This is a genomic window from Pontibacter sp. HSC-14F20 (genome assembly GCF_019599265.1).
In the GTDB taxonomy this organism is placed as follows: domain Bacteria; phylum Bacteroidota; class Bacteroidia; order Cytophagales; family Hymenobacteraceae; genus Pontibacter.
Genome location: NZ_JAHZTC010000022.1, coordinates 1 through 57,671 on the forward strand (window position 1 = coordinate 1; position 57,671 = coordinate 57,671).

Below are 57,671 nucleotides of genomic sequence, written 5' to 3' on the forward strand. Positions count from 1 at the left end.
GATAGAAGAACGAAATGAGAAACAAGTAAAAATCCACTGGAGCTTCACAGTCAAGGAGGCCAGGGAAAAGATGGCTTCTCAGTATGCTAAAGTGATACCTAATGACTAAATTGACTGTGTACTAGTTCTGCATGGTTTCTGCCATAGGGAAGCGAACATTGGTTGCGGCAACCGGGTTGAAATGCAGGCTCCGTACATCGTCCGCCGCCGGCATTTCGAATACCTCCAGGTCGAAGTACTTAACCGCTGCCAGCAAGTGGTCAAAAATATCGGCCATAATGCCTTCGTACTCCACCCACACAATGCTGTTGGCAAACAGGTATAGCTCAATCGGCATACCGGTAGTGGTTGGCTCGAGCTGGCGCACCATCATGGTCATGCCCTTGTGGGTTTTCGGGTGGGTTTTCAGGTAAGCATCTATATACTGCCGGAAAACACCCACATTAGTCAGACTGCGTCCGTTGATCAAAAGGCTCTTGTCGATTTCGTTGTCTTGGTTAAACTGGTCTATTTCACTTTGCCGCTCCTCCAGGTAGGTTTTCAAGAGCTGAATCTTGCTCAGGCGGCTCACCTCTTCGGCAGACAGGTAACGGATGCTGGATATTTTGATGTACACAGAGCGCTTGATACGTCTGCCACCCGAGCGCTGCATGCCCCGCCAGTTTTTAAACGAGTCAGAGATAAGAAAGTAAGTAGGTATAGTTGTGATGGTTTTGTCGAAGTTCTGCACTTTCACGGTGTTCAGGTTTATCTCAATCACATCGCCGTCGGCGCCATACTTTTCCATCGTTACCCAGTCGCCAATGCGCACCATGTCATTGGACGAAACCTGTATACTGGCTACAAAGCCCATGATGGTATCCTTGAAAACCAACATCAGAATAGCCGAAGCCGCACCCATTGCCGTGATGAAGGTCAGGGCGTCTTTGCCGGTGAGGGTAGAGAAAATAAGCAGGCCAGCTATGAAGTACAGAAAGATAGTAAGCACCTGCATAAAACTCTCAACAGGCTTGTCCTTAAAGGTTTCGGTGGTTTTGAGGAAGTCCTTGCCGGTGCGCAGCAGTGCGCGCGCCACCCAGATCCAAAGCATAATCAGGTAGATGTCGGTGAGCTTCATGAGCGGCGATACCCAGGTTGGGAAATCAGCAAATATGATAGGTATAGCCTGCACTACAATGATAAGTGGTGCGATGCGGGCCAGGTATACGACTACTCTGTTGCGTGCCATATACTCGACCAGCCTCGTGTTGGATCTGGCGGCAATCTTCTGGGCTGTGCCTACAAATATTTTTCTAGCTAGGAAATCAACCAGGTATACGATAATAGCTGTCGCGGTAATTAGCACCAGCAAGTTGATGTAGGTTGCTGCCTGTTCAGGTACGCCGAGGTTCAACAATTGGTCAAATGTCCAGCTACTGATTTGATCATTCGAATAAGTAGTGTTCATGATAAAAGGTAAAGGGTTTAAAATGAATGCGCTATGGCTCTACAAAAGTAAGGCTTTTGCATTTAAGATGCCGTTTAAACATTAACTACAGCGTCATTTGCCCTATTCTACCTCGTAGCCAAGCAGTTCATTTACCTTTACCAGCTCATCGTCATTGTCGGTCATCACAAAGAGTATGTCGTTGGGTTCCAGGATGGTAGCCCCATTTGGTGTCACAAACTTTTTGCTCCTGTTGATCAGCACAATTAATGCTCCCTTAGGAAAGTGAAGGTCTACCAGTGTTTTGCCAATCGCAGGACTATTTTTAGGAACTTCTATTTCGGTGAGCTCATTTTTCAGATCGTACTCCATCTCCAGGTCAAACTGGTGCTTCTTCAGTCTTTTATCCCTTTCGCCCAGGTTTAGCCACTTGGCCACAAGCGCAAGGGTGGTGCCCTGCACCATAACGGAGGTGAGTACGATGAAAAACACAATGTTGAAAATCATACCGGATCGCTCCACCCCCGCCAGCATGGGGTAGGTAGCAAATACGATCGGTACAGCACCACGCAAGCCCACCCACGACACGTAGAGCTTATCCTGTATCGTGTTTTTAAAGAAGGCCAAACTCAGGAACACACTCAGAGGACGTGCCACAATGATGAGGAATAGCGAAATCAGAAGTCCTACTCCCAATACGGGCACCATTTGCGATGGAAAAACCAGCAGGCCCAGCGTAAGGAACATCAGGATCTGCATCAGCCAGGCCACGCCATCGTAAAATTTGGTAAGGCTGCGCTTGTGGATAAAGTTACGGTTGCCAAGCATAACCGCTGCCACGTATACCGCTAGAAAACCGTTGCCATTAATCAGATTTGTGAAAGCGTAGGTAAAGATTACCATCGCCATGGTCAGCGCCGGGTATAGGCCTTCCTGCTCTAACTTGATCCGGTTGATTACCCATCCCATAATCCGGCCCATGGCTATACCTGACACGGCCCCAATGCTCATCTGCGTAAAAAACATGGGGACAAGCTGCCAGATGCTCGCCTCCGGGTTCAGTATCAGAAAGGTGAAGCTTATCGTCAGGAAATAGGCCATTGGGTCATTACTGCCCGACTCCAGCTCCAGCGTAGGCCTGAGGTTGTTTTTAAGCCCGATGTTTTTGGAACGGAGAATGGAAAACACTGCCGCCGCGTCGGTAGACGACACAATGGAGCCAAGAAGCAGACTCTCTAAGATAGTAAGGTCAGTGACAAGGTATACGAAGCCGCCGAGCGCAATGGCTGTGATAAAAACTCCGATGGTGGCCAGAACTACACCCCGCCACAAAATGGGTTTGGTGCTTTCCCAGCGTGTGTCCAGGCCACCGGAAAAGAGAATGAACGTAAGTGCGATCGTGCCCAGCGATTGGGCTGTCTGTGGGTCGTTATAGTAGATCTTGCCAAGTCCCTCAGACCCGGCCAGCATACCTACCGCAAGAAATAGTAATAGAGCCGGTACCCCAAACCGGCCCAGGCTCTTACTAATCAGAATACTGATGAAGAGCAAAATAGAGGAGGCTAAAAGTATATCTTCAAACGCAACACCCATTTATTAGCCTAAAGTGATCTAAAATATTATCAAATCGGATTTGTCTTGCTCATAAGCAGCATATCGTATTTCTTTGAAATCTTCCGGAAAGGTCTTTTCGCGTGCATATCCGCACAAGTGGGCGGCAGAAGCAGCACATGCCCTTGCGTAACTTATTACTCTGAGCAGTAGATGGTGGTTACAAACTCTCTGCCCGGCTATTGGAATTGCTTATATTTAGCTATGCCCTTCAAGGCAGGCGTGCAGGATTTCGGAGAAGCGGTATACCTCTTCAAAGCTGTTGTAAAGCGGCGTGGGTGCAACCCGAATCACGCTCGGCTCACGGAAATCCACGATAATACCGGCTTCCATTAGTTTATCAAACAACTCGCGGGCGTTTTGCTTCACAAGGAGCGATATCTGGCAGCCGCGGGCCTGCGGGTCGCGTGGGGTAATCATCTCGAGCACGTCTTTGCTCACCTGCACGTCATTAATCAGGAACTCCAGGTAGCCTGTCAGCTTCTCGCTCTTGGCGCGCAGATTTGCTATACCTGCTTCGTCAAAAATTTCTAGTGAAGCACGATGCACAGCCATTGGCAGAATCTGGGCGTTGCTTAGCTGCCAGCCTTCAGCACCAGGTATGGGTATAAAGCCTTTCTTCATCTGGAAGCGCACGCTTGCATCGTGGCCCCACCAGCCGGCAAAACGCGGCAGATCCGGGTTGTTGGCGTGGCGCTCGTGCACGAACACACCCGAGGTACCGCCCGGTCCTGAATTGAGGTACTTGTAGGTACACCACACGGCAAAGTCCACACCCCAGTCGTGCAGCTGCATAGGTATGTTGCCGGCGGCATGCGCCAGATCAAAACCTACCACAGCACCCACTTCGTGCCCTGCTTGTGTGATGGCCTGCATGTCATATACCTGCCCGGTGTAGTAATTGATACCACCCATCATCACCAGCGCCAGTTCGTCACCGTGCTCGCGTATGCTTTGCAGGATGTCTTCGGTGCGCAGCGTGTGTTCGCCTTCTCTCGGGAACAACTCTACAATCGCCTCTTCCGGGGTATAGCCATGGAATTTCACCTGCGTCTCGAGCGCATACTGGTCCGACGGAAAAGCCCCGCCCTCCATAATGATTTTGATGCGCTTGCCCTCCGGTCTGTAAAACGACACGAGCATGAGGTGCAGGTTCACAGTGAGCTGGTTCATGATCACCACTTCCTGCGCCTTGGCTCCCACCACACGGGCAGCGCCATCTGTTAGCAACTTATGGTAGTTGAACCAAGGGTCTTCACCTTTAAAGTGTCCCTCTACAGCGTAGTTCGCCCATTTATACATCTCGTTGTCGATGTACATCTGCGCCGACTTTGGCTGTAAACCAAGTGAGTTACCACAAAAGTAAATAGCGTCGCGGCCGTTTACCTGCGGAAAATAAAAGCGATCTTTGAAATGCTTAAGCGGGTCGAGGTTATCTTGTTCCTGCGCAAAGGCAAGGCTATTCTGATAGTTCATTTTTGTTGTGCGGGTATGGGTGTTATCAAAAGGCGGCGTCAGCCCCTTAATTCATCTCCTGCGAAGATAGAAAATAACTGGGCAAAGTTTATTAAGCCCTCGCCCGGTAACGGCCATGTTATTTCCAGTTTGTCTTCCCAAAATCATACTTCAGGCCAATGCTGAATGATCTTGGCAATTCTTCCAGAACCAAAAGGTGGTTGATTTCGGCATAAACAGCCATTCTTGGAAATAGTTTCGATTCAAATCCGAGACCGGGGCTAAGGCGGAGTGCAGCCCGGAGTCCGTTTTCATTATAGCCTTCTTCAGGGTGGCTATAAGACACGTAGCCAGCATCCAGGAGGTGAACGAGCACATAAGCGCTATATTTTTCTGCTTTCTTAAAGGCCATTTCGTACCGCAAACCCAAGGCATACGAATGCGCTTTCTCTTCCCCAAATCTATAAGAAGAGTAGTCTATAGACGCCTTAATAGAATGCCTGCTGTGTTTGGAGAAGTAATACTGAAGACCAGCCATATTTCCGTAGCCACGTGCTTCAATCGGAATGTTCTTGCTGAAGCCATACTTGCTGTATTGCGTAAAAAAGACCCAGTTCGGTTCTTTCCCGGCTTTCTTATTACCCTGCCACTCGTAGCTAGCCTCCCCCTGGTTGTATTCCCGAATTATCTTAGTCAGACTACCTTCTTTCAAAGTTGTCTTCTCCAACTGCTGCACAATGTCCATGCGGTCATACAGCAGCGAACTGAGCGTGCCAATGTACTTATGGTCTTTCCGCAAATACTTTTTGCCGCCCTGGTTCTCATACACGTTGTTATTCTCGAGTCTATGCAATGCATTGTCTTTGGATACATAGTAGTACTCTGATGAATTCTCTTCTCTTTTATAGAGTGAAACCTTAGGCGACTCGATCAGCACTTTCAGCACCAGAGAGACACTATCAGCATTCGTTGTATAGCGTTTAGCAACAAACTTTTCACCGTTATCGAGCTTTATCTCAGAGATCTGCTCTGCAGTAAATACTTGCTTGGCACCCTGCTCACCGGAGAAGCGTATTTCATTGGGCTCGTCGTAAAAATAAGTGATGGATCCTGTCAGGTTATCTCCATTTTTCAGGGCTATTACCCCCTTTTGGCTTTGGATCTGGGCATAGAGAGCAACCGGAAAGAATAGAAGAAAGAGTATAAGTTTGAGTTTCATAAAAAAGGTAGGATTATAATTTTCGGGTGCAAATATAATCCAACTCCCAGATACTTGCACTATCTACACCGCACATCTTTTGTTATAAAGAAGGCACGAGGTATACGCAAGTAAAATAGACCTTTACAGAGGAGAGAATACCGAAACAATTGCTGGAAAGGAACTCCGGTTTTAGACCTTAGCCTTCGAAATATCCACTGAGTCCTTCACAAAAAGGCTCTTCTCCAGATTAAGCCATTCCAGGGCAGTGCCATGCAGCATGCGGTCTTTGGTGGCGCGATCGTAAGGCATAGATTCAATTAATTTGCCGGGCTCCAGTTCGCCGAGAGGAAAAGGATAGTCAGTGCCGAGGGCAATGCTGTTGACGCCCACCAGATTCACGAGGTACTCCAGCGCCTGCGGGTCGTGCACAAGTGAGTCGAAGTAGAATTTGCCCAGGTACTCGCGTGGGTTCACGTTGTTGTCAATCGCGCACAGATCGGGGCGCACCTCAAAACCGTGCACAATACGGCCAATGGTAGCCGGAAAGGAGCCGCCGCCGTGCGCAAAAGCTACCCGCAGCTTTGGCAAACGCTCGAGCACACCGCCGAAAATCATGGAGCAAATCGCCAGACTGGTTTCGGCGGGCATACCTACGAGCCAGGGCAGCCAGTATTTGCTCATTTTCTCCTTGCCGTACATATCCCAAGGGTGTACAAACACGGCTGCGCCCAGTTCTTCAGCCGCCTGAAAAATTGGGAACAGCTCGGGTGCGTCCAGGTTCCAGTCGTTGATATGCGAACCGATCTGTATACCTGCCATACCCAATTCCTTCATGCAACGCTCCAGCTCTTTAATTGCCAAATCGGGGTCCTGCATCGGAATGGTGCCAAGGCCAATGAAGCGGTCGGGGTAGTCGGCGACTATACCTGCGATGTGGTCATTGAGCATGCGCGACAGATCGTAGGTATGCTCCGGCTTTGCCCAATAGTTGAACATGACAGGCACCGTGCTCAGCACCTGCACCCCCACCTGGTGATGACTACACTCGTGCATGCGCACTTTGGGGTCCCAGCAATTGTCCTGAATCTCGCGGAAGAACTTGTCGTCCATCATCATGCGGGCGCAGCACGGCTTGTGGTGCTCGAGCCTCACGAAACCGCCATAGCCATAGCGCTCCCGCAAATCGGGCCAGGTGGCGGGCAGGATATGCGTGTGGATATCAATCTTGAACAGATTGTTTTCGGCAGGTATAGAGAGGTCAGGCTTTGGGTTTTGCATGCTGGTAAAGGAACGAAAAAGCGGCTATACAGCGTACGGCCAAGTAAAGCAATCCAACAAGATACACATTTTATAGATTTTACGTCGGCTATCCTGATATTCGTTAGCCAAAAGCGGCATCTAGATTCTCAGATCGGGAGGCCCTACCCCAGCTACGCTTGCCTCCTTCGACTCGTGTCTCGGACACAGTCTAAAAGACAGTTACGCAGGCTTAACTGGCGGCTGCAATACCTCACCACACTTCTTGCAAGTCCGCAAGTCTTCATTATCCCAGAAATTCCCCATAATTACAGGAAGTTGCTTCACAATATCCGTCACTTCCGTGAAATCCTCGTGCAGCTTGTTACCGCAGTTCTCACAAAACCACATAAAACCGTCCTTCTCCCCTTCTCTTCTATAACGCTCAATCACCAGACCAACCGTGTTGGCTGGGCGTTGCGGAGAGTGTGGCACCTTTGCTGGCAACAGGAAAATCTCACCCTCTTTGATAGGAATATCCACGGGCTTGCCATCTTCTATAATCTTCAGCACAATATCGCCTTCCACCTGATAGAAAAACTCCTCGCTTTCATCGTAGTGATAGTCTTTTCGGGCGTTGGGTCCGCCCACTACCATCACAATAAAATCGTCGTTTCCTTTGTATACCTGCTGGTTGCCTACGGGTGGCTTCAGCAAATGGCGGTGTTCTTCTATCCACTGTTTAAAATTGAAAGCGCGCTGTATGGCCATAGCTTTATCGGGTTAGGTTGATAGTTTGAATGTACGAGAATTACACGCAATTGGCAAATACCGCACAGCCCAGCACATATCTGACAAAGCATTTCAGGTATAGGGCAACATTTTATACCTCCTGTGTATACCTGCAGGGTACTTCAAAGTATAAAGGGTAAGCCTATACTTACCCATATGACCAGACTTTTACGTTACCTACTCCTTTATATCTTGGTTTGCACCGCCGCTTGTAGCCCCAGTATTTACTACGGGCCCAGTGCGGGCAACTGGCAGCACTTTTCTTTGCCCGACTCAACGGGCATTGCCTATACCATATACCTGTTGGGCGACGCGGGGGCTCCGCAACTGAATAAAACCGAACCTACCCTCAAATTACTAAAATCGCAGCTCGACCGTGACCCTAAGAGCACATTAGTAGCGCTGGGCGACAACCTGTATCACAGCGGACTTTCGGAAGAGGGCAGCCAGACTCGCGAGCAGGACGAGAAGCGCCTCAACGAGCTGATAAAAGTAGTGGATAACCATCAGGGCAGCGTGTTTTTCGTGCCTGGCAACCACGACTGGGACTACATGGGCCCCAAAGGACTAGAGAAGATACGCCGCCAAGAGCAGTACATCGAGGCGGGCATCAACAAGGGCAATACCTTTGTGCCCGACAACGGCTGTCCTGGCCCTTATGTGGAACAAGTGAGCGACGATGTGATATTCATCGGTATAGACACCCATTGGTGGTTGCACAAACATGAAAAACCCTACGGCCCCGACAGCGGCTGCGGCGCGGGCACCGAAACCGAAATGCTGCAACAGATGGAGCAGACGCTCGAAGCCAATAAAGGCAAACACATCGTCATTGGAGGGCACCATCCGTTTGTGAGCAACAGCAATCACGGTGGATTCTATACCGTGATGGACCACCTTTTCCCGCTGCGCCTCATGCGCGACGGGCTCCTGATTCCGCTGCCCGTTATCGGCTCACTATACCCGTTTTACCGCCAGCTGGGCGGCGTGGATCAGGACATTCCGCACTACCGCTACCAGTTGCTCATCAGCCGCATGGAGCAACTTTTCAACCGCTACGACAACATCATTTATACCTCAGGCCACGACCACAACCTGCAGCTGCACAAAATCGACAAGTACATCCACATTCTCAGCGGCTCAGGCTGTAAAACGGCGCCTGTGGATGTCGAGAACAACGCCACCTTTGCTCATAGCGAGAAGGGCTTTGTGAAAGTGATTTACTACAACAATGGTGAGGTATGGACCGAGTTCTGGTCGCCTGAGGGCGACGGCGACACAGGCCAGGTAAACTACCGCGGCAAGCTCTACGACCAGATTCGTCAGGACGCAACTGCCACCGCCGCCTGTACCGATACGCTCCAAACTGAGCCTGTGGAGTTCAGGCCCGCTGACCCGAAAAAAAAACCCTACGCGCTGGCTGGTGTGTTGCTCAAAAACGATTACGCGAAAGAATGGGCCACTCCTGTGCGTGTCACCTACCTCGACATAGGTGCTGTGGGTGGTGGACTGAGTCCATTTGGCCTCACCAAAGACCGCGACCGCAACAGCCTGCGCCTCCGCAGCGCCAAAGGCTACGAATACCGTTTCCGCCCTTTGTTACGCGACGCCCTGCGCACTGTGCCGCAACAGTACCGTGGCTCGGAGGTTATACAGTCGGTACCCGAAACGTGGCTACCCTCGCAGCACCCCTATGCACCGCTTATTGCCACGCAGCTCGAGAAAGCCGCTGGGTTGCTGGCCTCCTCTCCCGCCCTGCACCTGTTGCCCGACATCGATTGCCTGGAGCCTTACAAAGCGCCTTTCGGCAACCGCCTGGGTTTTCTGGAATTTGATGCCGAAGACTACCGCCTGGGCCATAGGGGTCAGGATGCCGATGATGTGCAGGAACTGAGCTACACTGCCATGCTGCACCGCCTCGAAGACGACCACCTGCACCAGGTAAATGCCCGTGCCTTCGCCAAAGCCCGCCTTCTCGACATGCTGATCGGCGATTGGGATCGATACGAAGACAACTACGAGTGGAGTCTGACCGAGGCGAACGGCCGCACGCTATACCTGCCTATACCAAAGGTGCGCGACAATGCCTTTTTCGCTTTCGATGGTTTCGTTCCGTGGCTGGCCACTCGCAGTTGGGGTGTGCAGGAGTTGCAGCACTTCGGCTATAAAATCCAGAACCTGAAAGGCCTGAACATGGCTGCCAAAGACCTCGACCGCCGTCTGTTGGGTAGCCTCACCCCTGCCGACTGGGTGCAGATAGCCGACAGCCTCGAGGCGGTGCTTACCGACGAGGTACTGACCAATGCCGTGCACCAGATGCCCCCCGAAGTATACCCGCTGCACGGCGACGAGCTGGTCCAGAAACTGAAAGCCCGACGGGTGCAGCTGCCCCGCGTAGCCGAAGAATACGCCCATTTACTGGCTCGCTACGTGGATGTGTTTGGCAGCAAAAAGAAAGAGCTGTTTGAGATTGAGCGACTGGCCAACGGCGACACACGCATTACCATGACCGCCGCCGACAACCCGAGCCACACGCTCTATACCCGTACCTTTTCTCCTGAGCACACCAAAGAAGTCCGCCTCTACGGTTTCGGGGGCGACGATGAATTCAGCGTCACGGGCGAAACGGGCAGCGACATAAAAGTGCGTGTGATTGGCTATAAAGAGCACGGCCGCTACCAGTATGCCCTTTCCGATAGCCTGGGCAACAGCAGCATCTCCTATACCTTACGCAACCCCGTCGGCGACAAGAAAGTAATCGACAACACCCGCGCCACTTATGAAGACTTTGCCACAGGCGACCTCATCAACAGTCCTGCCTCCGACGAGTTTCGCTATACCCGTTTCGGGCCTAATTTCACGGTTATTTACAACACAGCCGACGGGCTGGTGCTGGGCGCTGGCATGCAGTACAGGCCTTACAAGTTCAGAACAAGCGCCAGAGGCGGCGTGCAACGTTTGCTTTACCAGCGCTCCCTCAAAACAGGTATGGCCCGCATTTTCCATGAAGGCGAAATCAAAGACCTATTCTTCGACCTTGATTTGGTGAGCCGCGCCTGGGTATACGCCCCCTATTATAGTATACAGTACCGCGGCTATGGCAACAGGCCAGCACCGACTGATGCACCGCTTAACCAACGGGTAGAGCTGAGCAATGCCCATATTTCGGTCGCTTTGCAAAAGCCTTTCGGCACGTTCTTCTCGCTCGGGGCAGGACCTGTGTTGGAGTACTTCAGGTTGAGCGAGCGCCGCAACATCTGGGTGCAGGATTTCTTGCCTGATAATCGGCAGGATGCATTCGGACAGCGCAGCTACCTCGGCGCCACTGCCTTTTTCAGGACCGATGCGAGAGACTACGAGAACAACCCGAGCCGCGGACTAGTGATAGACCTGCGGGGCAACTGGTTTCAGGGGGTGGCCAACACCAGCGGCAGGTATAGCCGCTATACCTACGAAGTGCGCTACTACATGAGTCCGAATCTGCCTTTCCAGCTCACGTTTGCGGGCCGCATAGGCGGTGGCATCAATACGGGCCGTTACGCTTTCTACCAGGGCAACATGCTGGGTGGCGGCCTTCTGCCCGATTTCAGCCAAACTATTCGCGGCTACAGCCAGACCCGCCTTATTGGCGACCGCAGCTTCTTCACCAACCTCGAGATGCGTGCAGCCCTGCTTAACTACCGTGTATACCTGTTCCCTGGCAAAGTAGGTGTGCTCGGCCTTTACGACACAGGCCGCGTCTGGACCCGCACCAACAACGTAGGCGGCTGGAACCAGGCCTATGGCGGCGGCATCTGGTTCTCGCTCTTCAACCGCATTGTGCTCACGGGCACCGCCGCCTACTCCCGTGAAGGCACCCTGATTAATGTACAGAATGGGTTTTTCTTTTAATTGCTTATCTTTAAGCTATGAACTTAGACCTGACGGATAAAAGAGCCATCGTGTGCGGCAGCACACAAGGTATAGGCAAAGCCATCGCTGCAGAACTGGCGCAACTGGGTGCCAGCATAACACTGGTGGCCCGCAACGAAGCCAAGCTACAGGAAACAGCCCAGGAACTCGACAGCAGCAAAGGTCAGCAACACGACTATCTGGTGGCCGATTTCAGCAAACCGGAGGAGCTGGTGGAGCAACTGCAGGTATACCTGCAGCAACACGAGCAGGTGCACATCCTCATCAACAATACAGGCGGCCCAGCAGGTGGACCGATTATAAACGCCAAGCAAGAAGAGTTTTTGAGTGCTTTCAACATGCACCTGATTAACAATCACAATTTGGCGCAGGCAGTGATTCCGCTGATGAAAAAGGCAGGTTACGGCCGTATTATCAACATCATCAGCACCTCCGTGAAACAGCCGCTACAAGGCTTGGGCGTGTCGAACACCATACGCGGCGCCGTGGCCAGCTGGGCGAAGACGATGGCGAACGAGCTCGGGCAATTTGGCATTACCGTGAACAACGTGCTCCCCGGCGCTACCCGCACGGGTCGTCTTGAAACCATCATCGTTAACAAAGCGAAAAAAACCGACAGCGACGTAGATAAGGTAGAAGAAGAAATGATGTCCGAAATTCCAGCCCGCCGCTTCGCCGAACCCGAAGAAGTAGCTGCAGCGGCAGCGTTCCTGGCTACGCCAGCAGCAGCTTATATCAATGGCATTAATGTGCCGGTTGATGGGGGCAGGACGGGGAGTTTGTAGCGTTCAATTGTTGATTGATAATTGTCGATTGTTTTCTTAATCCCGCGCATTTTTAATTTTGAATTTCTAATTACTCCTCGTGCAGCACATACATAACTACATAGACGGCCAGTTGGTAATGCCTGTGGCGGGGCAGTACATCGACAACTACAACCCAGCGCTGGGCGAAGTATACTCGCTTATACCTGATTCCGATGAACAGGACGTAGAACAGGCGGTGCAGGCGGCTCTCAAGGCTTTCCCAGCATGGGCAAACACGCCTGCCGAGAAGCGGGGGCAGATTTTAATGCGGATCGCCGACCTCATCGACCAGAACCTGGACAAGCTAGCCGAAGCCGAATCGATAGACAATGGTAAATCGCTGAAACTGGCCAAGTCGGTGGACATACCTAGGGCCAGTAGTAACATGCGCTTCTATGGTACGGCCATCCAACATTTCGCTTCTGAGGCGCACTACATGGAAGGAACCGACGCCATCAACTATACCGTGCGCCATCCGCATGGCGTGGTGAGCTGCATTTCGCCCTGGAACCTGCCGCTATACCTGTTCACCTGGAAAATTGCTCCTGCCTTGGCTGCTGGTAACTGTGTGGTAGCGAAGCCCTCTGAAGTGACACCCATGACAGCTTACATGCTATCAGAAATCTGCATCGAAGCGGGCTTGCCGGCGGGTGTGCTCAACATCGTGCATGGCTACGGCCACAAAGTAGGCGCAGCTATGACGGCGCATCCTAAAGTACCCGTTATCTCTTTCACAGGCGGCACTGCCACAGGTCGCACCATTGCGGCCACGGCTGCTCCGATGTTCAAGAAGCTGTCGCTGGAGCTAGGTGGCAAGAACCCGAACATTATCTTCACCGACTGCGATTTCAATAATGCGCTGCATACCTCTATTCATTCTTCTTTCGCTAACCAGGGGCAAATCTGCCTGTGCGGTTCCCGCATTTTCATTGAGCGTCCGCTGTACGAGAAATTCCGCGACGCTTTTGTGGAGAAAGTGAGGGCCATGCAAGTAGGCGACCCGATGGAAGAAGCCTCGAAAATGGGTGCGGTGGTTTCCGAACAGCACATGCAAAAGGTCCTTTCCTACATCGAACTAGCCAAACAAGAAGGCGGCACCATCCTCACAGGCGGACACCAGGTGCAGGTCGAAGGACGTTGCCAGAACGGCTGGTTCATCGCCCCGACCATCATCGAAGGCCTGCCCTACAACTGCCGCACCAACACCGAAGAAATCTTCGGCCCGGTCGTTACACTCACCCCTTTCGACACCGAGGAAGAAGTCATCCAATACGCCAACTGCACCGACTACGGCCTCTCTGCCACCATCTGGACGCAGAATCTGCAGCGTGCCCACCGCGTCGCGCACCAGGTACATGCGGGCATCATCTGGGTAAACACCTGGCTCCTACGCGACCTGCGCACACCTTTCGGCGGTATGAAAAACTCTGGTGTAGGACGTGAGGGTGGCTTTGAGGCGTTAAGATTCTTTACTGAACCGCAGAATGTTTGTGTGAAGCTGTAGCTATACCTTTGTTGTCATTGAGAACACACTCAAGGCGCGAGTCGAAGGGGGCGACATAAAGCAGATGCTCTTTCGGATTTATGAATCCGAAAGTAGACTATAGAGGATTTCCTAATCCCCGTGTACCGGCACACGCGGGTCTGGAGACCCGCAGCAGTTAGGGACAGGGCTCCTCTACTAGATTCGGATAGAAATATCCGAATCAGCACCTACTGAATCCTTATTGCCTTTACCTCCACCTGATTTTCTCCGTACTTTTGCAGGATGGACTTTAAAAGAAGAAGACTGGCTGTTACGCTACGGAACCAGATTAACTATCCTTTACAGTTTAACCCATTTGTATTCAGCAAGATCTTCCTCCTGTGGGTAGCTATTGGCATCATGGGAGGCGTGATAGCGGGGCTTTACTGGATGGTGCTGGAGGGCTTTATGCATTTTCTTGCGCCGGTGCAAGGGCTCTGGGTTATCCCTTTGATGGCCTCAGCTGGTCTGCTGGCGGGTCTTATTATCCACTACCTTGGCGACCCCGGCGAGATGGACCTCATCGTGAACAACATCCGTTTCAAAGGCGGGCACCTGGAACCCAAGAACAACCCTTCCATGATTCTGTCCTCGTGGTTGTGTATAGCGAGTGGTGGTAGCGCCGGCCCCGAGGCACCGCTGGTACAGGTGGTGGGCTCTACAGGCACCTGGATTGCCAAAAAACTCAAAATAAGAGGAGAAGACCTGCGCTCGCTCACCATTGCAGGTATGGCTTCCGCTTTTACAGCACTTTTCGGCGCCCCGCTTGGCGGCACCCTTTTTGCCCTCGAAATTCTGCACCACAAACACGTAGTAGAGTATTACCAGGCACTTATACCTGCGTTTGTAGCCAGCTGCTCCAGCTACGTCATATTTATATTGATTACCCATATTGGCATCGGCCCTACCTGGAATTTCCCGGTATACTCCACTCCTGAACTGAACGATTTTTTCTACGCCATGCTGTATGCACTGGCAGGTACGGCAGCGGGCTGGCTGTTTATCTTCACGGTGCGCCAATGCAGGAATATGTTCAGAAAATTCAGCGTACCGATTTATGTGAAGATGGCCGTAGGTGGTCTGCTGATTGGCACCATCGCCTACTATGTGCCCCTTTCCCGTTACTTCAGTCACGATGAGTTGAACATACTGTTGGAAGAGCAATTCTCGCTTCAATTCCTGCTCATTTTGCTGGGTGCTAAGATTCTGGCTATCGCTTTCACAGTTACTTCCGGCTGGCGCGGGGGCTTCATTATTCCGCTGTTTTTTGTGGGCGCTACGGTGGGTATGATTGTGAACACGGCCTTCCCTGGTCAGAACCTGCCCCTGATTATGGTAAGCTGTATGGCAGCTATCAACGCCTGTGTTACCCGCACGCCCATCAGCACCATCATCCTACTGTCTACCCTGACTGGTTTCCATCATTTCATTCCCATTATGTTCGCCAGCCTGACCGGTTTTTTCCTGGCGCCTAAAACACCGCTCATCAATGCGCAACTGGGCCTGAAAGAATAGAACTTATACCTGTTAAGCTGTGCCATTATCACATTCAAGCGTAAAACTAGCTATACAATGGCCTGAAACTGCTCGAGCATGTCTATCCATAGTGTCACACTTTCCTATATACTCACTGCGCTGAAAACGAGCCAGGAGGATTTATGTGCGCAAGGTATAAACCCGCACACGCTGGTGGCCATCTACAATGATTTTCTGACTCGGAAATATGATCTTAATGCCATCTCCCAGATAACAGCCAATACCCTGCTGCAAGCTCCGGGTGCTCAGGCCATCAGGTATAGGATAAAAGACCCGCTCCACCTGCTCCGCAAAGTCATCCGCAAAAAAGCAGAATATCCCGAACGGGTTATTGACCACCACAGCTACCTCGACTGGATAAATGACCTGGTAGGCATACGGGTGTTATACCTGTACAAAGAATCGTGGCGCAGCCTGGGGCAGTACATAGAGGAGGTATGGCCATTGAAACGCCCGCCGGTCGCCTACATCCACGAATGCGATACAGGCATGCTTGTGGAAGAGCTGGAGAAGGGAGGATGTACTCTCCGGCGGCATCCGCTGGGCTACAGGGCAGTCCACTATGTCATCAGTACACAGCCACACCGCCAGCGTTATTTTGTAGAGATACAATTGCGCACGCTTTTCGAGGAGGGCTGGAGCGAGATAGACCATACGGTGCGCTACCCTGACCGCACCTGCAACGGCTTCGCCAGGGATCTGTTGGCCGTGCTGAACCGCCTCACTGGCAACGCCGACGACATAGCCACCTTCATTAAGATATTCTTCGATAAGATGCAGGCAAAGAAATCCGGTCATTCGACCGCCACCTGGACGCAGGAAGAGCGACAGGAACTTGAGGACGAGATAAAAAAACTTCCGGTAACGCCCGAAGAGAGGCAGCGGCTGCACGAGCACATCCGGCAGCTGCCGGGCAGGATCCATTCGGCAGACTAGGCCCTTGCTACTGTTTTTTGTTCGGCACCAGGTTGTGTGCTGCCAGTTTCCAGTTACCGTCCAACATTTTCCATACCTTTAGGTAATAGCCGGTTTCTTCCTGTTTGCCACTGTTGTGGGTATAGCTGCCGTAGGTATAGGCCAGATCAGCTGCTGATGACATATCGTGCCCGAGGGTGGTATAATTAATGTTCCCGGCAGGCTCTATACGCAGCTCCTTATACCTGACAGGGTACTGACCCGCCCGGTAAATCAGGGTTTCGTCGTCATAAGGCTGCACCCGCAGCACATCTTTCTGTAGCAGGCTTTGCTCTGTTCCTTTGCTTGCTTTAACGCCAGCAGTTGGCTTGTATACCTCCGGCTTTACCTGATCTACCGGATAAGAACTCCCATGGTCGATGGCTACTTTCCACTGCCCGTCAGACTGTTTTTTCCACACCGACAGGTAAAAGCCCGCTCCTGCCGGCTGCTCCTCCGTCGGTTTGGCTCTAACTTCGTAAGGTCCGGTGGTATAGCCCCAGTCCAGGGAGCTGGAGATATCAGCATACACGGGATACCAGGAGAGTTTGGTACTGCTTTCCGGCCTGCTGCCATAGCCCTCTTTGCCGTTCACCGGTTCGGGCAGAAACACAATCGCGTCATCTGCCAAATACTCCAGAAAAGCCGCCCGTATACCTTTTTCCACAGAAGTTGTTGCAAAGCTTATTTCAGCTTCTACCAGCTCAGCAAGCGCTTTATCACGTTTCTGACACATACCTTGAAAAGCGTAGAGTAAAAACGGCAAGATCAGGAAAAGTAGTTTTTTCATAGTGAACAGGTATAGCTATCATAAATTTAACAGATATACGCTGTATACCTTCAGCTGTCAACTCATTTTAATAGCCACTTCACTTATAATATTACCTATACCTAAACGAAAAGGCCCGCCATTAATGACGGGCCTCTTTGTTCAGGTATAATTATTCCTTATTGATTCTGCGACTCTGTTGTTGGGTTGATCAGGTTGCGCTCCAGGAAATCGGTCATCATTTTGAAGCGGTGCAGGCTGGTGATGCCGCCACCCACACCGTGGTTACGGTTCGGGTAGTAGAAGCTTTCGAACTGCTTGTTGGCGCTGATCAGGGCGTCCTGCATTTCTACTGCGTTCTGGAAGTGCACGTTGTCATCGCCGGTTCCGTGGATCAGCAACAGCTTGCCCTGCAGTTTGTCAGCGAAGAACAGCGGTGAGTTATCGTCGTAACCCGATGCGTTCTCCTGTGGTGTTTTGAGGTAGCGTTCGGTATAGATCGTGTCGTAATAGCGCCAGTTCGTAACCGGAGCCACAGATATACCTGCTGCAAACACACCATTTCCTTTCGTCAGACCAAGCAAAGTCATGTAGCCGCCATAGCTGTGACCCCAGATGCCGATGCGGTTTTTGTCTACGTACGACTGGTTGCCCAACCACTTGGCCGCTTCTATCTGGTCTTCAATTTCGTACTTGCCAAGGTTTGCATAAGTCACTTTCTTGAACTCAGCACCACGGGCACCTGTACCACGATTATCCACGCTCACTACTACAACGCCCTTGTTGGCCAGCACCTGGTACCACAGGTAGTTTGCACCGCCCCAGCTGTTGTTTACTGTCTGCGAGCCCGGGCCACCGTACACAAACATCAGTACCGGGTACTTCTTGTTTGGATCAAAATCAGTTGGTTTGATCATCCAGCCGTTCAGTTGCGTGCCGTCCTGAGTCTTCATGGTGAAGAACTCCTGCTTGGCGATATCATACTGGGCCAGCGTGTTTTTCAGTTTCTGGTTGTCTTCCAGCACTTTCACCAGTTTGCCGTCTTTGGCCGTATGCAGACCTACTGTAGGCACCTCGTTGGCAGCTGACTGGTAGTCGAGGAAGTATTTGAAGTCGTTGCTCATGTTCACGCGGTGCGTACCGGCTTTCTCAGTCAGGCGGGTTTTCTTCTTGCCTTTGCTGTTGATGCTGTACAGGTGGCGCTCCAGCGGAGACACCTCGGTTGACATGTAGAACAAGCGGTCGTTCTTCTCGTCGTAACCGATGTAGCTGCTCATTTCCCAGTTGCCCTTCGTGATCTGGCGCACCAGCTTGCCGTTTATGTTGTGCAGGTATAGGTGGTTGAAGCCGTCTTTCTCAGAAGAATGAATGAAGTGCTTGCCATCTTTCAGGTATGTCAGGTCGTCGGTGATGTCGATGTAAGCTTTGTCTGTCTCTTTCAGCACCACGTTGGTTTTGCCGGTTGTGGCGTTGGCGTGCAGGATTTCCAGCGTGTTCTGCAGGCGGTTCATCTTCTGGATTGAAAGCAAGTTGCTGTCGTTGGTCCACTTGATGCGCGGCAGGTATATGTCCGTTTCGTTGCCGGTATCCATCTTCACCGTCTGGCCATTGCCCACGTTGTACACCGATACGGTTATGATAGAGTTGGCCTCACCGGCTTTCGGGTACTTGAATTTGTTGTCCTGCGGGTATAGCTCACCCCACATCTGCATGTTAAACTCCGGAACGTTAGTCTCATCGAAGGTATAGAAAGCGATCTTAGAGCCGTCTGGTGACCAGTGAAAGCCCTGTGCAAACGAGAATTCCTCCTCATATACCCAGTCCGCGTAGCCATTGATAATGGAGTTAAACTTACCTGTGTTGGTGATTTGCGTCTCCTTCATGCTGGCAAGGTCCACGAAGAACATGTTGCCTTCGCGCGCAAAAGCTACACGCTTGGCATCAGGAGAAAAAGTAGCGTACAGCTGCTTGCCGCCGTTGCTCAATTTGGTCAGTTTCTTGGAGGCGATATCATACACATAAAACTCCGCCTTGGAAGAGCGGCGGTAGATCTGCTCGCGCTCGGTAGAGAACAGCACCTTTTTCTCGTCTGAACTAAAGGTATAGCCATCGAATTTGATCGGCTTGTTGCTGCCTTCCGGGTTCAGATCCTCGCCTTCAATGATCGTGTTCACCGGCTGGCCTGTCGTCACGTCGTAGCGTACAATGTCGTTCACGCTGTTTTTCTCGTCGGCTACCTGTGAGCTGTAGTAGCGGCCGTCGTTCATCCAGTTGACGCCGTACACCGATTTAGCCGAGAAGGTGCCCTTTCGGTAGATGTCCTCCAGCGTGACTTCTTTCTTCTGCTGTGCCTGCGCCACAAAGGTGAAGCAAAGGAGCACCACAGCCAGAAAATTGGTTTTAAGGTTGATATGCATGTGTATAAGGGTTATTAACGTTTAGTTTGCTAATTTATCAGAATAATGTGGTTTTGCCATACCTTGCTGCCAAAACCATATCGCACACAGGTATAGCCCAACAAAAAAGCGGCTTCCCTCTCGGAATTGCCGCCTTTCTGAAAACAGGAAAAAAATCTTGCTTAGAAGTTATAGCCGAAGGTCAGCAGCACCGTATTGAGCTTATCTTCAACATCTACCACCGGCACAAATACAGACGGATCGCTGAAGTTATACGGACTGTACAGGCTATTGGCTGTTGAGCTAGTAAAGGCAATATCAGCATAGTACTTGTTCAGGCGTATACCTGTGCCCAGCGTAAATGTGTTTATTTTGCCGTCAAAATCAGCGTTACGGTATGGGTCGCCGGTAATGGCATAGCCTGCCCTGAAACGGAACACTTCGTAGCGGCCCTCCGCTCCTATCTTAAAGTTAAGAGCTGACTTATAATTGCCAGATATGCGGTCGTTCACGTTGCTGAAATAGCTGCTATTACCCCCAAAATCATCACTTTCGGAGTAACGGGCATTGGCATAATCTACATACTCAATGTCAGCTGCTATAAAACCATACTTCTGCAGGAAGAAAGCTACCCCACCCGATGCCCGGAAAGGTGTTTTCAACTTATAAGAGAACTCGCCCGGAAGCTCTGCTTCATCATAATTTTCTCCTGGCAAAAACTGGCTGTACATGGACCGCTGATAGGTATCATTGAAGTTGTACAGCGTCGGAGTCTGGATCGAAGCTCCTAATCGGATAACGTCGGAAGGGCGAGCGATTATACCTAATTTCAGATTAACGCCTGTGCCGCGTGTTCTGTATTCGTCGCGCAGCTCCAGACTGGTAAAATCAGAATTGGCACTTCCTTCCGCTTCTCTGAATATACGCTCCTGTCTGAAGTCAGAAGTGACCACACCAAGCGAAGCTCCCAGGTATATTTTGTCGCGGTAACTGGTACCACCCGCTATATCGATCTGGTTCTGAGATCCTCTTCTGATGATCTCTTCTGATTGACTGATATCACCCTCACGATAGGTAGGTATAGCAAAACCGTCTTCGTCAAAATCAAACAGGAAGGTACCAAATGCCAGGCCCTCCAAGCTCGTAATTCCATTGTCGAACTCATTATTTAAATCGGTTTCCGTGCGGCCACGCAGGTTTGCCTGTTCAGTGAAGTACTCCACTATAGTCGGATCTTGTCCGCCGGCGGTGTTGCGGTATGAAGTTCTGTTATTAAAATTATTGAGTCTGCTGAAGCTTATACCGAAAGTGCCACCGCGCCAGTCGCTGTTTTCGTTGGACTGTCGGTCAGCAAACACAAGGCCGATATGGGGCACACTTACGTTGTTACGCTCATCATTAGTAGAAATGCCCCCGACACGTCCTGTTGAAGTGGAGAAGCCAAGGCCTGGCGTAATGCTGAATTCCGAGCGCCTAAACATTCCTAGTCCGGCGGGGTTTGAAGACATGGTAGACACATCCGCTCCGAGTGCTGTTTGTGCTCCTCCTATACCTTGGATGCGTGCGGATCCGGTGAGACCGTAACGGGTGTAGCGCAGTGCGTCTACCTCGTCCTGGGCAAAAGCGGTCCCGCCCCAGCCCAGCATCAGTGCCAGGCTGGCCGAAACAATCTTGGTAATTTTCATGGATTAGTGGGTTTGTGTTTAGTTTCCTCCTCTGTTTCCACGGCCACCGCCGCTTGAGTTAGAGCCGCTCGAGTTAGAACGTACTGGCGGACTAGATGTACCGGAACTTCTGGTTGGTGGTGAGTAACTCGGCTGTGAGCGCTGTACCGGCGCACTACGCTCATAGCTTGGCTGCGAACGTTGCACCGGCTGGCTACGCTGGTAGCTTGGTTGTGAACGCTGAACCGGCTCGCGCTGAATCTGCTGACGCTGCACCGGCTGTTGTATTCTTTCCTGGCGCTGCGTAGGCTGCTGTATACGCTGCTGGCGCTCCACTGGTCGTGGCTGCGTAGCTGGCGATACGTTACGCTCTCTGGACTGATTGATGCGCTGCACTGGCTGCTGCCCTTCCGGCTGCTGACGCGATGGTCTCACCTGGCCGCTTTGCGGATCGTAACCACGGTTTGTAGTGGCTGGTCTGGCTGGCAAAGTACGACCCGTGTTTTCTTCTGTCTTAATTTCCTGACCTCTCACATTTGTATTGCCAGTGGCACGCTCTGTTCTACCTGGGCGGGCATAATCAGCACCTTGTGTGGCACGCTGCTCGTTTCTGGTAGACTCTGATCGGTTTGGTCGGCCCACTACACGCTCCGGGTTGCCTGTTGCCGGCACAACACTGCGCTCGCCACGCGGCCCGTACTGCACCTGACGCTGCTGCACAATTACCGGACGGTCATATATAAAGCGGTTTCCGCCGTAATAGCCTCGGTTATACCCATGGTAGTAGCCGCTATAGTAGTTATTATATGGCCCGTACCTGTTGCCCCAGAATGGATCATACATACCGTAATGATGTCCCCAGCGGTTCCAGCCAGAGCCCCAGCCCATACCTAATCCGATACTTACACGCAATCCGCTTCCTCTATGCATGAACGGATCGTAGATGAAGGGATCATAGAAAGGATCGTAGTAGTAGGGATCATAAAAAGGACTTACCCGGCGATGCACATAAGCACTTGACCAATAAGGATCTACATAAGCATAATTCGTGTTATTCCAGGTTGCCTGCGGGCGATAGGTACGACCGTCGTAGTACTCATCGGCGGCGTAGTTTTGCGTCACATCACCAGTAGCGGCCTGCTGATTTTCCTCTGCAGGAGCGTACTGCTGCTGTTGGGAAGCTTGTGCCTGAGGTTGCACATATTCGGTACGGTCTGATGAGCTGTAATACATATCATCATACTCCGTCGATTGCATAGCTACCGGGCTGCTGCAACCAACTGCGAAAAGTGCAATCACAGGGGCTATTGCGGTGTATATGTTTAATTTTTTCATGGCCTTCTGTGTTTCTAAAATGCTTCTATATCAAAGATATAAACACAATAGCGCAAAACCTTATCAATAGTATAATATATTAACGTAATTTTGAGCCAGAATGATATTAAATCTTCACTATGTGGATAGCAATATTCATTCCAAAAAGATTAACAATTACTGATATAAGATAAATATTTTTTTTAACATGAGCAAAGGGCTGCCAAAAAGAAGCGAAGACTACTCGCAATGGTACAACGAGCTGGTAAAAAAAGCCGGTTTAGCAGAAAATTCTGCTGTGCGCGGCTGCATGGTAATTAAACCTTACGGTTACGCCATCTGGGAAAAGATGCAACGTCAGCTAGACGATATGTTTAAGGCCACTGGCCACGAAAACGCCTATTTCCCGCTTTTTGTACCTAAGAGCTTGTTTGAGGCAGAAGAACAGAATGCCGAAGGTTTTGCCAAGGAGTGCGCCGTAGTAACACACTACCGCCTGCAGGCAGACCCTGATAAACCAGGCAAACTGCGCGTGGACCCAAATGCTAAACTCGAAGAAGAGCTAATTGTTCGACCAACATCTGAGGCTGTAATCTGGAACACTTACAAAGGCTGGATCCAGAGCTACCGTGACCTGCCTATCCTAGTGAACCAGTGGGCAAACGTAGTACGCTGGGAGATGCGCACGCGCTTGTTCCTGCGCACGGCTGAGTTCCTATGGCAGGAAGGCCATACGGCCCACGCCACTGCTGAGGAAGCCATTGCAGAGACAAAGCAGATGCTGGAGGTATACGCCACTTTTGCGGAGCAATTCATTGCCCTGCCGGTTATACGTGGTGTGAAGACGCCAAGTGAACGCTTCGCCGGCGCCCTCGACACCTACTGCATCGAAGGTTTGATGCAGGACGGCAAGGCGCTGCAGGCTGGCACTTCCCACTTCCTGGGGCAAAATTTTGCAGAGGCATTTGATGTGAAGTTTGCCACGAAAGAAGGAGGTTTGGAGTACGTATGGGGCACTTCGTGGGGTGTGAGTACACGCCTGATGGGGGCGCTCGTAATGGCCCACTCCGACGACGAAGGTTTGGTATTACCTCCAAAACTTGCTCCTATCCAAGTGGTGATCGTACCGATCTACAAAGGAGAAGAGCAACTAGCCCGGATCAGTAAGAAGGTACTTCAGTTGAAGAAGGAGTTGGAGGCCAAAGGTATCAGTGTGAAGTTCGATGACCGTGACACTGAGCGCCCTGGCTTTAAGTTTGCCGAATGGGAACTGAAGGGTGTACCAGTACGTCTGGCCATCGGAGCCCGCGACCTGGAGAACGGCACGGCCGAAGTGGCCCGCCGCGACACCAAAGAAAAGAGCACCCAGCCATTCGACAGCCTGGCAACCTACATACCTGCCCTGCTCGACGAGATCCAGGAAAACATCTATAACAGAGCATTAAACTTCCGTGAGGAGAACACAACCAAGGTAGATAGCTACGAGGAGTTTAAGCAGGTGCTCGAAACCAAAGGCGGCTTCGTGCTAGCCCCTTGGGATGGCACCGCCGAGACAGAAGAGCGCATCAAGGAAGAAACCAAAGCTACGATCCGCTGCATCGCCCTCGATACACCTGAAGAAGACGGTGTTGACATGATCACAGGCAAGCCATCGAAGCAACGCGTATACTTTGCGAAGGCTTATTAATTGCTGATTGCTTTTTAATTGCTGATTGCTTTCGGCAATCAGATTTTAAAAGCGCCACACCCCTTCTTAGGATGTGGCGCTTTCTTTTTGAATGGTTCCTATACCTTTTGCACACTCGACAGCTAACAATCAACAATAAATTCACTATATTTACCTAAACCTACCCTTAAACTATGCTCTTAGACTGGCTTACAGTAGTGCTGCTTATCGGCATCGGTCTTGTCCTGATCGTAGTGGAGCTCATCTTTGTGCCGGGCATCACCATTGTAGGTATACTGGGCTTTATACTGGTAGTTGTAGGCGTCTGGATCAGCTATGCGGCGCTCGGCACAGAAACTGGGCATCTCGTACTGACTGGCTCGGTCCTGGCTGGTGGGGTAGCGCTTTTCTATAGTTTCAGGTCGGAGGCCTGGTCGCGGTTCGCGCTCAAAGACAGCAACAAAAGCCGTGTGAACGAGGAGGATCCACACCTGCTGGAGGTAGGTGAAGAAGGTATAACCGTATCGGCGCTTCGTCCGCAGGGCACGGCCATTTTTAAGGAGCGGCGCCATGAGGTACAGACAACTGGCAATTTCCTGCCACCCACTACGCCTGTGCGCATCATCAAAATAGTAGCGAATAAAATCACAGTAGAAGCAATTACCTAAAACAACTCAATGGAAAATTTTTCACTCTTATTCCTCATTGCGGGCGGCATCATCCTGCTGTTCATCTTCTTATACTTTGTGCCGATCAGCCTCTGGATCACGGCCCTGTTCTCGGGCGTAAAAGTTGGCTTGCTGGAGCTGGTGTTCATGCGCATCCGTAAGGTACCGCCAAGTCTCATCGTCAATTCCATGATCAATGCAACCAAGGCAGGTATAGACGTGACCACCACCGAACTTGAAACTCACTACCTGGCAGGCGGCAACGTACCTAACGTTATCCGGGCGCTCATCTCAGCTGACAAAGCCAATATTCCGCTTTCCTTTAAGCAGGCCACAGCCATTGACCTGGCAGGCCGCGACGTGTTTGAGGCCGTAACAACTTCTGTAAATCCGAAAGTGATCAATACGCCAAACGTAGCCGCGGTAGCGCAGGACGGTATACAGCTCATCGCTAAAGCCCGTGTAACGGTGCGCGCTAACATTATGCAACTGGTAGGTGGTGCTGGTGAGGAGACGATTCTGGCTCGTGTGGGTGAGGGTATCGTGACATCCATCGGTTCATCTGCATCGCATAAGAGCGTGCTGGAAAACCCAGACATGATCTCAAAACTGGTACTACAGAAAGGTTTGGATGCAGGCACCGCTTACGAAATCCTGTCTATTGATATTGCTGACATTGACGTGGGTGAGAACATCGGTGCAAAACTGCAGATAGACCAGGCTGGAGCCGACCTGAAAGTAGCCGAAGCGAAAGCTGAAGAGCGCCGTGCTATGGCCGTTGCCGTGGAGCAGGAAATGAAAGCCAAAGCACAGGAAGCACGCGCCTCCGTTATCGCAGCCGAAGTTGAGATTCCGCAGGCCATCGCAGCAGCTTTCCGCAGCGGCAACCTCGGCATCATGGACTATTACAAGATGCAGAACATCCAGTCTGACACTGACATGCGCAACTCTATTGCCAACCCTAGTCAGGGCGGACCAAACAAACCGAAGGAATAGATTTTTTGCTCGCAAAAAAACAGCGGCTATACCTGCATCAGGTATAGCCGCTGTTTTTTTGGCCAATTGATACAGACAGGTTTTGTATACTTTCTGTATGGCTTATGCCACGAGTAATGCACGACTACCTTAATCCAGTTGGCGGTAACAGCCATAACAGGCTGCAACGTACACAGGGCATGCAGCACAGGTATTCCTATACCTGCTACTAAAAACGAAAGCCCGCAGCGTTTATGGCTGCGGGCTTTCGTCCGTTTATGCGTTACGTCAATTTAAATCCTAGCTTTCTTTCAGCGTGATCGTGCGGGTTACAGTGTTGTAAGGACCAGGTATAACGGCGCCAGCATTGTTGATCAGTTCCAGTTTAATAGTGGTTTCGCCCATTGGCAAGCCTTCAATGATGTGCGGCATCCACTTGTCCAGTATAAACTCGTTGCCATTGATAGTAGCACGCACCTTGTTACCGGTAGTTGATAGGTCGGTGTTTACCAAGTAGAAGTCCAGCATGATGCGGCGGGTGTCGCTGCCTACATACTCGCCCTTCGGACGGCTGTAGAACATGTGCTGGCCTTTCATGTCGAAATCCAAGCTTTGTTGCGGTCTGCCCACTGTAACCATACGCAGGTCATAAGCGCCTCTGTGCTTCAGACTTTCGTGATAAGAGCGCGAAATGAACGAAAGCACCACGTGCTCGCCTTCTTCCATCTCTTTTGTGAATGAAGTCTCGTAGTGAGCAGTATAAGGCTCATTGTCTACAATGTTATGGATGTGTTGCCCTTCCTGTGAGTTAGCCATAAACTCCGAGTTGGAGTGTGGCGTCATACGAGTCAACTGGAAGTTAGATAGTTCATATGAAAACTCTACCGGACCTGGCTGCACTACACCGTTTTCTGGAGGAGTATTCAGGCGCAGCTGAGACTCCGGGTATTTCTGCGAATCGTCGAAGGCGAAAACACGCAGGCCGCCCTTGCTCATCACGGCTCCCGTTGGCGTTGGTCCTGTGGTTGTTGCCATTACCGGAGTACGTGTTTCATCATCCTGCATCTGGCGTGTCGTATCGCAGGAAGCAAAAGCCAGCATAAGGGCCGAAGCAAAGAGTAAGTAGGTTTTTTTCATCTAAAGAGTGTTTGAATTAGCAAGTAGCCAATATACTATTTTTATTTGTATATTGCGCACTACGTAATATTAACGTAAAAGTATACAAAAAAGACTATATGAGCGAGATTTTGTTTGATGAAGTTCCTTCATTGGACTTAGCTGATTTTACATCAGGTGATGAGGGACGCAGAGCACGCTTTGTGCAGGAGTTAGGAAACGCTTATCAGAACATTGGCTTTATTGCCTTGAAAAACCACGGCCTGAGCGATGACCTGACGGAAAGACTCTACGCTGCCGTGAAGAAATTTTTTGCCTTGCCGGATAAGGTGAAGCAGAAGTATGAAAATCCGGAACTTGCCGGCCAGCGAGGCTATGTGGGAAAAGGGAAAGAAAAGGCCAAAGGCTTCAACACCGGCGACCTGAAAGAGTTTTATCACGTGGGCCAGGAGCTGAGCGCTATACCTGACAGCGACCCGATCAAAGCAGAATATCCGGAGAACATTTGGCCAGCCGAAGTAGCAGAACTGAAAGAAACTACGCTGGAGGCTTACACCAAGCTAGAGGCTGCAGGCAAGCAGGTACTGCGCGCCATAGCCATCCACTTAGGCTTAGAAGAAACTTATTTCGATGATAAAGTGAAGTATGGTAACAGCATTCTGCGCCCAATCCACTACTTCCCGATCGAAAACCCGGACAGTGTGCCGGCTGATGCCGTTCGTGCCGCAGAACATGGCGACATTAACCTGATCACACTACTCATGGGTGCCAGTGCCGACGGTCTGCAGGTACTGCGCCGCGACGGAAAGTGGATTCCGATCACAGCGCTGCCAGAGCAAGTGGTGGTAAACGTAGGCGATATGCTGGCCCGCCTGACCAACAACAAACTGAAGTCGACGATCCACCGTGTGGTAAACCCGCCGCGCGAACTGATGCATACTTCCCGCTACTCTATCCCTTTCTTCATGCACCCACGTTCCGAAATGGACCTGACCTGCCTGGAGAGCTGCATAGACGAGCAGAACCCAAAGGCCTATCCGGATGCTACTGCAGGCGAGTACTTGAATGAGCGCCTGGTAGAACTTGGCCTTAAAAAAGCTTAATCGAATCTAAACCAGTAAAAAGAGAGATGGTGTCCGCGCTATCTCTCTTTTTTTGAATCTACGGCATGAGTCTGCGCTATTACATCTTCCTGAAAGACGTACTATTGCTCGCCCTGACCTCATTCGGCGGCCCGCAGGCGCATATTGCTTTGATGCTCCGGTTACTGGTTAACAAGCGCCGCTACTTAACAGAGCAGGAGCTTATCGAACTCAATGCCCTCTGCCAGATATTACCTGGCCCTACCTCTACCCAAACCCTCACGGCCATTGGCTACCGCATCGGCGGGCCAAACCTGGCCTACCTGACACTGTTGGTCTGGTTACTCCCTGCTTCCACTATTATGGCGGCAGCGGCACTTGGCATATCTTACTTGCAGGAAAACAACATTTCGCTCCAGTTTTTGCGCTTTATACAGCCTATGGCGGTTGGTTTCGTCTCGTATGCAGCCTATGCCATCAGTTCTAAAGTAGTCAACACCAAGCTGGCCATCGGCATTATGGTGGTCTCAGGTATACTGGCTTACTTTTTCCATTCCCCCTGGGTATACCCGCTATTATTATTATCTGGCGGGGCAATTACGGCGCTTCGCTTCAGGCAGCACCCGCAGGAAAAGGACAAAAAACTTCGCATACAGTGGGCTAACTTTGTACTTTATGTGGCGGTGCTGATCGTGGCGGCTGTGTTGGGTGGGGCGACCTCATCACTTCCCATAAGACTGTTCGAGAACTTTTACCGTAACGGCAGCCTGGTGTTTGGCGGTGGGCAGGTACTCATTCCGCTAATGTTCACCGAGTTTGTCGACTTTAAGAAGTATTTAACAGGCGAAGAGTTTCTCTCCGGATTTGCTGTGGTGCAGGCCCTTCCCGGTCCGGTTTTTTCTTTCTGCGCTTTTATCGGCAACCTGGCTATGCGGGAACACGGGGTATGGGGGCAGCTACTGGGCTCACTGGTAGCTACAATCGGCATTTTCCTACCCGGCACTTTTCTGATCTTCTTTGTGATCCGTTTCTGGGACGATCTGAAAAAATACAGAGTTGTGAGGGCCTCGCTGGAAGGTATAAACGCTGTGAGCTCAGGTATGGTAGTGGCAGCAGCTATTATGCTCTACCATCCCATTGATAATACTCCGATTAATTTTGGCATTGTGGTGGCCACTTTTTGTGTACTACTTTTCACCCGTATACCTGCGCCTATCATTATTCTAGTGGGATTTGCGCTGGGTTTTATATTCTAGCCTGTGCTATACCTGACCCTCGGCTATACCTAAATAAGAAAGCTGCCCATGCTTTTGCAAAGGCAGCTTTTTAGTTAACAACGGTTGAACTATACCTACCGCAGTTTTTTTTCTTTCATGATGCGCAGCAGATACTCGCCATATCCGCTTTTGCGTAGTGGCTCTGCGGCTGCTTTTAGCTGCTCGTCATGGATAAAGCCCATGCGCCAGGCCACTTCCTCGATACAGCCGATCTTAAGCCCCTGCCGCTCCTCGATCACCTGCACAAACGTGGCCGCCTGCATCAGCGATTGCACCGTGCCCGTGTCGAGCCAGGCTGTGCCGCGGTTGAGCACCCCCACCTTGAGTTTGCCGCGCCGGAGGTATTCTTTGTTGATGTCGGTTACTTCGTACTCGCCTCTTGGACTCGGCTGCAGGTTTTTGGCAATTTCTACCACCTCATTATCGTAAAAATAAAGGCCCGGCACAGCGTATTGGCTCTTGGGTTCCTCAGGCTTCTCCTCGATCGAGACAGCCTTTCCGTGCTCGTCGAACTCCACCACCCCATAGCGCTCAGGATCCGTGACATGGTAGGCGTACACCACCCCCCCATCAGGGTCTGCGTTGGCCTGCAACAGCTGGCTCATCCCAGCCCCGTAGAAAATATTATCTCCCAGCACGAGTGCTACCTTATTGTCCCCGATGAACTCCTCCCCGAGCACAAAAGCCTGCGCCAGCCCATTGGGTGTTTCCTGCACCTGGTAGCTGAACTTGCAACCGATCCGGTTTCCGTCCCCGAGCAGCCGCTCGAACATAGGTAGATCGTGCGGCGTGGAGATAATCAGGATCTCCTTTATACCCGCCAGCATCAGCGTGGAGAGCGGGTAATAGATCATGGGCTTATCGTAGACGGGCATGAGCTGCTTGCTTACGGCCAGCGTCAAGGGATGGAGTCTGGTGCCGGAGCCCCCGGCCAGGATGATGCCTTTCATTTGTTTTCCTTAAGTTGTTTACTTACTCCTTACTGCGTTGCCTGGGCTGCAAAGCTAAAGAATCTTTTGCAATGGCCGCTGCGCTAGCCTTTGAGGCGCTGTTTGAACTCGGCAAAAGTCCTGCTCTCACCATCCTTCTCGGAGACGATCAGCTCGGCCGGGTCCAGACTCCAGTCAATGGCCAGTTCCGCGTCGGCGTAGTGGATGCTGCCCTCTGAGTCCTTATTGTAGTAGTTGTCGCACTTGTAGAAGAACTCCGCGTCTTCGCTGAGCACCACAAAGCCATGGGCAAAGCCCCGCGGGATGAAGAGCTGCAGCCGGTTTGCGGCGCTGAGCACCACCGAGAAGTGCTCCCCGAAGGTGGGCGACTCAGGTCTTATGTCCACAGCCACATCCAGCACCTCCCCTTTCAGCACCCGCACCAGTTTGGCCTGCGCGTGCTCATCGAGCTGGAAGTGCAGCCCCCGCAGCACGCCGCGGGTGGAGAAGGACTGATTGTCCTGCACAAAGTGCACCTGGCGCCCCGCCAGCGTATTGAATTTGGCCTCGTTGAAGCTCTCAAAAAAGTAGCCCCGCTCGTCTGCAAAGACGGCCGGCTCGAGCAGCAGGCAGTCACCCAGGTATATCTCTTTTACTTTCATCTATCTTGTCTTCCTTACCTATCTTGCTTCGTACTGCTGGGCGTAATACTGCTGGTAGTGGCCCGAGGTGACTTCTGCAAGCCATTGCTCGTTTTGCAGGTACCAGTCGACGGTCTTTGCCAGTCCCTGCTCGAAGGTCACCGACGGCGCCCAGCCCAGCTCCTTCATCAATTTGGAGGAGTCGATGGCGTAGCGGGCATCGTGGCCGGCGCGGTCTTTCACAAAGGTGATGAGCTTTCGGCTGGTGCCCTGCTCCCGCCCTAGCTTCTCGTCCATCACATCACAAAGGAGCTCGATCAGATCAATGTTGCGCCACTCGTTCACCCCACCCACGTTGTAGGTATCGCCCACCTTACCGCGGTGGAAGATGGCCTCGATCGCCCGCGCGTGGTCCAGCACATAAAGCCAGTCGCGCACATTCTCCCCTTTGCCATATACCGGCACGGGCTTTCCACTTTTGATGTTGTGAATGGCCAGCGGGATGAGCTTCTCCGGAAAATGGTTAGGGCCGTAGTTATTGGAGCAGTTCGAGAGTTTAACCGGCATACCATAGGTGTGGTGCCAGGCCCTGACGAAGTGGTCTGAGGCGGCCTTGGAGGCTGAGTAAGGTGAGCGTGGGTCATAAGCAGTGGACTCGGTGAAAAGCCCTTCCTCTCCCAGCGAGCCGTATACCTCGTCGGTGGAGACGTGGTAGAAGAGTTTACCCGCGTAGTCGCCGGCCCAGTGTCTGCGGCAGGCCTCCAGCAAATTCACTGTGCCCAGCACGTTGGTGGCTACAAAGGCCATGGGTCCGGCAATGGAGCGGTCCACGTGCGACTCGGCTGCCAGGTGGATCACTGCCTCAAATTTGTGTTCTGAAAAGATCTTCTCCAGGAAGGCAGCGTCCGTGATGTCGCCTTTCAGGAAGGTGTAGTTGGCCTTCTCCTCCACGTCCACCAGGTTCTGCAGGTTGCCCGCGTAGGTCAGGGCATCGAGGTTGAAAATGTTATAGTTTGGGTAGGATTCTACAAAAAGCCGCACCACGTGCGAGCCGATAAAACCAGCCCCGCCGGTGATCAAAAGGTTCATATGATAAGCTTATTCTGTTATATTCTGTAGATGCATCTGCCAGTCCCAGGCGCTCTTCATGGCTTCTTCCAGGGTGCTGGTCGTCTTAAAACCTAACTCTTCGGTAGCCTTGGTTACGTCAGCGTAGATTTTTGGCACATCGCCTGGCCGACGGGGACCGATCTTGTAGTTAAGTTTCTCACCGGTGGCTCGCTCAAAGGCCTGCACTGCTTCCAGTACTGTATTGCCCGTACCAGTGCCCACGTTAAAGAACTCGATATTTTCAGCCTTATCAGACAAAAGTCTGTCGATGGCTACTACGTGTGCTTTAGCCAGATCCACTACATGCACATAGTCACGGATGCAGGTACCGTCTACAGTGTCATAATCGTTTCCGAAGATCGTCAACTGCTCGCGTATACCTGCGGCCGTTTGAGTAACAAAAGGAACCAGGTTATTCGGAACTCCTAACGGTAACTCGCCAATTTTAGCTGATGGGTGTGCCCCGATCGGATTGAAATAGCGAAGCGCAATGGTATGCATATTACTACCACTGGTAGCCAGATCCGTTAGAATTTCTTCACAGATTTTCTTGGTGTTGCCGTAAGGAGAATTGGCTTTTTGCACCGGTGTTTGCTCCGTCACAGGCAGTTGGTCAGGTATCCCATATACCGTACAGGATGAGGAAAATACCAGCTTGCTCACTTTAAACTCTTCCATCACCTGCAGCAAAGCCACCAGCGAACCTACATTGTTGTGATAATACTTGAGTGGTTCGTCCACCGACTCACCCACAGCTTTGTAAGCGGCAAAATGAATAACGCCCGCTATACCTGCCTCCTGCTCAAATACTTTGCGCAGTGCCGCCACATCCGTACAGTCGATGCGGTGACAGGTAATTTCACGGCCCAGGATGTCGGCTATACCTTGGAGAGAACGCTCTTCGGTGTTGGAAAAATTATCTATGATGATGGGCTCGTAGCCAGCCTCTACCAGTTCTACCACGGTATGGGAGCCAATATAGCCTGCCCCTCCTGTCACTAATATTTTCTTCATTTAATTTGTTTTCAAACTTGTGTAATGCCTTCTAGTTTTGCAGCCGCCTCCTGACTGCTTATTTAAATAACAACTTGTATATTCTGTATAATCGCCAGCAGACCAGCGATCACTTCCTTGTTACTGTATACCTCATCAAGATGACTATACTCAGGAATTGACAGCAAGAGTGGTTCCTGGCACAAGCGGCCCGACCATACAGACGGCAGTCGGTGCTTAAATGCAGCAGAATCTACAACTCCCCTTTCACAATTCTGTCTTTGCCGAAAAGGTCCTGTACCACCTGCGCCTGCGTAAAACCGGCTTGCAGCAACAATTGCCGCACCTCCTCGCCGTACTGCTCATTTATTTCAAAGTATAGCCGCCCACCTTTTTTGAGCAGTCCCGCCCCTACCTCTGCAATGCGTCTGTAATACCTGAGCGGGTCTTCGTCGGGCACGAAAAGGGCCAGATGAGGCTCAAATTCCAGCACATTGGCTCGCATCAGTGACTTCTCCTGCTCCTTCACATAAGGCGGGTTGCTCGTGATGATATCCAGGGAGTGGGGTGCTATACCTTGGATCGGCTCAAAAACATCCTGCTCCAACCAGGCTACCGGCAACTTTTGCTGGCGGGCATTGGCACGGGCTACTTTCATCGCTCCTTCCGAAACTTCCAGTCCATATACCCTGTCGGCTTGCAAATTAGCGGCCAGCGCCAAAGAGATGCAGCCGCTGCCTGTACAGATATCGAGCACCCGCAAACCGATGCGGCCACTGTGTTCGCGCACTACCAAGTCTACCAGTTCCTCGGTTTCGGGACGGGGTATCAGCACACGTTCATCTACCTGCAGATCGAGTCCATAAAAGTGGGCGGTGCCGAGCACATACTGCACCGGCTCCTGTTTTTTCAAGCGCTCCACTGCCTGTCGTACCTGCTCCTCCTGCTCCGGATTTAATTCTTCCTGCTGCGCCAGACTCAACTGCATACGGCTTTTCCGAAGCACATGCTCCAGCACCAACTGCGCAATGGCACCGGCCTCCGGTTCAGGGTAGGCATGTTGTATACTTTCGCGGATGAATTGCGCTGTCTGCTGTATGGTGGCCACAGGTATAGGTTTTGTATGATTTTAGATACCTTTGCAAAAGTAAAATTTTATTGCGTATAAGTCATGCATCTATCATGAACTCGCTTCCTTTGTGGCGGATTTGATGATACTAAACTTTAAAAATGTTTAACGTAAACACCTGAACTTGACTGACGAACTCTACATGCGGCGTGCGCTGGAACTGGCCAGGCTGGGCAGCGGCTATACCTACCCCAACCCGATGGTGGGCTGCGTGGTAGTGCACGATGGTCGTATCATCGGGGAAGGCTGGCACCGCGAATTTGGAGGCCCGCATGCCGAGGTCAACGCCATGGCCAGCGTGCACGACAAAAGTTTGCTGCCCAAAAGCCGGGTATACGTTACACTGGAACCTTGCTCGCATTTTGGCAAAACACCGCCTTGTGTTGATTTGCTGATCAGTAGCGGCGTGCGCGATGTAGTGATCTGCAACACCGACCCGAATCCTAAAGTGGCAGGTCGTGGCATTAAAAAGCTGTTCGATGCAGGGGCGCAGGTAAAGGTGGGTGTGCTGAAGAGCGAAGGACTGGAGTTGAACAAGCGCTTCTTTACTTTCCATACCCAAAAGCGGCCTTACATCTTGCTCAAATGGGCAGAATCGGCAGACGGATTTATCAGCGGTCCGAATAAGCAGCAAGTACAGATCAGTGGTCCGCTGTCGCACAGGTTGGTGCACAAGTGGCGCTCCGAGGAGCAGGCGATTATGGTGGGTAGTCACACGGCGGCCTGCGACAACCCGCGCCTCGATACCCGTTCCTGGCCCGGCCATAGTCCACTGCGTGTAGTCATCGACCGCAAGCTGCAACTGCCCCCGCACCTGCATTTGTTCGACAAAAGCCTGCCGACGGTGGTATATACCTACCTGCAACGGGAGCAGCAGCATAAACACCTGGCTTATGTGCAACTGCGGGAGGAGGAGTCGCTGCTGGCACAAATCATGCAGGACCTGCACCAGCGCCAGGTCTTGTCGCTGCTCGTGGAAGGTGGGACTTACCTGATCAAAAGTCTGTTGAAGGAAAACCTGTGGGATGAAGCCTTCTGTTTTAAGAGCCAGACTCGCGTGCTGCGGGATGGCACGCCGGCTCCGGACATGGCGCACAGCCACTTGCTCAAAGTGCAGACCGCTGGAACCGACAGGCTGTTGCATTACCGCAATAGTATTTCAGAACTTAATTTTTAAACCCTGCGCGGGAGTACTATGCTGCTTTTCAGGTATAGATTTTCTCCCCAGCGCATTTACACCTATACCTTACTCCTTATGGCTGAATCACTTATAGTAGACCAAAACCTCAGTAAAGAAGAAAAATATAAAGCGCTCGTTCCTCAGATCGAAGCACTCGTAACCGGCGAAACCGACCTGATCGCCAACCTTTCCAATATGATGGCCGCCCTGCGTCAGGGTATGGGCTTTTTTTGGGTAGGTGTGTATTTCAATAAAGAAGGGCAGCTGGTACTGGGTCCGTTTCAGGGGCCGGTGGCCTGTACCCGTATACCTTACCACAAAGGCGTTTGCGGCGCCTGCTATACCCGCCAGGAAGCTATTCTGGTGCCCGATGTGGAGGCTTTCCCGGGTCACATCGCTTGCAGCAGCGACTCCAAATCCGAGATCGTGATACCTGTGATAAAGGACGGCGAAGTGAAACTCGTGCTGGACGTGGACAGCGACAAGCTCAACGATTTTGATGAAGTAGACCAGAAATACCTCGAGCAACTGATGAAGCTGGTAGAAAGCTGGTACTAAATATTCCTGTTGTCAAAAGCAACGGCCATACCTCTGCTTGGAGGTATGGCCGTTGCTTTTGATATTCTTCTGAAGTAGTTTCCCTCTACAACCTCACCCGCATACCAAGCGCCAGATTAAAGATTTTGCCAGGCCCCAAATAGCGGGGGTTCTGGATGTACGAAACCAGGTACTCTAGACTGGTACCTACTTCGTAGTATAACCCAAACCGCTGCAGTTTCTCTACGCGGGTGAAATCGGCCTGCCCACCCAGGTATAGGTATAGGTGCACCGCCGTCGGGAAGCCGTAGTAACCTTTGCTGTACTTGTCGTGATGTTCAAAGATGAAGTACTCCTTGCCGAAGGTATGGCTCAGCTGCACACCGATGCGAAGCGGCTGCCAGTCCAGCGGCTTGACAGGCACAGGCTTCAAAGGCGTGCCCGTGATCTTCAGGGCTGCCGTCCAGATGCGGTCTCCACCGATGCGCTCGGGCAAGTAGCCCATAAACAAGTCCGTCTCAAGCTTTTCGTGAAAGAAGCTCCGCCCCACCCCAACCGATGCAAAGCCAATGCTACCCGCATACTGCAACTTGGCATGGTATGGCGAAAATGACTTTTCCTGGCTAAACGATGCGTAAGGTCTCAGCGAGAGGAGCAGCGCAGCAAGCGATATCATAAAAAACCGCTCCATATCAGTAAGCTACTCTTTTATAACTGTAGCCCTCTTTCCATACTTTCAGGTAGGTGAATTCACGTTCTTGTACGGTGGAGGTGGCCAGGTATAGCAAGTCTTCATCGTAGCGAAAATCGGCTCTGAAGTTATGGATATGCCCATGCAAGCTCAGTTGTACCCGCTCACTTTCTTTCAATGTATTATGGAAAGCTCTTTCTAAAGCCATATCAAAGTCATTGTCATACGGCGGTATGTGCGACACCGCAATTGCCTGCTGCCAGCTGTCACCGTCCTGATGCTGCAGTTGCTGACTCAGCCAGTCGATATCGGGCACATGGCCGTTGTAGTTGTGCTCCAGACCATTGGTGTCGATAAATACAAAGCGGGTATGGCCGTAGTCGAAACTGTAGTTAAAGTCGCCGTACATCTGCTGGTATACCTTGCGGCCATTGGCCAGCAGGTCGTGGTTGCCAACTACAGTCAGGTATGGCCACTTTAGTTTATCCATGATGTCGTGTACCCACCGGAATTCCTGCGACATACCGAAGTCAGAAATATCGCCCTGATGTATGACAAAATCGATGTAAGGAAAGGTATTAGCTTTATCGACAAAGGCGCTGGCGGCATCGTAAAAGCGCTGGGTATCGCCCATAACAAGCAGGTACAGCGTGTCCCCAGGCTGCTGATTTTGGAGCCGCGCCAGGTTGCGTGCGGTGAGGTTGCGCTCGTCTTCGCTTAGTATAATCTGATTCGGGTGATACTCAAACAACTCCTCGCAAGCCGAAAGCAGGACAAGGCTCAGTAGTAGAAGCAGGAAGTAAAAAATTCTCATAACTGCAATAGGCGCCGTAATTATGCTTTTGTGCTAACGCTTTTCAATAAAGAATGTTAGTAGCCAGCTTTACGAATGCTATTTTATACTGCAATTTAATGTTTAAACGCCGAATTTGCTTCTGAAAGATGGGATTTGTTTCCTGCAGGCCCCAATTCAGGTATAGCCCATCAGCAAACAAGCCAGCCCGGAGATGATTCCCGGGCTGGCTTGTTTGTATCTTTCGCCTGTTAAGCTAAATTCGATTTTATCCAAACAGTGTGGGAGGGGCTGTCTTAAGCTGTGCAATTACGGTCTGGCCACCTTTAGTTTTTTGACCGAGTTCTACTTTCACTTCCGTGTCCAGTGGCAGGAAAATGTCTACGCGCGAACCGAACTTGATGAAACCGAACTCTTCACCCTGGCTCACTTCGTCGCCTTCGTTCACATACCACACAATGCGGCGCGCCATGGCACCGGCAATCTGGCGGAAGAGCACTTCTGGACCGGCCGTTGACTCCACTACCACTGTGGTGCGCTCGTTTTGCGTACTCGATTTCGGGTGCCAAGCCACAAAGTAGTTGCCCGGGTGGTATTTAAAATAACTCACGATGCCTGAAACCGGGTTACGGGTAATGTGCACGTTGATCGGCGACATGAAAATGGAGATCTGCTTGCGTTTGTCTTTGAAGTATTCGGTCTCTTCTACCTCCTCAATCACCACTACTTTTCCGTCGGCAGGCGCTACAATCAGGTCTTCGTGCAACAGCAGGTTGCGGTAAGGGCTGCGGAAAAACTGCAGAATGAGCAGGAAAAGCACAACTGAAACACCGGAGAAAATCTTGTTGAAGGTCTTATTATCGGCGTTGAAGTTGTACAGCAACAGGTTGAGTACGACCAAAATCAACAGTGTAAAAAATAGAATCCTTCTTCCTTCTTTATGAATTTTCATCCGTGAAAACTAAATGCTACAGGTCTTTTATAAGTTATAATAGCCCATCCAGTTTCGTAGATGGGCTATTATCTGTTCCAAAATTATATAATCTTTCGATTATTTTACTAAAAATCTTCGCTTAGAAGCCGCCGCGGTACTTATACGTCATGGCAACTTTGTCAATTGCCACAATGTAAGCAGCTATACGCATTGGTACGTTGTACTTCTGCGATGCAGCATACACACGCTCAAACGACTCGTTCATGATGCGCTCGGCACGTGTGTTTACACGCTCCAGCGTCCACTTAAAGCCCATGCGGTTCTGCACCCACTCGAAGTATGACACGGTTACACCACCTGAGTTTGCCAGGATATCCGGCACAACCATGATACCTTTTTCGTTGATGATGTTGTCGGCTTTATAGGAAGTAGGGCCGTTGGCACCTTCCACAATCAGGCGTGCCTGAATCTGGTCTACATTCTTGATCGTGATCACATCTTCCACAGCAGCCGGTACCAAAACATCTACTTTAGAAACCAGCAGTTCTTCATTACTGATTTTCTCGGCGTTCTTGTAGCCTTCCAGACGACCGTTGTTGTTGTTCTTATACTCAATCGCCTCTTCAATGTCGATGCCGTTGTCGTTCCAGTAAGCGCCGCTTACATCGCTCACCCCAAGTATCTTCACACCGCGCTCAGCCATCAGTTTGGCAGCCCAGGCACCTACGTTTCCGAAGCCTTGCACCACGGCCGTCGATTTGGCCGGGTCCATGCCCAGTTTCTCCATAGCAGCCATTGCTGATACCATTACACCACGGCCTGTTGCCTCTACGCGACCAAGCGAACCGCCCAACACAAGTGGCTTACCAGTTACCACTGCATGTATAGTGGAGCCTTTCATTTTAGAGTATTCGTCCATCAGCCAGGCCATTTCGCGCGGACCGGTACCCATGTCAGGCGCAGGTATGTCCTGGTCAGGGCCGAAGGTATCTACCAGTGCCTGGGTATAAGCTCTGGTCAGACGCTCCATTTCACCGGCAGACATCGAGAAAGGATCGCAGATGACACCACCTTTAGCACCACCGTAAGGTATATCCACCACGGCGCACTTCCAGGTCATCCAGGCGGCCAGGGCTTTTACTTCGTCCAGGAAAACGTCGGGGGCAAAGCGCACACCACCTTTAGACGGGCCCAGTATAGTAGAGTGAATTACACGGTAACCTTCAAACACGCGTACCTTGCCGTCGTCCATCGTAACGGGCACGTTCACGATCACCTGACGCGTCGGAGTTTTGAGTACGTTGTAAACTTCCTCATCCAACCCAAGTATCTCTGCCGCGATGTTAAAACGCGACATCATCGATTCAAATGGGTTCTCCCTGTCCTTTATCGGTGCTGGCTCTTTGTATAACATTATTTTAAGCTTGAATTAATTGGTGGTTAACAATGATGGCGGTAAAGTTATGTAATTATTATATACACACACCTACACCTTCATCAACAATAAATTAGAATGTTTTAAGGAATGCAACAATAAAGGGAACGGCCAGTACCAGGCTGTCGAAACGGTCCAGAATACCCCCGTGGCCGGGCAGCAGCGTACCCGAATCTTTTACGCCCAGGCTGCGCTTCAGCAGGGACTCCACCAGATCGCCCAGCACGCCAAAAACCGACACAATAATCGCTATACCTATCCACTGGTAGAGTTCCAGATCGAGAAAGAACATAGACAACACCCAGCTAACAATAATAGTCAGGATAACGCCGCCAGCCCAGCCTTCCCAGGTTTTGCCCGGAGAGATGCGCTCGAAGAGTTTGTTCCTCCCGAAGTTTTTGCCGGCAATGTAAGCGCCCGTGTCAGCGGACCATATAAGCAGCAGCAGCCCCAGAATGGGTTGCCAGCGGTACTCGCCCTGCAAATACCCAAGCAGCTGCAGCAGTGAGAACGGAACGGCGATGTAAAGCACGCCCAATATGGTAAAGGCTATATTGGTGAACGGCTGTGATTCTTTGCGGTAGAGTTCCAGCACAAATATCAGGAATAGTGCAGGCAGGAACAGGTATAGCACCTCGACTGGCATGTACGCTTTATCGATCAGGAAAACAGATATAAAGATCGCAGCAGCCAGCAGGGTGCCGTATACCTTGTTGGCTTTTATACCTGCCGTACCTGCCAGTCGGTAAAACTCGAGCGTACCCAGCACCGTGAGCCCCAGAAAGAGGATAAAGAAAGTCCACTCGCTGAAGATTATACCTCCGATGAAGAGGGCCGCCCCTAATACTCCGACAATCAGGCGTTGCTGTAAATTACTAAGGGCAGATAGCTTGGTGCTCATGCGATAGGGGTTGCCGGCAGCATCAGCCGGTTGATTTGTCTGAATTTAACTATTCTCGCGCTCTCCTGCAGCTTCGGCTATACTTTCTGGGCGTGTGGGCGTGAGCATAAACTGCTTGTAAAGGTAATAGATTACGGCCGCACTCAACACAACCGATATCAAAATGGTCATAACCGGCATCGGCTCCGTCGACTCTACATTAAAGTCAATAGCGCCTGTCTGCTGCAGGTATAGCAGGAACACCGTGAAACCGTTATTGAAAAAGTGCGCCACAATCGGCACCCAGATATTGCCCGACCACAGGTATAGGTAACCAAACAAGGCACCCAGCAGCACACGCGGCACAAAACCAAAAAACTGCACGTGTATAGCCGAGAAGATGATCGCCGCTACCCAAACTGCCACATGCGCATTGCCCGACCAGCGGTGTACCTGTCGCTGCAGTACGCCCCTGAACACGAGTTCTTCGCCGATGGCAGGTATAACCGCAATCACGAGCAGGCCCATCAGCAGGCGCGGCAAGGTTCCGAAGTTGGCAATCAGTTTGGTCAGTTCGGCTAGCTCATCTTCTTTAGCGCGCGCCCACTCTTCAAAACCCCGCATGAAGTCCGGCAGACCGAGCTCGGCATTCCAACTGATTATCAGTGAGTTGGCCGGCATAATAAAGATAATCAGAAAACCCCCCAGTAACAACAAAGCAGGCAAAGGCAGTTTTTTCCAGTTCAGATAATGGCCGATGTTCACACCTGCCAGGCGCAGCATCAGCAGCGGCCCCAGCACAAAAGAGCAGAACTGCACCAGGCCCTGAAAAAGCAAAAGCGCATCAGCCGCTTCCGGGTGTTCTGTGGGATTAGCCAGCAGGTTCGTCAGGTCGATCACCTCTATTCCGAGCACCGTAGTTACCAGCGCCAGGTATATAAAACTGGCCACAAAATAGCCACCCAGCATAAAAGCCAGCAACAGCAGCAGTACTAAAAATGGGTGTCGATCTTCGGAGATGAAACCTTTCATAGAGAAGATTAGGTTTAATTGACGTAAATTTACGTGAAATTTTAACTTTTGCTTTGGTAAAGATAGCGAACATAGAACTGGGCGAGTTTCCGCTGCTGCTGGCACCGATGGAAGACGTGAGCGATCCGCCCTTCCGAAAAGTGTGCAAGGCCAACGGGGCAGACCTCATGTATACCGAGTTCATCTCTTCTGAGGGTTTGATACGTGACGCCGCCAAAAGTGTGCAAAAACTCGACATTTTTGACTACGAGCGTCCCATCGGCATCCAGATTTTCGGCTCCGAAATAGAGTCAATGCGTGAGGCTGCCATCGTTTCGTCGCAGGCTGGCCCCGACCTCATCGACATTAATTACGGTTGCCCGGTGAAGAACGTGGCCTGCAAGGGTGCCGGCGCTGCACTGCTGCGCGACGTGCCCAAGATGGTGAAGATGACCGAGGAGATCGTGAAAGCCACGCACCTGCCCGTGACCGTGAAAACGCGCCTGGGCTGGGACGAGAACACAAAATACATTGTAGAGACTGCCGAAAGACTGCAGGATATAGGTATAAAAGCCCTAAGCATCCATGGCCGCACCCGCGTACAGATGTACAAAGGCGAAGCCGACTGGAGCCTGATTGCCGAGGTGAAGAACAACCCGCGCATGCACATCCCGATCTTCGGCAACGGCGACATCGACTCGCCTCAGAAAGCGCTGGAATACAAGCACAGGTATGGCGTAGATGGTATCATGATTGGCCGTGCCTCTATTGGCCACCCGTGGATCTTCAACGAAATCAAACATTTCATGGCAACCGGCGAGGTATTGCCTCCTCCAACTCTGGAGGAACGTGTAGAGGTATGCCGCCAGCACTTCACGCACTCGCTGGAGTGGAAAGGTGATAAACTGGGCATTTTTGAGATGCGCCGCCACTATACCAATTACTTCCGTGGTCTGCCGCATTTCAAGCCGCTGCGCATGAAACTGGTGCAGTCCGAAGACATCCAGGAAATCTATGACACGCTGGACGAGATCGCTCAGACGATGGCGTACGAAGCGGTTTAGAAGTATAGGAGTTAACGCTTCAAATTAAATTTAAGGAGTTGGTGTTCAGCATATGCGTTGAGACACTAACCCCTTTTATCTTTGCAGGTGAGTTGAACTTTGTAACTGGTTTCTACTTCTTAACTTCTTAAACTTATACTTATCAAAACTATACCTTCTCCTCCACAAGAGCAGACAAACACGCCGGCCATCGCCTGGATATTGGTCGTTATACTCGCCTTAATCTGGGGTACATCTTTTATACTTATCAAGAAGGGGTTGGTAGTTTATTCTTCGGATGAACTGGGTGCGCTGCGTATGGTCATTGCCTGTGCTGCCTTGTTGCCTTTTGCCATTCATAATGTGCGCAAGGTAGAGCCAACCCGCTGGAAGTTTTTATTGGGTAGCGGCCTGCTGGGCAACTTCTTCCCTGCTTTTCTGTTTGCCATCGCTGAGACACGCCTGGCCAGTGGGCTGGCTGGTGTACTTAACTCACTTACGGCCCTGTTTACCTTGCTGGTGGGTGCTGCCCTGTTTGGCCAGTCCATCACCTGGATGCGCATGCTCGGCATTGTGGTAGGTATAGCGGGTACGGCTATTCTCATATTCACAGGTAATGGCAATGCCGAACTCAATAATATGTACTATGGTCTGTACATCGTGGTAGCCACTATCTTTTATGGCATTAGCGCTAACATTATTAAGTTCCGTTTGCACGGCATCAAGGCTATTGCCGTTTCCAGTCTGGCGCTGCTCACAGTAGGTCCTGTTGCGTTGGTATACCTGTTCACCACCGATTTCTGGTATAAATTGCACCATGTGCCGGGCGCCTGGGAAGCACTGATGTACATTGCTATACTGGCCGTGTTCAGTACCGCCATCGCGTTGGTGCTATTTAACAAGCTCATTCATATCTCTACTACCCTGTTCGCCAGCTCCACTACATACCTTATACCTGTGGTAGCGCTTATGTGGGGCGTTCTGGATGACGAGGTAATTCACTTGTGGCACTATGTAGGCATGATCATTATTCTGGCAGGTGTTTTTATTGTAAACCGGGCAAAGTAGCCTTAGGGGCCGGCTTAAGCCATACGCTATTTTTAACAGCTTCTGCCATACCCAGGCAGAAGCTGTTTTATTTTATTCTGTCAAGGATTACAAATATCAGAATTTTCTAATCTCTCAATAATTTACTTACTTAAGGGTTTACAAGAACCGACCCTACAACCACATGAGGTTATTACAGACCCTTTTGAGTCTTGCGCTGCTGCTTTTTCTCTCCTTTCAGGCAATTGCGCAGGAAGACAGTTCAGAACTAGCTATTGAGGAGTTTAATCTGCAAGCCGTGAACGACACGGCTTTTATGCTCCAAGCCACCAACGAATCGGGCAACCTGGTCAGGTATAGCGGTCCGCTGCCTGTTCGCATCAACGGCAACCTGCAAGATGTCAGCTTCACGGAAGGTGAGGCTCGTTTTTCGCTCCCCCAAAAGGTCAACCTGATACAGGTGAGCGCCAACGTCGGCACCCATACCGTGGCCCGCCTTTACCGCCTCGATGCTGAAGCCGAGCACGGTGTACGCCACTTCCCGATGTGGCTCTCTATTTTACCTCCACTGATCGCTATTCTGCTGGCCCTTATTTTCAGAGAGGTGCTGTTGGCGCTGTTTGCCGGTATATGGGTAGGTGGTTTCGTGATATACGGTCTCTCCTTTAAGGCTTTCTTTGCCAGCCTGCTGGCCGTTGCCGACACATACCTGATTGGCGCCCTCACAGATGCAGATCATATCTCCGTCGTCATTTTCTCAATGCTGATTGGCGGCATGGTGGCTATTATCTCCAAAAACGGAGGTATGGCAGGCGTCGTGAACAGGCTCTCGCGCTATGCACGCTCAGCCCGGAGTTCGCAGCTGGTAACATGGGTGCTGGGTGTGGCCATCTTCTTCGATGACTATGCCAACTCTTTGATCGTAGGCAATACCATGCGCCCCGTTACAGACAAGCACCGCGTTTCGCGCGAAAAACTGGCCTATATTGTGGACAGCACCGCAGCTCCTGTGGCCGCTATCGCTTTTGTGACCACCTGGATCGGCGCTGAGCTGGGTTATATCAAGGATGCTACCATCACGCTGGGTATAGAGGAAGGCGCTTATTCGATGTTTTTAAACTCCCTACAGTACGCCTACTATCCGGTGCTTACGCTGGTGTTTATGCTGATGCTGATCTGGATGAACCGCGATTATGGCCTGATGCACAAAGCCGAGCAGCGTGCCCGCACGTCAGGCGCAGTGAGCAACCACCGCCCCGACAGCCGCAGCGACGCACGCCAACAGCAGGAAATGGCCGAGTTCGAAGCCATTGATCCTGATCGGAGCCGCGCATTCAATGCACTTATACCTGTACTGGTTGTCATTTTCGGAACCGTTATAGGACTGCTCTACACAGGGTATAATCCCGACACGTGGGCTGACCAGAGCATCGGTTTCTTTCGCAAGCTTTCCATAACCGTTGGCGACTCCAACTCCTACACAGCCCTGATCTGGGCCTCGCTTTCGGGGGTAGTTGTAGCGATAGCCCTTACCGTAAGCCAGCGCATTATGAGCCTGTACGAAACCATGGAGTCGCTGGTGACGGGCTTTAAGACAATGCTGCCAGCCATGCTGATTTTGGTGCTGGCGTGGTCGCTGGCGCAGGTTACCAAGGAGCTTTACACTGCCGAGTACCTCACCTCACTCTTTTCAGGCAATGTATCGCCGCGCTGGTTACCTGAGATCACCTTTTTCCTGGCTGGCATCATAGCCTTTTCAACCGGATCGAGCTGGGGCACCATGGCCATTCTATACCCGCTGATGCTGCCTGCCACCTGGTATGTGAGCCTGCAGCACGGCATGAGCGCGGAGGAGACCATGCCGATCATGTACAACGTGATCTCCGTAGTGCTGGCCGGCGCCGTATTCGGTGACCATTGCTCCCCTATTTCCGATACCACCATTCTCAGTTCCCTGGCCTCGGGTTGTAATCACATCGACCACGTGAAGACGCAGCTGCCTTATGCTGTCACAGTGGCGCTGGTAGCCAACCTGGTTTGTACCTCGCTTTCGAGCTGGGGTGTACACTGGTTCCTGGTATACATCATAGGAATTGCCGTGCTGTGGGGCATTATCAAACTGCTTGGCAAAAAAGTAGAATCCACGCCCGCATTGGCTGAAGTAGCAAACTAAAAAAGAGACGATGATTCCAAAACTGCAGAAAAGAGAAGGTATAGCACAGTCCGAGAAAATGGCAGAAGAGTTTGGCCGCATGCAACAGTTGATCGATGCACTAAACAGCAAAGCCATTCCGGAAAGTATAGCCGCTACTATAACGCAGCAAATTGAGCCACTCAACAGCCCGGACATTCCAGCGCCTCTGTACGCTACCCGACTGAAGGAAACCCGAAGCTCCATTCTCAAGCTGGTGGAAAAGCAGTTAAAACTGGTGCCTCAAAAGCACTATCAGAAACTATGGCTGGCACTTGGCATGTCAGCATTAGGGATTCCTTTCGGCGTTGTGTTCTCCATAGCGCTGAAGAATTTTGCCTTTATTGGACTGGGCTTGCCGATTGGGATAGGCATAGGTATAGCGGTTGGTACGCAGCTGGATGAACAAGCCCAAGCCGAAGGCCGGCAACTTGATTTGGAGTAGATTTACGAACGTGCCCTTCTTACCGGAAGTTAAAAGTCTAGCCTGTAAAAGTCGTGCACTACAGTGCGAGCACCGTAGCTCTCCTTATACTTTACCAGGCCCTCGTTCAGGTATAACCCCTGCTGCTCTGTGGAAATGCCGAAGCTGAAGTATTTTTTGTGTAGGTATACCTCGCGTATCAGGTGTTCGACAAGCACATAAGCTGCGCCTTCTTCCTGTGCCCTTTTGTTTGCGGCGATATACTGACAGTGAGCAGCAGTAGCAGTTTCGTAAACCAGGGCGCCCGTCAGCAGCTCACCCTCCTGGATAATTGTATAAAGGCTAATGTTCTCGGGGAATAACTTCGCCAACCTCCCAACTTCCTCTGCTGTATGCACCGGCTGCAGCTTGTGCCTGCTTTCAAGCTTTGTCGCTACAAGCTGCATAAAACCGGCATAATCTTCTGATCGCTGCACCTGCCACTCCTGCTGCCTGCCCTGCGACAAGCGCCAACGGCGGTCTTTGCTATACCTGACAGGCTGCCCCAGGTCAATCACGGAATTCACATCCCGGCGGTATAACGTGGCCCCATACCTGAACAAGGCATAAAGGTCTTCCTCGGCTGGTAGTTGGTGGTAGGTGTGCGGTATGGCTTTGTAAAAAAGTGCCTTGAAATGCTGCTCACGGCTATACCTGATAAGCGCCTCAACCACCTGCAGCATCAGGGGGCTTTTCATTTTCTTGCTGCTTGCTATCCCTCCATAGCTTAGCCCTGCGTGCGAGTGCAGCTCATCGTTTGAAGCATTAGCCGGCAGAACCGCCACCAACTTGCCTTTGTGGTAGAACAACAACGAGTGGTCTTCGAAGCGGTCGGCATGGTACTCCACATAGTCGCGCAGAAACAGGAACGTGCCGTTTTTAGAGGCCTGCACAAAAGCATCCCATTCCGACTTATACCTATCGCTATACCTGACTACTGCTACCATTGCTTCCTGAAAAGGCTTGTCTCTGATGGTTACTCTATTTAATTAAAAAATTATACCTGTGATGCGGGCCATACCTGTAAAAAAGCGGACAGGTCGCGACCTGTCCCTACTGCTATACCTGTCGACGAGATTATGGTTTAACGGCCCCACATTGCTGTTTTTCAACCTACTCCTCAACTCTCAAACTTAAAATCACCTGTTCAGCACAATCCGGAAGGTGGTGCCTTTGCCGACTTCGGAAGACCTGACGTAGAGACGACCTTCGTGGTAGTTGTCGATGATGCGCTTGGCCAGTGCCAGCCCTAGTCCCCAGCCTCTCTTTTTGGTGGTGAAGCCCGGCAGAAAAACCGAGTCCATCTTGCTCTTCGGTATACCTTTGCCTGTATCGCTGATGTCGAGTGCAATCTGACTTTTGCCCAGCAGCGAGAGCTGTAGCCTGATGCTGCCGCGCCCTTCCATCGCATCTACCGCATTTTTGCAGATATTTTCGATCACCCAGTCAAAGAGCGGCACGTTAACTTTGGCTGTTATTTCAGGCGCAAAATTAGTGGCAACACTGAAATCCACTTTACTCGAAATCCGGTTTTGCAGGTAATTGATGGCGTTCTCGGTCACCTGCAGTATGTTCTCGTCACGCAGCAGCGGCACCGATCCTATGTTGGAAAAACGCTCCGTGATGATCTCCAGTCGGCGAATATCCTTCCAGAGTTCTGCCGTGATGGGCTCATTCTCGAACTTCGGGCTCGACTTCATGTACTCGTACCAAGCCATCAAAGAAGAAAGCGGTGTGCCCAGTTGGTGCGCTGTTTCTTTGGCCAGACCCACCCATACCCTGTTTTGCTCGGCCTTTCGGGAGTAACTGAAAGCGAAATACGCCATCAGGGCAAAGCAAAAAATAACCATGAGCTGCACGTATGGGTAGTAGCGCAGCTGCGAAAGCAGATCCGAGTCTTTGTAGAACACATAGTTCTCGGAGCCCTCCGCCCAAGGCACAATAATCGGAGCGTGCTGCGCCTTCATGCGGGCAATCTCGCGCTGCAACAGCTCATTCTTCCGTTCCTCCGAAATGTTTTCAGGCAGATTAATGTTCTTGAAATCGAGAATGTTTTCGTACTCGTCTGTCAGAATAACAGGTATGGTATGGTTAGAAGAAAGAATCTCTTCTTCAATAAAAACGATGTTGTCATCGCTGGGCGCGTTGATCATGTAGCGCAGGCCCTTGGCATAAAGCTGCACCAATTCCTGCTCTCTCTCAGACAGTTTGCTCACTAATACGTTAGTGTACGTAATAGTAACGGCTCCAATAATGAGCGCGACAATAACGACAAGAAACTTTATTCTGTTTTTCTGGGCGTAAATGGGGATCATGCGGTAAGCGCGAAAATTATCTGAAATTAGTATAAATTAATTAATAAGGGCAAGTAAGTTTCTTTTTAATAAGCAAAGCAGTAATTTTGCACTTTAGTATTCCGAACGTAAGTTATGCTTCAGAACTTTAAAGCAATCAGCCTGTCGTACAAGAAAGCTCCGCTGGATATCAGGGAACTGATTGCCTTAGATGAGAACTCGTGCAGGCAATTCATTCAGACGCTGAAGAGCTTTATTCAGGCTTCTGACATATTGGTGCTCTCTACCTGCAACCGCACCGAAGTTTATTATAACTCCGATGTGGACTATAGTACCGAAATCGTAAAGCTGCTCGGCATTACCAAGGGCATCAACAACATTACCCAATACCTCGACTATTTTACCATCCTCAACGAACACAACGATGCTGTACAGCATTTATTTGAGGTAAGTATGGGTCTGGAGTCGCAGGTGGTGGGCGACATGCAGATCACCAACCAGGTGAAGCAGTCGTACCAGTGGGCAGCCGACAACGAAACTGCCGGTCCGTTTCTGCACCGCCTGATGCATACCATCTTCTTCACCAACAAACGCGTTGTGCAGGAAACTGCCTTCCGCGACGGTGCCGCCTCTACCTCTTATGCTGCCATTGAATTGATTGAGGAGCTGACTGCCGATGTGGTGGCTGAGCCCAAAATTCTGGTGGTAGGTGTGGGTGAGATTGGCGCTGATGTATGCCGTCACCTCAAAGACAAGGGCTACCAAGACGTCACGATCACAAACCGCACGATGGCCAAGGCGCAGATCCTGGCTGACGAGTGTGGCATGACCGTACTTCCGTTTCAGGATATCGTGCAGGGTTTGAAAGAGGCTGATGTGATCATCTCATCAGTGGCTCGCGAAACGCCGTTCTTTACCAAAGAAATGATCCAGCGCCTGAACGTGCTCACGTTCAAGTTTTTCATAGACCTTTCGGTGCCGCGCAGCGTTGAGGCCGAAGCAGAAGCCGTGCCTGGCGTACTGGTTTACAACATCGACACCATACAGAACAAGGCGTCTGCCGCACTCCAGCAGCGCATCAACTCCGTGCCAAAGGTACGCGCTGTTATCGAAGAGTCGATGGAGCAGTTCAACGACTGGTCTAAAGAAATGATGGTATCGCCTACCATCAACAAGCTTAAAAATGCCCTGGAAACGATCCGCCAGGAAGAGATGGCCCGCTACATGAAAAAGCTCGGCCCGAAAGAAGCCAAGCTGGTTGACAATATTACCAAGTCGATGATGCAAAAAGTAATTAAGCTGCCTGTGCTGCAACTGAAAGCAGCCTGCAAACGTGGCGAAGCCGAGACACTCATCGACCTGCTCAACGATTTATTTGACCTGGAAAAGCAGGAGGCGAGGCTTAGTTAATATTAATCACCATTAAAAATAAAGAAAGTCGGTGTTGCGCAGGAGTGGTCGGAAGAAATTCCGACCACTTTTTTATGTTTTGAAGAGTTTGTCCAGGTCCCCCCGCACGCTGCCACGATGATGGCTATGGCCAGGTTTCTGACTTCCATGGCAAACCGGCGTTTGGCTGTTTTATAGCCGATGGCGTTGGCGTGTTTGTAGATAAGCAGCAGCATGGCCACAATCAGGGTCATGTAAAGCATCACCTGGATGCCGTTCTGGTTGAGCGAAACTAAATGGCTCAGGTGCAGCTCCTGCTTGAGGAAGCGAAAGAAGACTTCCATGTCCCACCTTTGCCGGTAAGCCTTGGCTACCTCTTGTGCGGACAGCTGCAGGGCATTGGTCAACAGCCAGTAGCGCTGCCCCGGGTCTTGCTTGCTTTCCACGATGAGCAGGCGCAAATCCTGCTCCAGCAGGCTTTCCCGGTAGTGGACATTGCCTTTCTTGTTTTGGATGCGCTCCCCGCACTAAAGCCTGACCAGCTCATCGCTCAGCAGCACTCCTTCTCCCAGATCTGTCTGCTGGTCTTCCCCAAGCAGGTTGGACCTGAGCTCATACTTGCGCTTTTCCTTCAGCCGGCAGACAAAGGGCACCTGCTGCGCGGCAAAGGCCTCCAGGCTTTTGCCCGATTGCAGGCCCCGGTCCAGCACATACAGGTTCTGACCAGCACATACAGGTTCTGATGGCCCGCCTCCTGCCGGACATGCTGCCAGACCAGGTGGGGCAGGGCGACCGCTTCGCTGTTATAGCTACGCCCGCTGAAAGCCTGGGCGCTGCAGGGCAGCACCCCATCGAAGGCCATGGTGTATTTGACTGCCTTCTTGCCGCTTGTATGCCCGATGCTGCTTTGCAGCTTGCCGGCTGTATCACTGACCAAGGTGCTGTCGACCCGGATCAACAGGTGCTTTTGCCGCTCACGCGCTGAATACAGGCGGGCATACTGCTCATAGATGCATTCATAGATCTGGCTGAAGTAGTGGGCATCTATTTGAGATAGACGCTCTGATATAGAGCTCCGTCGGACGCTTTCCCCAGCCTCCAGGTGAAAGAGCTGCTTGAAGAGCGGGTCATGGAAGGTGTCTTCCAGGCTCCGCTGACTGAGCCGCTCGTTTTCCAGCATCCCCTAGAGCAGCAGGTAGAACATCTTGCGCCCATGGAGTACCTTGGCATAGCGGTCTACCCGGCTTTGAAGAGCGAGTTGCTCCAGGTATTGCTCGGGGATAAGGGCCAGCAACTGGCTCACACTCATCCGGTGGTCTTTGAATAGGCGCATCATCTTGATCAGTTAGCCTATAAAGACAACAAACAAAAGAAGCAGAGAGGTCAGAGAAGTGAAAAAATAGCCCCTAAATCAAAAATGGCCGGAAGATTTCATCTTCCGACCACTCCTGGAGTTGCGCCGGCTTTTTTTTATTTATAAATATAAAATAATATATATATTTACATATTGGCTTAAGTAGCTCAAGATGCTTAAACCAATATGTAAGCTTATCACACAATTAATTTTTCGATCTTTTTAATAGAACAAACTTTTACATGAAAAAACATCTATCTCTACTAAGTCTGATTGCGCTTATCCTTTTCAGCGCTTGCTCCAAGCAGCCATACTATTTTACAACAACGCCTGTAGCTAGCAGCTATAAACAGATCCCAACTGAAAATACCGCTACAGCGTCAGTTCAGCAAGAAACTATCATAACTGCTGAGTCAATCCCTGCGAAAGCTTCTACAAGTACTAAATCTGATTTGACTGCGACAGCTTCTATAACGACTACGCCTGCTGTAGTCACTCCAAGAACTGCAGCAATAGAAGCTCCTGTTATAGCTACTGAGCGCTCATTCACTAAAAAAGAAGTGAAGCTGGCTATCAAAGAAGCAAAAAAGGAAATAAAAAAAGCAACTAAGCAAGATGAGGGTGGCACATCCGGGAAAAGCCAACTTGTAGCGCTATTACTAGCCATTTTTGTAGGAGCACTTGGTATCCACCGCTTTTATTTGGGCTATACAACTATTGGCATAATTCAACTCCTAACACTAGGCGGTTGCGGTATATGGGCTCTAATAGACTTAATCAGGATTATAACTGGTGATCTGAAACCAGCCAATGGCGATTATTCAGAAAAGTTATAAACAGCAACTGATCTCTAAAGAATATTGGAGTATAGCCAAAGTGTTATCTTTGGCTATACTCCCTTTGGCACTATTGTTTCTGCCTACCACTTTTTTTGATGAGGGACAGTCGGTATGCTTGAGCGTACTGCTGGCAGATACAACGTGCTACGGATGTGGTATGACCCGTGCTATTATGCACCTGATTCATTTTAACTTGGAGGCAGCATTAACATTTAACAAACTCTCTTTAATTGTTCTGCCCTTACTTATATATGTGTGGGGCCAATCCATATACCGGGATTGCATACACCTACATACTTTCTACAGGTCTAATCAGAGGGTTAAATAAAAAGAGGCTGTCCAGAAAGGGCAGCCTCTTTGCGTTTATCCGGATATTGTTGTTTTTCAGGCTGCCAGCTGGAAAACGGCTGCTCTGGGGTTGAAAAAGGCGAAAAGATGAGCCAGCAACCCGTCTGCGGCCCCACCTGACTGCTCGTGTGGTCGCAACAGGCCGGCAGCGGCCCTCTCCAGGGCCTCTTCGAAGGCTTTTACCCCTTTGCTGGCCAGCTTGCGCAGGTTATGGGCCATGGCGGCCAGGCCAAAGTCCACCTCTGCTTTGGCCAGCGTTCTCAAGCGAAAGCGGGTGAAGCGGTTGTTGCTCTTCACCTGGCCGAAGACGGCCTCGGGCTCGATGGGCCTGGGCCTGCGGTGGCGCACCCCTTCCTCACTCAAGAGCCGCTCCCGGGCCCGGGCCTTCAGGCGCTGGAGCCGGTGGTTGACCTCGATCACTCTGTTGCCCCTCCCCTTGAAGCACTGCCCCCGCAGCGGGCAGCCCTGGCACCGGCGGGCCTGATAACGGGAGATGGTGGAAATATACCCGAGTTCAGAAGTGCGCTTGTGCTCTCCCACCTTCTCCAGCCGCTGGCCCATGGGGCAGACAAAGAAGTCCTGCTGCTGGTTGTAGTACAGGTGCTGGGCATGGAAGATGTCGCGCTTGAACCTGCGCTTCTGCTCAGAGTGGAAGTAGTTGTACTTGACGTAGGCTGCTACCTGGTGCTCCTCGAGCCAGGCGTAGTTCTGCTCTGAGCCGTAGCCGGCGTCGGCCACAACAACCGGGGACTGTGTCTGGTAGTGTGCCTGGAACTGCTGTAGGTGGGGGAGCAGCGTGGACGTGTCGCCCGGGCGCTGGTACAGGGAGAAATTGGTGATCAGCTGGCCTTCGGTGCTGATCTGGATGTTGTAGGCGGGCTTCAACTGCCCGTTCTTCATGTGGTCCTCCTTCATGCGCATGAAGGTAGCCTCCTCGTCTGTTTTGCTGTAGCTGTTGCGCTCACCCAGCTTTTCCAGCTGCTGCTCGTATTTTTCCAGCCGCGGCAGGTGCTCCTCGGCGAGCTTTTTGACCTGTTTTTGTTCTTTCTTGCCCAGTTCAGCCACCCGCTCGTTGAGCTGTTGGAGCTCCTCCCGGAGCCTGTGGGCGTCCACCTTGCCGGGCAGCTGCTCTGCCGGGGCCTTGCGGTCCTCTTTGATGGCCTGCTTTATATCCGAGAGCACGCTCTTTATCTTTGTCTCCAGCTTCTGTTTGTTCTTCTCCACCGCGCCGCGCCACACAAAGGTGTAGCGGTTAGCGGCCGACTCTATCTTGGTGCCGTCCACATACTGGGTCTGCAGGCTCACGTACTCCAACCGGTGCATCAGGCGCACCACCTCGGCAAACAAATCCTGGATCTGGTTTTGGAGGCGGCGGGAGCGAAAGTCGTTGATGGTGCGGAAATCCGGCGTGCTGCGGCCCGAGAGCCACATGAAGTGGATGTTCTCTTCCAACAGGTGGATGATCTACCTCAGAGTGCTTTAGCGATGCGGCGACAGGAGTAGATGTTGTTCAGGTAGGCATAGAAGAGCACCTTGAGCAGCATGCGGGGATGGTAGCTGCTGGTGCCCCCGCCTTTATAGGTGGTCATGATGCGGTCCAGGTTGAGCTCGTCGACTACCCGGGCCACAAGCCGCACCGGGTGTGCTTCCGGGATCCGGTCTCCGATGCTCTGAGGGAAGAGGACCACCTGGTGGCCCAACTGCTCCTTGAAAACAACGTTACGCCTTTTCATACCACTAAAATAACGAAAAGCACCATAAACAGAAAGGGGCTGCCCTTTTTGGACAGCCCCTTTTTATTTAACCCTTCTCCATAATCAAGGTTGTTTATAATAAATCATTATAGCTGGTGAAGCTTCAGGTGAAGTTCTTTTAAAATAGGTAGAAACGGCTTCGTACTTTGTAGTAATTTCTTTTTTGCAATACTTTATTTTGAAATACAGCATATTATTACATATCCTCTTTTAATTTAGCTCACTAAGCCATTATGCATTTTATCTCTTTATTTGACTAATGCCACCCCTTTTTAAATTCAAAAAAGTTTGCAGTATATAAATATTTATACATATCTTTGCACATATAAATATTCGAATAAGATATTTACTTTAACTGAAAAAAAACCGGTCCAAGCTACGAGAACAACAGCAAGCAAAAATCTACTTTATCACCCTTAGTGCAGTAAAAATGAAAACCATCTCTACTTTTTTTTCCTTTATATCTGTTGTTCTACTTCTCGGCTCCTGTACCAGCCACTCATTTATGCTAACAGAGCGCGACATTGCCAATGATGGCATTGCTCCAATACGGAAGTCAGACTACAGGATGGTAGCCGACAAACCAGCGGATGCTTACGCAGATGCAGATGCGAGGTGGGTTGCCACTTCAAAGCCTCATGTGGCGGCTACTTCCTCTCGTGTCGTGCGCCGTACGGATGCGGTGGCGCTTTCGGCTGCCACTACTCATGAAGGCCACGAGATATTGAAACGTGAGGTTGAAAAGGCAATGAAGAAGGAAAAGTCTGTGGCTGCACCTGACAAAAAGGGAGCGAAAACAAAAAAGCAGAAAGAAACAGGCAGCAACATTCTATTGTAAACTCACCATACAGGTAATTGCTTTACCGCTTTAATTCGTAAACCGCCTGTTTTATTTAGTATATAAAAAGCCAAAGGTCCCCGTCAGCTTCTTATTAAGAAGGGCACGGAGACCTTTGGCTTTTCTATAGGTGCAATATTAGGTGCTACAGCACCGGGGCATATCGCTAAATATCAATGCAACATTCTTCCAGACAATCAATCACGTCGATTAGCTTTGGTATGGCAAGAGAGTAATAAATTTTGGTGCCTACCTTAAAAGAAGAAAGCACACCTTTATCTTTCAGCGTGATCAGGTGCTGCGAAGCAATAGCCTGTGGCAGGTCCAGGTACTTATAAATTTCCGTAACCGTCATTTTATCTTCCTTGCCGAGCAAGTCCACTATCGCCAGTCTTTTTGGATGCGCCAACACTTTCAGCATGGCGGCTGCCTTATCTATTTTCTTAGATTCAATTCTAGATAACAAACTTTTCATAATTAATAATTATACCTAACAGTTTCTACATACATTTAAACAATACAATTCATATTAAGATATATACGGCAACAGCGACATTTGGCTGAAGTAGCTTCAAAGGATTTTTAAAATTTTCTTCTGAAGGCCTCCATAACACAACACACTCCGTTTCAGACACATCCTTAATGCTGAATTGAGTAGATGTACGTATAAAAATTAAAATTGGATATATAAAATACTTAATGTTAATAGATTACTATATGCCCCTTCCTTCATTGTCTCTCTCCGCGAAATGTCCAACATGCAAGCCTTACACCAAAAATCCGGTGTCATAACTTGCATTCCCAGCACAGTACAATCCATACCCTTCCAGAGTTTTAGGATTTGGCAGGCCTATACGCTCCAGGGTATTTTTGTACCTTTGCGGTCTGTAAACCCTTAACTGCAAAAAACCCATGAAAGAGCTTCTCGAAAAATTTGAGAATAAACGTCCTGAGATAGTATTTGAGTGGAAAGACGCTGAAACCGAGGCCGAAGGCTGGGTGGTGATCAACTCGCTGCGCGGTGGCGCGGCCGGTGGTGGCACCCGCATGCGCAAAGGCCTGGACAAGCGTGAGGTAGAGTCATTGGCTAAAACCATGGAAGTGAAGTTCACCGTGTCCGGACCGGCCATTGGTGGCGCCAAATCAGGTATAAACTTTGACCCGGCTGACCCACGAAAGCGTGGTGTGCTGGAGCGTTGGTATAAGGCGGTTATTCCTCTGCTGAAGAGCTACTACGGTACCGGCGGCGACCTCAACGTGGACGAGATACACGAGGTAATTCCGATTACAGAAGGCTACGGCCTGTGGCACCCGCAGGAAGGGGTTGTAAATGGCCATTTTAACGCCACTGAGCCTCAGAAGATCAACAAAGTAGGCCAGCTGCGCCAAGGTGTGATTAAAGTGATTGAGGATCCGGCTTATTCCCCAGCGACAACCCGCAAGTATACAATAGCCGACATGATAACAGGTTATGGAGTGGCCGAAGCTGTATGCCATTACTATACGATTTGGGGTGGCTCATTCGAGGGCAAGCGCGCTGTCATACAAGGCTGGGGTAATGTAGGCGCTGCTGCTGCCTTCTACCTGGCTGGCAAGGGCATTAAAATTGTTGGCATTATCGACCGGACGGGCGGCTTGATCAGGGAAGAAGGCTTCTCCTTTGATGAGATCCGTGAGCTATACCTGGGCCGACAAGGCAACACACTCTATGCAGAGAACCTTATCCCATTCGAAGAGATGAACAACCGCATCTGGTCGCTCCCTGCTGAAATATTTATACCTGCCGCCGCGTCGCGCCTGGTTACACGCGGACAACTCGAGCAAATGATTGCCAGCGGTCTGGAGGTAATCTCCTGTGGCGCCAATGTGCCGTTCCAGGATCCGGAGATATTCTTTGGCCCTACCGGTGAGTTTGCCGATCAGAACATATCCGTTATACCTGACTTTATTGCCAACTGTGGTATGGCCCGCGTGTTTGCCTACCTGATGGAGAATGAGGTGGAGATTACGGACGATGCCATTTTCCACGACATTTCCCGTGTCATCCGTGAGGCCTTGGATAAAACCCACACGAAGAACCAGGCAAAAACAGAGATCGCCAAAACTTCTTTTGAAATTGCGCTCAGCCAACTGCTGTAGCTTTATATAAGTCCTCTGTGGACTAGGTATAAATAAAAAAGCCGGAGAAACTCCGGCTTTTTTTTCACCCTTATATTTTCAAACTGTAGTGTCTCCCTTAACAAGATTGGACCTTATCGAGAAGTCCCACAGTATTTTATAACCAATTCTAAAAAACAACAAAAAATAATTATTGTAATTTTGTTTTATCTAACGACCAATTGCCACTCAGGTTATACAATAAACAGCATTTTTTTAACAAACTCCCGTTATTGCAAGGTGAACGACTATTAACAGAGGATGTAAGTAGAATATGATTTTTACAATACAACCGCCATCATTGCTGTAA

50 protein-coding genes and 1 pseudogene are annotated in these 57,671 nt (G+C 50.8%); 22 read left to right on the forward strand and 29 right to left on the reverse strand.

Features of this window, described 5'->3' with window-relative positions:
• Positions 1-121: 121 nt before the first annotated feature.
• The 6 genes from K3G39_RS17630 to K3G39_RS17655 form a co-directional block, all read right to left on the reverse strand.
• On the reverse strand, positions 122-1,447 hold the full coding sequence (locus K3G39_RS17630) for a mechanosensitive ion channel family protein (RefSeq protein WP_220627495.1): 1,326 nt from the start codon (positions 1,445-1,447) through the stop codon (positions 122-124).
• A 102-nt stretch (positions 1,448-1,549) separates the two neighbouring features.
• A complete protein-coding gene (locus K3G39_RS17635) occupies positions 1,550-3,019 on the reverse strand; it encodes a potassium/proton antiporter (protein WP_220627496.1) in 1,470 nt (489 codons plus the stop codon).
• Positions 3,020-3,235: 216 nt separating this feature from the next.
• Positions 3,236-4,513, reverse strand: coding sequence for a kynureninase (kynU, locus tag K3G39_RS17640; protein ID WP_220627497.1), 1,278 nt, complete (start codon positions 4,511-4,513; stop codon positions 3,236-3,238).
• A 118-nt stretch (positions 4,514-4,631) separates the two neighbouring features.
• A complete protein-coding gene (locus K3G39_RS17645) occupies positions 4,632-5,711 on the reverse strand; it encodes a hypothetical protein (protein ID WP_220627498.1) in 1,080 nt (359 codons plus the stop codon).
• A gap of 171 nt (positions 5,712-5,882) precedes the next feature.
• Positions 5,883-6,971 carry an amidohydrolase family protein gene (locus K3G39_RS17650; protein WP_220627499.1) on the reverse strand — a complete coding sequence of 363 codons (1,089 nt, stop codon included), beginning with the start codon at positions 6,969-6,971 and terminating at the stop codon, positions 5,883-5,885.
• A gap of 201 nt (positions 6,972-7,172) precedes the next feature.
• Entirely contained in the window at positions 7,173-7,700 is a 528-nt protein-coding gene (locus tag K3G39_RS17655) for a 3-hydroxyanthranilate 3,4-dioxygenase (RefSeq protein ID WP_220627500.1), read from the reverse strand.
• Positions 7,701-7,877: 177 nt separating this feature from the next.
• Here K3G39_RS17655 and K3G39_RS17660 point away from each other — a divergent pair, with 177 nt between their 5' ends.
• The 5 genes from K3G39_RS17660 to K3G39_RS17680 all read left to right on the forward strand — a co-directional run bounded on the left by K3G39_RS17660 (position 7,878) and on the right by K3G39_RS17680 (position 16,436).
• Entirely contained in the window at positions 7,878-11,612 is a 3,735-nt protein-coding gene (locus K3G39_RS17660; RefSeq protein ID WP_220627501.1) for a BamA/TamA family outer membrane protein, read from the forward strand.
• Between the two features lie 17 nt (positions 11,613-11,629).
• Complete coding sequence (locus K3G39_RS17665; RefSeq protein WP_220627502.1) at positions 11,630-12,418, forward strand: SDR family oxidoreductase; 789 nt, start codon at positions 11,630-11,632, stop codon at positions 12,416-12,418.
• Between the two features lie 79 nt (positions 12,419-12,497).
• Complete coding sequence (locus tag K3G39_RS17670; protein WP_370627283.1) at positions 12,498-13,943, forward strand: aldehyde dehydrogenase; 1,446 nt, start codon at positions 12,498-12,500, stop codon at positions 13,941-13,943.
• Positions 13,944-14,207: 264 nt separating this feature from the next.
• Positions 14,208-15,479, forward strand: coding sequence for a chloride channel protein (locus K3G39_RS17675; RefSeq protein WP_220627503.1), 1,272 nt, complete (start codon positions 14,208-14,210; stop codon positions 15,477-15,479).
• A gap of 78 nt (positions 15,480-15,557) precedes the next feature.
• Positions 15,558-16,436: a RelA/SpoT domain-containing protein gene (locus tag K3G39_RS17680; protein ID WP_220627504.1), complete on the forward strand. Its 879-nt coding sequence runs from the start codon at positions 15,558-15,560 to the stop codon at positions 16,434-16,436.
• Positions 16,437-16,443: 7 nt separating this feature from the next.
• Here the strand turns inward: K3G39_RS17680 and K3G39_RS17685 are convergent, their stop codons facing one another.
• The 4 genes from K3G39_RS17685 to K3G39_RS17700 form a co-directional block, all read right to left on the reverse strand.
• Positions 16,444-17,244: a hypothetical protein gene (locus K3G39_RS17685; protein WP_220627505.1), complete on the reverse strand. Its 801-nt coding sequence runs from the start codon at positions 17,242-17,244 to the stop codon at positions 16,444-16,446.
• Positions 17,245-17,402: 158 nt separating this feature from the next.
• Complete coding sequence (locus K3G39_RS17690) at positions 17,403-19,640, reverse strand: S9 family peptidase (protein WP_220627506.1); 2,238 nt, start codon at positions 19,638-19,640, stop codon at positions 17,403-17,405.
• A 161-nt stretch (positions 19,641-19,801) separates the two neighbouring features.
• Positions 19,802-21,304: an OmpP1/FadL family transporter gene (locus K3G39_RS17695; RefSeq protein ID WP_220627507.1), complete on the reverse strand. Its 1,503-nt coding sequence runs from the start codon at positions 21,302-21,304 to the stop codon at positions 19,802-19,804.
• A gap of 18 nt (positions 21,305-21,322) precedes the next feature.
• On the reverse strand, positions 21,323-22,618 hold the full coding sequence (locus K3G39_RS17700) for a hypothetical protein (RefSeq protein ID WP_220627508.1): 1,296 nt from the start codon (positions 22,616-22,618) through the stop codon (positions 21,323-21,325).
• A 187-nt stretch (positions 22,619-22,805) separates the two neighbouring features.
• On the opposite strand from K3G39_RS17700, the gene proS reads away from it, so the two are divergent.
• From proS to floA, 3 genes are all read left to right on the forward strand, one after another.
• Positions 22,806-24,284 carry a proline--tRNA ligase gene (gene proS / locus K3G39_RS17705; RefSeq protein WP_220627509.1) on the forward strand — a complete coding sequence of 493 codons (1,479 nt, stop codon included), beginning with the start codon at positions 22,806-22,808 and terminating at the stop codon, positions 24,282-24,284.
• A gap of 173 nt (positions 24,285-24,457) precedes the next feature.
• Positions 24,458-24,931 (forward strand): NfeD family protein, encoded by a 474-nt coding sequence (locus tag K3G39_RS17710; protein ID WP_220627510.1) that lies wholly within the window; start codon positions 24,458-24,460, stop codon positions 24,929-24,931.
• Between the two features lie 9 nt (positions 24,932-24,940).
• A complete protein-coding gene (gene floA, locus K3G39_RS17715) occupies positions 24,941-25,927 on the forward strand; it encodes a flotillin-like protein FloA (RefSeq protein ID WP_220627511.1) in 987 nt (328 codons plus the stop codon).
• Between the two features lie 279 nt (positions 25,928-26,206).
• Here the strand turns inward: floA and K3G39_RS17720 are convergent, their stop codons facing one another.
• Complete coding sequence (locus tag K3G39_RS17720; protein WP_220627512.1) at positions 26,207-27,043, reverse strand: hypothetical protein; 837 nt, start codon at positions 27,041-27,043, stop codon at positions 26,207-26,209.
• 98 nt (positions 27,044-27,141) lie between these two features.
• Here K3G39_RS17720 and K3G39_RS17725 point away from each other — a divergent pair, with 98 nt between their 5' ends.
• Positions 27,142-28,125, forward strand: a complete 984-nt coding sequence (locus tag K3G39_RS17725) for an isopenicillin N synthase family oxygenase (RefSeq protein WP_220627513.1) — start codon at positions 27,142-27,144, stop codon at positions 28,123-28,125.
• A gap of 65 nt (positions 28,126-28,190) precedes the next feature.
• Positions 28,191-29,360: a chromate efflux transporter gene (gene chrA / locus K3G39_RS17730; RefSeq protein ID WP_220627514.1), complete on the forward strand. Its 1,170-nt coding sequence runs from the start codon at positions 28,191-28,193 to the stop codon at positions 29,358-29,360.
• 95 nt (positions 29,361-29,455) lie between these two features.
• Here chrA and rfbA read toward each other — a convergent pair whose 3' ends face one another.
• The 5 genes from rfbA to prmC form a co-directional block, all read right to left on the reverse strand.
• Complete coding sequence (gene rfbA, locus K3G39_RS17735) at positions 29,456-30,331, reverse strand: glucose-1-phosphate thymidylyltransferase RfbA (protein WP_220627515.1); 876 nt, start codon at positions 30,329-30,331, stop codon at positions 29,456-29,458.
• Between the two features lie 83 nt (positions 30,332-30,414).
• The gene (rfbC, locus tag K3G39_RS17740) at positions 30,415-30,972 is read right to left on the reverse strand and encodes a dTDP-4-dehydrorhamnose 3,5-epimerase (RefSeq protein WP_220627516.1); all 558 of its coding nucleotides are present in this window, start codon (positions 30,970-30,972) and stop codon (positions 30,415-30,417) included.
• 18 nt (positions 30,973-30,990) lie between these two features.
• On the reverse strand, positions 30,991-32,040 hold the full coding sequence (rfbB, locus tag K3G39_RS17745) for a dTDP-glucose 4,6-dehydratase (RefSeq protein WP_220627517.1): 1,050 nt from the start codon (positions 32,038-32,040) through the stop codon (positions 30,991-30,993).
• Positions 32,041-32,049: 9 nt separating this feature from the next.
• Entirely contained in the window at positions 32,050-33,075 is a 1,026-nt protein-coding gene (gene galE / locus K3G39_RS17750) for a UDP-glucose 4-epimerase GalE (RefSeq protein ID WP_220627518.1), read from the reverse strand.
• A gap of 232 nt (positions 33,076-33,307) precedes the next feature.
• Complete coding sequence (gene prmC, locus K3G39_RS17755) at positions 33,308-34,162, reverse strand: peptide chain release factor N(5)-glutamine methyltransferase (protein WP_220627519.1); 855 nt, start codon at positions 34,160-34,162, stop codon at positions 33,308-33,310.
• A 145-nt stretch (positions 34,163-34,307) separates the two neighbouring features.
• Between prmC and ribD the strand changes: the two genes are divergently transcribed.
• Positions 34,308-35,360: a bifunctional diaminohydroxyphosphoribosylaminopyrimidine deaminase/5-amino-6-(5-phosphoribosylamino)uracil reductase RibD gene (gene ribD, locus K3G39_RS17760; protein ID WP_220627520.1), complete on the forward strand. Its 1,053-nt coding sequence runs from the start codon at positions 34,308-34,310 to the stop codon at positions 35,358-35,360.
• 78 nt (positions 35,361-35,438) lie between these two features.
• Positions 35,439-35,921 (forward strand): GAF domain-containing protein, encoded by a 483-nt coding sequence (locus K3G39_RS17765; protein ID WP_220627521.1) that lies wholly within the window; start codon positions 35,439-35,441, stop codon positions 35,919-35,921.
• Between the two features lie 85 nt (positions 35,922-36,006).
• Here the strand turns inward: K3G39_RS17765 and K3G39_RS17770 are convergent, their stop codons facing one another.
• The 6 genes from K3G39_RS17770 to K3G39_RS17795 all read right to left on the reverse strand — a co-directional run bounded on the left by K3G39_RS17770 (position 36,007) and on the right by K3G39_RS17795 (position 41,665).
• Positions 36,007-36,591, reverse strand: coding sequence for a hypothetical protein (locus K3G39_RS17770; RefSeq protein WP_220627522.1), 585 nt, complete (start codon positions 36,589-36,591; stop codon positions 36,007-36,009).
• Between the two features lies 1 nt (position 36,592).
• A complete protein-coding gene (locus K3G39_RS17775; RefSeq protein WP_220627523.1) occupies positions 36,593-37,405 on the reverse strand; it encodes a metallophosphoesterase in 813 nt (270 codons plus the stop codon).
• 247 nt (positions 37,406-37,652) lie between these two features.
• The gene (locus K3G39_RS17780; protein ID WP_220627524.1) at positions 37,653-38,336 is read right to left on the reverse strand and encodes a phosphatidylserine decarboxylase family protein; all 684 of its coding nucleotides are present in this window, start codon (positions 38,334-38,336) and stop codon (positions 37,653-37,655) included.
• A gap of 121 nt (positions 38,337-38,457) precedes the next feature.
• Positions 38,458-39,732 carry a Glu/Leu/Phe/Val dehydrogenase gene (locus K3G39_RS17785; protein WP_220627525.1) on the reverse strand — a complete coding sequence of 425 codons (1,275 nt, stop codon included), beginning with the start codon at positions 39,730-39,732 and terminating at the stop codon, positions 38,458-38,460.
• Between the two features lie 94 nt (positions 39,733-39,826).
• Entirely contained in the window at positions 39,827-40,654 is an 828-nt protein-coding gene (locus K3G39_RS17790; protein ID WP_255594464.1) for a phosphatidate cytidylyltransferase, read from the reverse strand.
• A gap of 45 nt (positions 40,655-40,699) precedes the next feature.
• A complete protein-coding gene (locus tag K3G39_RS17795; protein WP_220627526.1) occupies positions 40,700-41,665 on the reverse strand; it encodes a CPBP family intramembrane glutamic endopeptidase in 966 nt (321 codons plus the stop codon).
• Between the two features lie 53 nt (positions 41,666-41,718).
• Between K3G39_RS17795 and dusB the strand changes: the two genes are divergently transcribed.
• The 4 genes from dusB to K3G39_RS17815 all read left to right on the forward strand — a co-directional run bounded on the left by dusB (position 41,719) and on the right by K3G39_RS17815 (position 46,370).
• Positions 41,719-42,708 carry a tRNA dihydrouridine synthase DusB gene (dusB, locus tag K3G39_RS17800; RefSeq protein WP_220627527.1) on the forward strand — a complete coding sequence of 330 codons (990 nt, stop codon included), beginning with the start codon at positions 41,719-41,721 and terminating at the stop codon, positions 42,706-42,708.
• A 201-nt stretch (positions 42,709-42,909) separates the two neighbouring features.
• Positions 42,910-43,755 (forward strand): DMT family transporter, encoded by an 846-nt coding sequence (locus K3G39_RS17805; protein ID WP_255594465.1) that lies wholly within the window; start codon positions 42,910-42,912, stop codon positions 43,753-43,755.
• A 163-nt stretch (positions 43,756-43,918) separates the two neighbouring features.
• A complete protein-coding gene (locus K3G39_RS17810; protein WP_255594466.1) occupies positions 43,919-45,907 on the forward strand; it encodes a Na+/H+ antiporter NhaC family protein in 1,989 nt (662 codons plus the stop codon).
• A gap of 10 nt (positions 45,908-45,917) precedes the next feature.
• A complete protein-coding gene (locus K3G39_RS17815; RefSeq protein ID WP_220627528.1) occupies positions 45,918-46,370 on the forward strand; it encodes a hypothetical protein in 453 nt (150 codons plus the stop codon).
• 29 nt (positions 46,371-46,399) lie between these two features.
• Here K3G39_RS17815 and K3G39_RS17820 read toward each other — a convergent pair whose 3' ends face one another.
• Together K3G39_RS17820 and K3G39_RS17825 are read right to left on the reverse strand one after the other, a co-directional pair.
• A complete protein-coding gene (locus K3G39_RS17820) occupies positions 46,400-47,335 on the reverse strand; it encodes a GNAT family N-acetyltransferase (protein WP_220627529.1) in 936 nt (311 codons plus the stop codon).
• Positions 47,336-47,527: 192 nt separating this feature from the next.
• Positions 47,528-48,703, reverse strand: a complete 1,176-nt coding sequence (locus tag K3G39_RS17825) for an ATP-binding protein (RefSeq protein WP_220627530.1) — start codon at positions 48,701-48,703, stop codon at positions 47,528-47,530.
• Between the two features lie 114 nt (positions 48,704-48,817).
• Between K3G39_RS17825 and hemA the strand changes: the two genes are divergently transcribed.
• Positions 48,818-50,092: a glutamyl-tRNA reductase gene (hemA, locus tag K3G39_RS17830; protein WP_220627531.1), complete on the forward strand. Its 1,275-nt coding sequence runs from the start codon at positions 48,818-48,820 to the stop codon at positions 50,090-50,092.
• A gap of 2 nt (positions 50,093-50,094) precedes the next feature.
• Here hemA and K3G39_RS21005 read toward each other — a convergent pair whose 3' ends face one another.
• Positions 50,095-50,532, reverse strand: coding sequence for a transposase (locus tag K3G39_RS21005; protein WP_255594467.1), 438 nt, complete (start codon positions 50,530-50,532; stop codon positions 50,095-50,097).
• A 66-nt stretch (positions 50,533-50,598) separates the two neighbouring features.
• Positions 50,599-50,781 carry a hypothetical protein gene (locus K3G39_RS21010; protein ID WP_255594468.1) on the reverse strand — a complete coding sequence of 61 codons (183 nt, stop codon included), beginning with the start codon at positions 50,779-50,781 and terminating at the stop codon, positions 50,599-50,601.
• Between the two features lie 32 nt (positions 50,782-50,813).
• On the opposite strand from K3G39_RS21010, the gene K3G39_RS21015 reads away from it, so the two are divergent.
• Positions 50,814-51,056 (forward strand): hypothetical protein, encoded by a 243-nt coding sequence (locus K3G39_RS21015; RefSeq protein WP_255594469.1) that lies wholly within the window; start codon positions 50,814-50,816, stop codon positions 51,054-51,056.
• 198 nt (positions 51,057-51,254) lie between these two features.
• Here K3G39_RS21015 and K3G39_RS21020 read toward each other — a convergent pair whose 3' ends face one another.
• On the reverse strand, positions 51,255-51,407 hold the full coding sequence (locus K3G39_RS21020; RefSeq protein WP_255594470.1) for a hypothetical protein: 153 nt from the start codon (positions 51,405-51,407) through the stop codon (positions 51,255-51,257).
• A gap of 260 nt (positions 51,408-51,667) precedes the next feature.
• Between K3G39_RS21020 and K3G39_RS17840 the strand changes: the two genes are divergently transcribed.
• Positions 51,668-52,261, forward strand: coding sequence for a TM2 domain-containing protein (locus tag K3G39_RS17840; protein WP_220627532.1), 594 nt, complete (start codon positions 51,668-51,670; stop codon positions 52,259-52,261).
• Entirely contained in the window at positions 52,236-52,592 is a 357-nt protein-coding gene (locus tag K3G39_RS21225) for a DUF2752 domain-containing protein (RefSeq protein ID WP_220627533.1), read from the forward strand. Before K3G39_RS17840 ends, K3G39_RS21225 begins: the two co-directional genes overlap by 26 nt.
• Positions 52,593-52,798: 206 nt before the next feature.
• On the opposite strand, the pseudogene K3G39_RS17850 reads toward K3G39_RS21225, so the two are convergent.
• Positions 52,799-54,345, reverse strand: a pseudogene (locus K3G39_RS17850) (IS1182 family transposase); the annotation flags it as partial.
• Positions 54,346-54,796: 451 nt separating this feature from the next.
• Here K3G39_RS17850 and K3G39_RS17860 point away from each other — a divergent pair.
• On the forward strand, positions 54,797-55,204 hold the full coding sequence (locus tag K3G39_RS17860; protein WP_220627536.1) for a hypothetical protein: 408 nt from the start codon (positions 54,797-54,799) through the stop codon (positions 55,202-55,204).
• Between the two features lie 166 nt (positions 55,205-55,370).
• Here K3G39_RS17860 and K3G39_RS17865 read toward each other — a convergent pair whose 3' ends face one another.
• Positions 55,371-55,679, reverse strand: a complete 309-nt coding sequence (locus tag K3G39_RS17865; protein WP_076421268.1) for a helix-turn-helix transcriptional regulator — start codon at positions 55,677-55,679, stop codon at positions 55,371-55,373.
• Between the two features lie 437 nt (positions 55,680-56,116).
• Here K3G39_RS17865 and K3G39_RS17870 point away from each other — a divergent pair, with 437 nt between their 5' ends.
• Entirely contained in the window at positions 56,117-57,343 is a 1,227-nt protein-coding gene (locus tag K3G39_RS17870; RefSeq protein ID WP_220627537.1) for a Glu/Leu/Phe/Val dehydrogenase dimerization domain-containing protein, read from the forward strand.
• Positions 57,344-57,671: the final 328 nt, after the last annotated feature.

Coding starts and splice junctions, on each gene's coding strand:
- K3G39_RS17630 (WP_220627495.1), bottom strand. CDS start 1,447: ATGAACACTACTTATTCGAATGATCAAATCAGTAGCTGGACATTTGAC.
- K3G39_RS17635 (WP_220627496.1), bottom strand. CDS start 3,019: ATGGGTGTTGCGTTTGAAGATATACTTTTAGCCTCCTCTATTTTGCTC.
- kynU (WP_220627497.1), bottom strand. CDS start 4,513: ATGAACTATCAGAATAGCCTTGCCTTTGCGCAGGAACAAGATAACCTC.
- K3G39_RS17645 (WP_220627498.1), bottom strand. CDS start 5,711: ATGAAACTCAAACTTATACTCTTTCTTCTATTCTTTCCGGTTGCTCTC.
- K3G39_RS17650 (WP_220627499.1), bottom strand. CDS start 6,971: ATGCAAAACCCAAAGCCTGACCTCTCTATACCTGCCGAAAACAATCTG.
- K3G39_RS17655 (WP_220627500.1), bottom strand. CDS start 7,700: ATGGCCATACAGCGCGCTTTCAATTTTAAACAGTGGATAGAAGAACAC.
- K3G39_RS17660 (WP_220627501.1), top strand. CDS start 7,878: ATGACCAGACTTTTACGTTACCTACTCCTTTATATCTTGGTTTGCACC.
- K3G39_RS17665 (WP_220627502.1), top strand. CDS start 11,630: ATGAACTTAGACCTGACGGATAAAAGAGCCATCGTGTGCGGCAGCACA.
- K3G39_RS17675 (WP_220627503.1), top strand. CDS start 14,208: ATGGACTTTAAAAGAAGAAGACTGGCTGTTACGCTACGGAACCAGATT.
- K3G39_RS17680 (WP_220627504.1), top strand. CDS start 15,558: ATGTCTATCCATAGTGTCACACTTTCCTATATACTCACTGCGCTGAAA.
- K3G39_RS17685 (WP_220627505.1), bottom strand. CDS start 17,244: ATGAAAAAACTACTTTTCCTGATCTTGCCGTTTTTACTCTACGCTTTT.
- K3G39_RS17690 (WP_220627506.1), bottom strand. CDS start 19,640: ATGCATATCAACCTTAAAACCAATTTTCTGGCTGTGGTGCTCCTTTGC.
- K3G39_RS17695 (WP_220627507.1), bottom strand. CDS start 21,304: ATGAAAATTACCAAGATTGTTTCGGCCAGCCTGGCACTGATGCTGGGC.
- K3G39_RS17700 (WP_220627508.1), bottom strand. CDS start 22,618: ATGAAAAAATTAAACATATACACCGCAATAGCCCCTGTGATTGCACTT.
- proS (WP_220627509.1), top strand. CDS start 22,806: ATGAGCAAAGGGCTGCCAAAAAGAAGCGAAGACTACTCGCAATGGTAC.
- K3G39_RS17710 (WP_220627510.1), top strand. CDS start 24,458: ATGCTCTTAGACTGGCTTACAGTAGTGCTGCTTATCGGCATCGGTCTT.
- floA (WP_220627511.1), top strand. CDS start 24,941: ATGGAAAATTTTTCACTCTTATTCCTCATTGCGGGCGGCATCATCCTG.
- K3G39_RS17720 (WP_220627512.1), bottom strand. CDS start 27,043: ATGAAAAAAACCTACTTACTCTTTGCTTCGGCCCTTATGCTGGCTTTT.
- K3G39_RS17725 (WP_220627513.1), top strand. CDS start 27,142: ATGAGCGAGATTTTGTTTGATGAAGTTCCTTCATTGGACTTAGCTGAT.
- chrA (WP_220627514.1), top strand. CDS start 28,191: ATGAGTCTGCGCTATTACATCTTCCTGAAAGACGTACTATTGCTCGCC.
- rfbA (WP_220627515.1), bottom strand. CDS start 30,331: ATGAAAGGCATCATCCTGGCCGGGGGCTCCGGCACCAGACTCCATCCC.
- rfbC (WP_220627516.1), bottom strand. CDS start 30,972: ATGAAAGTAAAAGAGATATACCTGGGTGACTGCCTGCTGCTCGAGCCG.
- rfbB (WP_220627517.1), bottom strand. CDS start 32,040: ATGAACCTTTTGATCACCGGCGGGGCTGGTTTTATCGGCTCGCACGTG.
- galE (WP_220627518.1), bottom strand. CDS start 33,075: ATGAAGAAAATATTAGTGACAGGAGGGGCAGGCTATATTGGCTCCCAT.
- K3G39_RS17765 (WP_220627521.1), top strand. CDS start 35,439: ATGGCTGAATCACTTATAGTAGACCAAAACCTCAGTAAAGAAGAAAAA.
- K3G39_RS17770 (WP_220627522.1), bottom strand. CDS start 36,591: ATGGAGCGGTTTTTTATGATATCGCTTGCTGCGCTGCTCCTCTCGCTG.
- K3G39_RS17775 (WP_220627523.1), bottom strand. CDS start 37,405: ATGAGAATTTTTTACTTCCTGCTTCTACTACTGAGCCTTGTCCTGCTT.
- K3G39_RS17780 (WP_220627524.1), bottom strand. CDS start 38,336: ATGAAAATTCATAAAGAAGGAAGAAGGATTCTATTTTTTACACTGTTG.
- K3G39_RS17785 (WP_220627525.1), bottom strand. CDS start 39,732: ATGTTATACAAAGAGCCAGCACCGATAAAGGACAGGGAGAACCCATTT.
- K3G39_RS17790 (WP_255594464.1), bottom strand. CDS start 40,654: ATGAGCACCAAGCTATCTGCCCTTAGTAATTTACAGCAACGCCTGATT.
- K3G39_RS17795 (WP_220627526.1), bottom strand. CDS start 41,665: ATGAAAGGTTTCATCTCCGAAGATCGACACCCATTTTTAGTACTGCTG.
- K3G39_RS17810 (WP_255594466.1), top strand. CDS start 43,919: ATGAGGTTATTACAGACCCTTTTGAGTCTTGCGCTGCTGCTTTTTCTC.
- K3G39_RS17815 (WP_220627528.1), top strand. CDS start 45,918: ATGATTCCAAAACTGCAGAAAAGAGAAGGTATAGCACAGTCCGAGAAA.
- K3G39_RS17820 (WP_220627529.1), bottom strand. CDS start 47,335: ATGGTAGCAGTAGTCAGGTATAGCGATAGGTATAAGTCGGAATGGGAT.
- K3G39_RS17825 (WP_220627530.1), bottom strand. CDS start 48,703: ATGATCCCCATTTACGCCCAGAAAAACAGAATAAAGTTTCTTGTCGTT.
- hemA (WP_220627531.1), top strand. CDS start 48,818: ATGCTTCAGAACTTTAAAGCAATCAGCCTGTCGTACAAGAAAGCTCCG.
- K3G39_RS21015 (WP_255594469.1), top strand. CDS start 50,814: ATGGCCCGCCTCCTGCCGGACATGCTGCCAGACCAGGTGGGGCAGGGC.
- K3G39_RS21020 (WP_255594470.1), bottom strand. CDS start 51,407: ATGATGCGCCTATTCAAAGACCACCGGATGAGTGTGAGCCAGTTGCTG.
- K3G39_RS17840 (WP_220627532.1), top strand. CDS start 51,668: ATGAAAAAACATCTATCTCTACTAAGTCTGATTGCGCTTATCCTTTTC.
- K3G39_RS21225 (WP_220627533.1), top strand. CDS start 52,236: ATGGCGATTATTCAGAAAAGTTATAAACAGCAACTGATCTCTAAAGAA.
- K3G39_RS17860 (WP_220627536.1), top strand. CDS start 54,797: ATGAAAACCATCTCTACTTTTTTTTCCTTTATATCTGTTGTTCTACTT.
- K3G39_RS17865 (WP_076421268.1), bottom strand. CDS start 55,679: ATGAAAAGTTTGTTATCTAGAATTGAATCTAAGAAAATAGATAAGGCA.
- K3G39_RS17870 (WP_220627537.1), top strand. CDS start 56,117: ATGAAAGAGCTTCTCGAAAAATTTGAGAATAAACGTCCTGAGATAGTA.